Annotated in this window: 44 protein-coding genes, 1 tRNA gene and 5 pseudogenes (1 of these 50 cut by a window edge); 22 read left to right on the forward strand and 28 right to left on the reverse strand. The window is 35.9% G+C overall.

The window, feature by feature from the left end; translation table 11 throughout:
- From ACY45D_RS12220 to ACY45D_RS12250, 7 genes are all read right to left on the reverse strand, one after another.
- On the reverse strand, positions 1-1,385 hold the 5' portion of the coding sequence (locus tag ACY45D_RS12220) for an amino acid permease (protein WP_171057655.1). Its footprint begins 22 nt before the window's first position; 1,385 of the gene's 1,407 nt are visible here — the first part of the coding sequence; the start codon lies at positions 1,383-1,385; the stop codon falls past the left edge of the window.
- Between the two features lie 265 nt (positions 1,386-1,650).
- Positions 1,651-2,625, reverse strand: coding sequence for a succinylglutamate desuccinylase (gene astE / locus ACY45D_RS12225; RefSeq protein ID WP_463106993.1), 975 nt, complete (start codon positions 2,623-2,625; stop codon positions 1,651-1,653).
- Between the two features lie 137 nt (positions 2,626-2,762).
- Positions 2,763-4,103, reverse strand: a complete 1,341-nt coding sequence (astB, locus tag ACY45D_RS12230; protein WP_463106994.1) for an N-succinylarginine dihydrolase — start codon at positions 4,101-4,103, stop codon at positions 2,763-2,765.
- A 33-nt stretch (positions 4,104-4,136) separates the two neighbouring features.
- Positions 4,137-5,615 carry a succinylglutamate-semialdehyde dehydrogenase gene (astD, locus tag ACY45D_RS12235; RefSeq protein WP_463106995.1) on the reverse strand — a complete coding sequence of 493 codons (1,479 nt, stop codon included), beginning with the start codon at positions 5,613-5,615 and terminating at the stop codon, positions 4,137-4,139.
- On the reverse strand, positions 5,615-6,658 hold the full coding sequence (gene astA / locus ACY45D_RS12240) for an arginine N-succinyltransferase (protein WP_463106996.1): 1,044 nt from the start codon (positions 6,656-6,658) through the stop codon (positions 5,615-5,617). Before astA ends, astD begins: the two co-directional genes overlap by 1 nt.
- Positions 6,659-6,680: 22 nt before the next feature.
- The gene (locus tag ACY45D_RS12245) at positions 6,681-7,886 is read right to left on the reverse strand and encodes a bifunctional succinylornithine transaminase/acetylornithine transaminase (protein ID WP_463106997.1); all 1,206 of its coding nucleotides are present in this window, start codon (positions 7,884-7,886) and stop codon (positions 6,681-6,683) included.
- 102 nt (positions 7,887-7,988) lie between these two features.
- Positions 7,989-9,260: a Glu/Leu/Phe/Val family dehydrogenase gene (locus tag ACY45D_RS12250; protein ID WP_463106998.1), complete on the reverse strand. Its 1,272-nt coding sequence runs from the start codon at positions 9,258-9,260 to the stop codon at positions 7,989-7,991.
- Between the two features lie 225 nt (positions 9,261-9,485).
- On the opposite strand from ACY45D_RS12250, the gene ACY45D_RS12255 reads away from it, so the two are divergent.
- Complete coding sequence (locus ACY45D_RS12255; RefSeq protein ID WP_463106999.1) at positions 9,486-9,908, forward strand: Lrp/AsnC family transcriptional regulator; 423 nt, start codon at positions 9,486-9,488, stop codon at positions 9,906-9,908.
- Positions 9,909-10,052: 144 nt separating this feature from the next.
- Here the strand turns inward: ACY45D_RS12255 and ACY45D_RS12260 are convergent, their stop codons facing one another.
- From ACY45D_RS12260 to ACY45D_RS12285, 6 genes and pseudogenes are all read right to left on the reverse strand, one after another.
- Complete coding sequence (locus ACY45D_RS12260; protein ID WP_463107000.1) at positions 10,053-10,376, reverse strand: hypothetical protein; 324 nt, start codon at positions 10,374-10,376, stop codon at positions 10,053-10,055.
- 354 nt (positions 10,377-10,730) lie between these two features.
- Positions 10,731-11,201: a hypothetical protein gene (locus ACY45D_RS12265; protein WP_463107001.1), complete on the reverse strand. Its 471-nt coding sequence runs from the start codon at positions 11,199-11,201 to the stop codon at positions 10,731-10,733.
- A 3-nt stretch (positions 11,202-11,204) separates the two neighbouring features.
- Positions 11,205-13,974 (reverse strand): annotated as a pseudogene (locus ACY45D_RS12270) (RHS repeat-associated core domain-containing protein).
- Positions 13,975-14,563: 589 nt separating this feature from the next.
- Complete coding sequence (locus ACY45D_RS12275; RefSeq protein WP_463107002.1) at positions 14,564-15,508, reverse strand: hypothetical protein; 945 nt, start codon at positions 15,506-15,508, stop codon at positions 14,564-14,566.
- 26 nt (positions 15,509-15,534) lie between these two features.
- Positions 15,535-17,067: a hypothetical protein gene (locus tag ACY45D_RS12280; RefSeq protein WP_463107003.1), complete on the reverse strand. Its 1,533-nt coding sequence runs from the start codon at positions 17,065-17,067 to the stop codon at positions 15,535-15,537.
- Positions 17,068-17,080: 13 nt separating this feature from the next.
- Positions 17,081-17,212 carry a hypothetical protein gene (locus tag ACY45D_RS12285; protein WP_463107004.1) on the reverse strand — a complete coding sequence of 44 codons (132 nt, stop codon included), beginning with the start codon at positions 17,210-17,212 and terminating at the stop codon, positions 17,081-17,083.
- 215 nt (positions 17,213-17,427) lie between these two features.
- Between ACY45D_RS12285 and ACY45D_RS12290 the strand changes: the two genes are divergently transcribed.
- Positions 17,428-17,712: a GNAT family N-acetyltransferase gene (locus tag ACY45D_RS12290; protein ID WP_463107005.1), complete on the forward strand. Its 285-nt coding sequence runs from the start codon at positions 17,428-17,430 to the stop codon at positions 17,710-17,712.
- Between the two features lie 152 nt (positions 17,713-17,864).
- Here the strand turns inward: ACY45D_RS12290 and ACY45D_RS12295 are convergent, their stop codons facing one another.
- The gene (locus tag ACY45D_RS12295; protein WP_463107006.1) at positions 17,865-18,572 is read right to left on the reverse strand and encodes a YoaK family protein; all 708 of its coding nucleotides are present in this window, start codon (positions 18,570-18,572) and stop codon (positions 17,865-17,867) included.
- 527 nt (positions 18,573-19,099) lie between these two features.
- On the opposite strand from ACY45D_RS12295, the gene ACY45D_RS12300 reads away from it, so the two are divergent.
- Positions 19,100-19,384: a putative quinol monooxygenase gene (locus ACY45D_RS12300; RefSeq protein ID WP_463107007.1), complete on the forward strand. Its 285-nt coding sequence runs from the start codon at positions 19,100-19,102 to the stop codon at positions 19,382-19,384.
- A 110-nt stretch (positions 19,385-19,494) separates the two neighbouring features.
- On the opposite strand, the gene ACY45D_RS12305 is transcribed toward ACY45D_RS12300, so the two are convergent.
- From ACY45D_RS12305 to ACY45D_RS12315, 3 genes are read right to left on the reverse strand one after another with little or no spacing between them, the layout of a single operon-like run.
- Positions 19,495-19,941, reverse strand: coding sequence for an SRPBCC family protein (locus ACY45D_RS12305; protein WP_463107008.1), 447 nt, complete (start codon positions 19,939-19,941; stop codon positions 19,495-19,497).
- 23 nt (positions 19,942-19,964) lie between these two features.
- Positions 19,965-20,873: an alpha/beta fold hydrolase gene (locus ACY45D_RS12310; RefSeq protein ID WP_463107009.1), complete on the reverse strand. Its 909-nt coding sequence runs from the start codon at positions 20,871-20,873 to the stop codon at positions 19,965-19,967.
- A 1-nt stretch (position 20,874) separates the two neighbouring features.
- Positions 20,875-21,798, reverse strand: coding sequence for a metal-dependent hydrolase (locus ACY45D_RS12315; RefSeq protein ID WP_463107010.1), 924 nt, complete (start codon positions 21,796-21,798; stop codon positions 20,875-20,877).
- Between the two features lie 734 nt (positions 21,799-22,532).
- On the opposite strand from ACY45D_RS12315, the gene ACY45D_RS12320 reads away from it, so the two are divergent.
- Entirely contained in the window at positions 22,533-23,810 is a 1,278-nt protein-coding gene (locus ACY45D_RS12320) for a tyrosine-type recombinase/integrase (RefSeq protein WP_463107011.1), read from the forward strand.
- A gap of 260 nt (positions 23,811-24,070) precedes the next feature.
- Positions 24,071-25,201, forward strand: a pseudogene (locus ACY45D_RS12325) (IS3 family transposase).
- Between the two features lie 9 nt (positions 25,202-25,210).
- Here ACY45D_RS12325 and ACY45D_RS12330 read toward each other — a convergent pair.
- A complete protein-coding gene (locus ACY45D_RS12330) occupies positions 25,211-26,224 on the reverse strand; it encodes a hypothetical protein (protein ID WP_463107012.1) in 1,014 nt (337 codons plus the stop codon).
- 515 nt (positions 26,225-26,739) lie between these two features.
- On the opposite strand from ACY45D_RS12330, the gene ACY45D_RS12335 reads away from it, so the two are divergent.
- From ACY45D_RS12335 to ACY45D_RS12345, 3 genes and pseudogenes are all read left to right on the forward strand, one after another.
- The gene (locus ACY45D_RS12335; RefSeq protein WP_463107013.1) at positions 26,740-28,860 is read left to right on the forward strand and encodes an ATP-dependent nuclease; all 2,121 of its coding nucleotides are present in this window, start codon (positions 26,740-26,742) and stop codon (positions 28,858-28,860) included.
- On the forward strand, positions 28,857-30,692 hold the full coding sequence (locus ACY45D_RS12340; protein WP_463107014.1) for a UvrD-helicase domain-containing protein: 1,836 nt from the start codon (positions 28,857-28,859) through the stop codon (positions 30,690-30,692). Before ACY45D_RS12335 ends, ACY45D_RS12340 begins: the two co-directional genes overlap by 4 nt.
- Before the next feature lie 134 nt (positions 30,693-30,826).
- Positions 30,827-31,056: pseudogene (locus tag ACY45D_RS12345) on the forward strand (transposase); the annotation flags it as partial.
- Between the two features lie 154 nt (positions 31,057-31,210).
- On the opposite strand, the gene ACY45D_RS12350 reads toward ACY45D_RS12345, so the two are convergent.
- From ACY45D_RS12350 to ACY45D_RS12375, 6 genes and pseudogenes are all read right to left on the reverse strand, one after another.
- Positions 31,211-32,587 carry a hypothetical protein gene (locus ACY45D_RS12350; RefSeq protein ID WP_463107015.1) on the reverse strand — a complete coding sequence of 459 codons (1,377 nt, stop codon included), beginning with the start codon at positions 32,585-32,587 and terminating at the stop codon, positions 31,211-31,213.
- Between the two features lie 3 nt (positions 32,588-32,590).
- On the reverse strand, positions 32,591-37,783 hold the full coding sequence (locus ACY45D_RS12355) for an AAA domain-containing protein (protein WP_463107016.1): 5,193 nt from the start codon (positions 37,781-37,783) through the stop codon (positions 32,591-32,593).
- Positions 37,784-38,767: 984 nt separating this feature from the next.
- Positions 38,768-39,684 (reverse strand): annotated as a pseudogene (locus ACY45D_RS12360) (recombination directionality factor).
- Positions 39,685-39,879: 195 nt separating this feature from the next.
- On the reverse strand, positions 39,880-40,941 hold the full coding sequence (locus tag ACY45D_RS12365) for a YqaJ viral recombinase family nuclease (protein ID WP_463107017.1): 1,062 nt from the start codon (positions 40,939-40,941) through the stop codon (positions 39,880-39,882).
- A 151-nt stretch (positions 40,942-41,092) separates the two neighbouring features.
- The gene (locus ACY45D_RS12370) at positions 41,093-42,124 is read right to left on the reverse strand and encodes a DUF932 domain-containing protein (protein WP_463107018.1); all 1,032 of its coding nucleotides are present in this window, start codon (positions 42,122-42,124) and stop codon (positions 41,093-41,095) included.
- An 88-nt stretch (positions 42,125-42,212) separates the two neighbouring features.
- Positions 42,213-42,461: a hypothetical protein gene (locus ACY45D_RS12375; protein ID WP_463107019.1), complete on the reverse strand. Its 249-nt coding sequence runs from the start codon at positions 42,459-42,461 to the stop codon at positions 42,213-42,215.
- Positions 42,462-42,971: 510 nt separating this feature from the next.
- Between ACY45D_RS12375 and ACY45D_RS12380 the strand changes: the two genes are divergently transcribed.
- The 5 genes from ACY45D_RS12380 to ACY45D_RS12400 all read left to right on the forward strand — a co-directional run bounded on the left by ACY45D_RS12380 (position 42,972) and on the right by ACY45D_RS12400 (position 44,673).
- Positions 42,972-43,109 carry a hypothetical protein gene (locus tag ACY45D_RS12380; RefSeq protein WP_463107020.1) on the forward strand — a complete coding sequence of 46 codons (138 nt, stop codon included), beginning with the start codon at positions 42,972-42,974 and terminating at the stop codon, positions 43,107-43,109.
- Between the two features lie 66 nt (positions 43,110-43,175).
- Positions 43,176-43,454 (forward strand): hypothetical protein, encoded by a 279-nt coding sequence (locus ACY45D_RS12385; protein WP_463107021.1) that lies wholly within the window; start codon positions 43,176-43,178, stop codon positions 43,452-43,454.
- A gap of 10 nt (positions 43,455-43,464) precedes the next feature.
- A complete protein-coding gene (locus tag ACY45D_RS12390; protein WP_419329043.1) occupies positions 43,465-43,614 on the forward strand; it encodes a hypothetical protein in 150 nt (49 codons plus the stop codon).
- Between the two features lie 51 nt (positions 43,615-43,665).
- On the forward strand, positions 43,666-44,082 hold the full coding sequence (locus ACY45D_RS12395; RefSeq protein ID WP_419329042.1) for a hypothetical protein: 417 nt from the start codon (positions 43,666-43,668) through the stop codon (positions 44,080-44,082).
- A gap of 12 nt (positions 44,083-44,094) precedes the next feature.
- Positions 44,095-44,673 carry a hypothetical protein gene (locus tag ACY45D_RS12400; RefSeq protein ID WP_463107022.1) on the forward strand — a complete coding sequence of 193 codons (579 nt, stop codon included), beginning with the start codon at positions 44,095-44,097 and terminating at the stop codon, positions 44,671-44,673.
- A gap of 209 nt (positions 44,674-44,882) precedes the next feature.
- On the opposite strand, the gene ACY45D_RS12405 is transcribed toward ACY45D_RS12400, so the two are convergent.
- Positions 44,883-46,190 (reverse strand): hypothetical protein, encoded by a 1,308-nt coding sequence (locus ACY45D_RS12405; RefSeq protein WP_463107023.1) that lies wholly within the window; start codon positions 46,188-46,190, stop codon positions 44,883-44,885.
- Between the two features lie 78 nt (positions 46,191-46,268).
- Between ACY45D_RS12405 and ACY45D_RS12410 the strand changes: the two genes are divergently transcribed.
- The 3 genes from ACY45D_RS12410 to ACY45D_RS12420 all read left to right on the forward strand — a co-directional run bounded on the left by ACY45D_RS12410 (position 46,269) and on the right by ACY45D_RS12420 (position 49,077).
- Positions 46,269-46,490 (forward strand): AlpA family phage regulatory protein, encoded by a 222-nt coding sequence (locus ACY45D_RS12410; RefSeq protein ID WP_463107024.1) that lies wholly within the window; start codon positions 46,269-46,271, stop codon positions 46,488-46,490.
- 407 nt (positions 46,491-46,897) lie between these two features.
- Positions 46,898-48,091: a YagK/YfjJ domain-containing protein gene (locus ACY45D_RS12415; protein ID WP_463107025.1), complete on the forward strand. Its 1,194-nt coding sequence runs from the start codon at positions 46,898-46,900 to the stop codon at positions 48,089-48,091.
- A complete protein-coding gene (locus tag ACY45D_RS12420) occupies positions 48,088-49,077 on the forward strand; it encodes a hypothetical protein (RefSeq protein ID WP_419329037.1) in 990 nt (329 codons plus the stop codon). Before ACY45D_RS12415 ends, ACY45D_RS12420 begins: the two co-directional genes overlap by 4 nt.
- A 235-nt stretch (positions 49,078-49,312) precedes the next feature.
- Here ACY45D_RS12420 and ACY45D_RS12425 read toward each other — a convergent pair.
- Positions 49,313-49,402, reverse strand: a tRNA-Ser gene (locus ACY45D_RS12425).
- 90 nt (positions 49,403-49,492) lie between these two features.
- Positions 49,493-49,846, reverse strand: a pseudogene (locus ACY45D_RS12430) (GreA/GreB family elongation factor); the annotation flags it as partial.
- Between the two features lie 714 nt (positions 49,847-50,560).
- On the opposite strand from ACY45D_RS12430, the gene ACY45D_RS12435 reads away from it, so the two are divergent.
- On the forward strand, positions 50,561-50,719 hold the full coding sequence (locus tag ACY45D_RS12435) for an acetyltransferase (protein ID WP_463107026.1): 159 nt from the start codon (positions 50,561-50,563) through the stop codon (positions 50,717-50,719).
- 348 nt (positions 50,720-51,067) lie between these two features.
- On the opposite strand, the gene ACY45D_RS12440 is transcribed toward ACY45D_RS12435, so the two are convergent.
- A complete protein-coding gene (locus ACY45D_RS12440; protein ID WP_463107027.1) occupies positions 51,068-51,679 on the reverse strand; it encodes a hypothetical protein in 612 nt (203 codons plus the stop codon).
- A 469-nt stretch (positions 51,680-52,148) separates the two neighbouring features.
- Here ACY45D_RS12440 and gmtY point away from each other — a divergent pair, with 469 nt between their 5' ends.
- The 5 genes from gmtY (at position 52,149) to ACY45D_RS12465 (ending at position 57,625) form a co-directional block, all read left to right on the forward strand.
- Complete coding sequence (gmtY, locus tag ACY45D_RS12445; protein ID WP_463107028.1) at positions 52,149-53,459, forward strand: gamma-mobile-trio recombinase GmtY; 1,311 nt, start codon at positions 52,149-52,151, stop codon at positions 53,457-53,459.
- Positions 53,456-56,224: a gamma-mobile-trio integrase GmtZ gene (gene gmtZ, locus ACY45D_RS12450; protein WP_463109484.1), complete on the forward strand. Its 2,769-nt coding sequence runs from the start codon at positions 53,456-53,458 to the stop codon at positions 56,222-56,224. The genes gmtY and gmtZ overlap by 4 nt, the downstream gene beginning before the upstream one ends.
- Positions 56,214-56,825 carry a gamma-mobile-trio protein GmtX gene (gmtX, locus tag ACY45D_RS12455; RefSeq protein ID WP_463107029.1) on the forward strand — a complete coding sequence of 204 codons (612 nt, stop codon included), beginning with the start codon at positions 56,214-56,216 and terminating at the stop codon, positions 56,823-56,825. Before gmtZ ends, gmtX begins: the two co-directional genes overlap by 11 nt.
- Positions 56,822-57,295, forward strand: coding sequence for a transcription elongation factor GreB (greB, locus tag ACY45D_RS12460; protein ID WP_463107030.1), 474 nt, complete (start codon positions 56,822-56,824; stop codon positions 57,293-57,295). The genes gmtX and greB overlap by 4 nt, the downstream gene beginning before the upstream one ends.
- Before the next feature lie 69 nt (positions 57,296-57,364).
- Entirely contained in the window at positions 57,365-57,625 is a 261-nt protein-coding gene (locus ACY45D_RS12465; RefSeq protein WP_463107031.1) for a hypothetical protein, read from the forward strand.
- The last annotated feature ends 46 nt before the right edge of the window (positions 57,626-57,671 follow it).

Here is a 57,671-nt window from a genome sequence, read left to right on the forward strand (position 1 = left end):
TTGTAGAAAAAATTGTAGCTCGCATAGCATGCAATGATAAAGATAATGCAGCATACGAAACCCACTTGCATTGAAGGATCTGTCACCATACTCACGCAGGTAATCACGCAGAATAATCCACCTAAAATTGGAGTCAGTGGAAATAATGGCGCAGCAAATTTCAAATCTTTGACTGTTTTACCAGATTTAATCCACTGTCTACGGAAGTTAAATTGGCTCACGCAAATTGAAATCCAAACCACAACCATCGTAAATGCAGCAACGCCCAATAAGTTTTTGAAGATCGTTTCAGGTGCAAATAATTCTGATAATAATCCTGGAATTGCACCGAACATAGTCACAACAATTGCAACAATCGGTGTGCCTGAACGTGTCAATTTAGCAAAGACTTTCGGTAATTGTTTTTTAGCAGATAAAGACCACATCATACGTGAAGCAGCGAATAAACCTGAGTTAGCAGCAGACAACAATGCTGTGATAATCACAAAACGAATAATGTCTTCCGCATACGGAATCCCAATATAGTTAAATACCGTTACAAATGGGCTATTACTCACATTATTGGCACTTAGTCCTGCCATTTCATAAGGTAGCAAAGCACAAATCACAACAATCGTACCTACAAAGAAAATCAATAAGCGCCAAATTGCCGCATTAATCGCTTTTGGTACAGTTTTCGCAGGTTCTTCTGCTTCACCTGCTGCAACACCAATCAACTCAGTACCAGAGAAGGCAAAGTTAACGATGAGCATTGTTGCGAAAATAGGGAAAATACCATTTGGGAACCAACCATGCTCAGTTAATTTACTGAACAAAGGCGCAGACTCATGTCCGTGGTAAGAAATAAAACCGAAAATTGCAGCCAAACCTAGCGCAATAAAACAGATAATGGTTAAAACTTTAACCAAAGACAGCCAAAATTCGGATTCAGCAAATAAACGAGTTGAACTGACATTCAAAGTAAAAACTAAGCCAGCGAATAACAAAGTCCATGTCCACATGGAGATCGTTGGAAACCATTCCTGCATCAGTAACGCAGCAGCAGTAAATTCAGTCCCTAAGGTTGCTGTCCAAGTGAGCCAGTACAACCAAGTGATCATATAACCCGTGCCCGGCCCAATATAAGTTCTTGCATATTCACCAAATGAACCAGAAACAGGCATATGTACAGCTAGCTCACCTAGGCACAGCATCACCATATAGGCAATGATACCGCCCAGTAAATAAGACAAAATAGCGCCTACAGGCCCCGCTTGTGAAATAACATCACCTGAGCCTAAAAATAGGCCTGTACCAATTGCTCCACCCAATGAAATCATCACCAAATGACGTTTGGTCATGGCACGTTTTAATGGTTTTCCAATCTCTATTTCTGATGAAGACATATTCGATTGGCTAGATGTGTCTTGCTGGACCACATATTGCTCATTCAGGATTTTACCTGATTGAAATGCTTCTTCATTCTTGTTACTCATACACAATCACTCCAACAATATTCTTATGACAACCTGTCCTTGCTGCTTTACTTTCATAAAAATAAATATCTAAACAGATATTTTTCTTTGCTCTATTTTGTTTTTTACTGAACATCCATATTCCAACTCCATGTGTGCCCTTTCCATGTCTACATCGAAACGTTGAGGCAATGCTTTATTCAATTTCTGTTAAAATCAGCCCAGCTCTTAGCCCTATTTTCACATTCGGATTGGGGAATAAAATCCAAACCTGTTGATCAACAGCAACTTCATTTCCTGTTTGTTGCGTCGCAATCACTTCACCTTTTTGAAAAGTCGAGAAGTTTGGTGCATCAGCACTGAGTTGAAGTTGAAAATCTTCACTTTGCTTTAAAATTGAATGAATGACTTTAAACTGGCGAATGCTAGATTTGTGTCTGATTGGCAATGCTTGACCTGAAAGAACGGCACGTAATACCTGATCAATACTGGTAAACTCAGCCAAATCATTCTGACCAAACGGTTTTGCCTTACCTAACTCCAAAGTGCTACTCGCAGCTTGAAAAGTTTCTGCTGTAAAATGAGTAAAGGTTTTACCGATTGCATTGTGATAAACCAAAGCGTCTAAATCCGCTGCATCCAAACTTTGGATAAGAAAGTCATCAAAAGGTCGTGTTTGATAAGGAAATAAGGCAAAAACAGGCAATAAAGATGCGCGAATAGCAGTATGCAAATCATAGTGATAACGTTGCGCTTCAACAGAACTTTGTTCAAAAAATGCTGCTGTCACTTGTTCCAATTCAGCTACTCGATCTGTTTCCTGATCTTGTTTTAAATGCTGATATGCACCGCAAAACATACGATTCATATCATTTTCAAGATAACGAACACCTTGTCGAATCGCTTCGGGATTGCCTAAAACAAACAGTACACGAGCAGATAAAGTGACACGCCCAGCAAACAAGTCATTGATCATATTTGCCAATAACTCAATTGGAGCGGTTTCATTACCATGAATACCCGCAGAAAGTAGCATGGTTTTTGTATAACTTGATTTAGGCGTACATTGCAATAGCCCTTCACCAAGCCATTGCCATGTAAAGTCTTGCGTTACACCTTGAATTTTCTCAGGTGTTTGCCGATCTAGAGTCAACGTTAATAAATCAACCACGTACAATCATCCTTTTTAAATTTCCCCTTGTACTACGACAATCGCAGCCCATCTCTTTGTAATTTTTTAATCCAAAGAGATAGATTCCTTGAAGGGGATTTTTTATTCCTGCGATTCGCTTTATTGGTCAGTCTTACTTATCTTTGGAAATGATAAACTGAACCCAATCCTAAAATTTTGGTTAACTCATCCAGTGCTGTACGGCTTTCAATCAATAAACTTGGATCGGCTAAATCGTCCTGAGATAACTCATCACGATAATGCTGATCGACCCATTTATTGAGTGTTTTGAATAAAGCATCATTCATAAATAAGTGAGGATTGACTGCTGCAAGTTCAGCTTCATTGACTGCGACACGTAATCTTAAGCACGCAGGCCCACCGCCATTACGCATACTTTCACGTAAGTCAAAAACTTTAATATCATCAATAGGTGTTCCCATTTGAATCATGTCATTCAGATAGCTCCACACAGCTTTGTTCTGACGTGATTCCTCAGGTACAACGATACTCATCCCACCATCTGCACGCGTTAAAATCTGGCTATTGAATAAGTAAGTAGCAACTGCATCTTCAACAGTTACACGGTTTTCAGGCACTTCAATCGATATAAAGTCTTGCTCGATACCCGCCATTTTTTGACGAATTTCATCCAATGCTTCAGCTTGATTTAAAAAAGCTTGTTGATGATGAAATAGAACTTGCTGATTACTAACCGCGATCACATCGTTGTGAAACACACCTTTATCAATCACATCAGGATTTTGCTGAATAAATACAGTGCGTTTATTGTCAAGACGATGTAAACGTGCAACTGCTTCACTCGCCTCACGTGTTTGACGTGCAGGGAACTTCTGTGGCGCAACTGCACCACCGAGTTGTTGCTGACCATATACAAAAACTTGTACACCTGCTTGATCGTATGCACCACCTAAACGGTTATGGTTGGCCGCGCCTTCATCACCAAACAAAGCTGCTTCTGGGAGCGCTTCATGGTGTGCAAAATGCACATCATTATCAAACATCGCTTGAAGAATGCGTGTTGTCGTATGATGTTCAATAGAACGGTGAAACTTATTATTTAAGTTCGCAGCAGTAAAATGCATACGTCCATCAACGCTATCTGCAGACGGAGAAACGGTACAAGAGTTTGCTGTCCACATCGATGATGCAGAGCTTAATGATGATAATAACGCTGGCGCAGTTCTCATTGCCTGCGCAATCACATCGGTATCGCTACCTGTAAAACCTAAACGGCGTAAAGTCGGTACATGCGGTCGTTCTTGCGGTGCAAAAACACCTTGTTTCAATCCAAGATCAGCAAGGGCTTTCATTTTCATTAAGCCTTGTTTTGCTGCTAATTTTGGATTGGAAGCATTATTACGGTTTTTAGTTGAAGCAACATTACCAAAAGATAAACCTGCATAATGATGTGTTGGGCCAACTAATCCATCAAAATTTATTTCATAACCTGACATTTTTTTCTCCTTGTAGTCACTATACGATTAGACTTAGAGCACAATGCCCGGTGATAATTTTGAAGGCAGTGTCACGCTGTCACTTTCCAATGAAGCCATCGGCCATGCACTATAATCCGCAGCATAAAAAGCGCTTGAACGATGGTTACCTGAAGCGCCAACACCACCAAATGGCGCTGCACTAGATGCACCTGTAAGCGGTTTATTCCAGTTCACAATACCTGCACGTGCTTCAATGAGTACACGTTCAAATAAGTCACGATCTGGCGACACTAAACCAACAGCCAAACCAAAACGGGTATTATTGGCAATGCTTAATGCTTCATCAAAATCGTGATAACGATAGATCGTCGTCAATGGGCCAAAATATTCATCATCAGGAATATCAGCAACATCTGTGAGGTCTAAAATACCTGCCGTGAGCAAAGCACTGTCTGCTTGTGGACGGGTCATTTCTAATAATGGTTTTGCACCTAAAGCAATCAATTTACTTTGAGCGACTAACATTTGTTCAGCCGCACGAGAAGAAATTACGCCACCCATAAATGGTTGTGGTTCTGCATTCCAACGACCAACGACTAAGTTTTTAGCCACTTCAACAAAACGTTGAATGAAGGCATCACCCGTTGCACCTTGTTTTACAATGATACGACGCGCGCAAGTACAACGTTGCCCTGCTGACACAAATGCTGACTGAATCGCTAAATTCACTACAGCGTCGATATCCGTTGCATCATCAATGATCAGTGCGTTATTGCCACCCATTTCTAATGCAAGAATTTTTTCAGGCGCACCTGCCATTTGCTTATGCAAGTGATAACCTGTATTGGCACTCCCTGTGAAAAGCAAACCATCAATTTGCTCTGCAGCAGCCAAAGCTTCACCCGTGCTACGTCCACCTTGAACGACATTCAACACACCGTTTGGTAGGCCCGCTTGTTGCCACAATTTAGCCGTTTCTTCAGCTGTCCACGGTGTCAACTCACTTGGTTTAAACACCAAAGTATTACCAGCAATCAAAGCTGGAACGATATGGCCATTCGGCAAATGACCAGGGAAGTTATATGGGCCAAATACAGCCAAAACACCATGTGGACGATGACGTAAAGAAGCCACGCCATCAGGCATTTTAGTTTCGCTAAAACCAGTACGTTGCTGATAAGCACGAATCGAGATCGCCACTTTTCCAATCATCGACTGGACTTCAGTTAAGGTTTCCCAAAAAGGTTTACTGGTTTCTTGGCTAATCACTTCTGCCAATTGGTTTTTATTTTGCTCTAATAATTCTGCAAAACGTTCAATGATCGCGATACGTTCTTCTAGAGCCAAACGTGCCCAAGTTGGAAATGCTTGTCGAGCAGCATTGCAAGCTTGCTCAACATCAGTTTGGTTCGCTTCATACCCAGCCCAGATGCTTTGATTGCTCACAGGATCTGTTTTAGTGAATGCGGTACCTTGTCCTTGTACCCAAACACCGTTAATGAGTAATGCACCTTGTGACAATTGTGACATTAGTTATTCTCCATTTTTTCTAATGCTAAAACTCGCACTTCATCGTGTTCGCAAACATTGAGTGCCTGAGCCTGTTGTGCTGTCATCAACAAAGTATCGTCTTCTTGAACTTTGTTATTGATCAGCAAAACGCAATAATCTTTGTATTGATCATTTGCAACCAAGTACTGCGTATTTGCAGTTTCAACTTGATCGACAATTTTGACCTTGAGCAAACGACTTTCATTGACTGCTCGTAAATCAGAAGTTTTGGCCTCAAGTGTTGGACCAGCGTCAAAAATATCAACATAACCTTGATATTTAAGACCTTCTGACATTAAAACTTTTGCTGCGGGTAAAGTATGCGGATGCATTTCTGCAATCACAGCGCGCGCTTCTTTTGAAAGTAAATCGACGTAAACTGGAAATCTTGGCATTAACTCAGCAATAAACACTTTTTGCCCGACACCACTTAAATAATCCGCCGCAGCAAAATCCATATTAAAAAAGTGATAGCCTAAAGAATCCCAAAAAGGTGAATGTCCATTTTCATCTGAAAAACCACGCATTTCCGCAATTAATCTTTCTTCAAAGAATGATCTAAAAGCAGCAATAAACAAGAATCGAACTTTAGATAAAAACTTACCGTTCTGATTTTTACGATATTCAGGATCAAGGAACAAAGTGCAGAGTTCGCTGCACCCTGTGTGATCATTACTTAAAAACAAAGTATCTAAAGTCTTGTAAACATTGAGTGCTTTAGATGCATGCACTTGTGGTGCGACACGAAAGTTGTAAAAAGGTTCGTTTAACCCGACTGCAACTTCAATTGCACTCACCCCAACAATTTTCTGAATTGTGGTATCTTCAAGTACAAACAAATAACTTGCATCTGCCTTTTCAGCCAAACCGTCTAAAGTACAAGTGGTACGGGTAATACGTGCAGCTAAGATTTCTTTGTTTTGTGGCAGAGAAGTCAGGCCAATACCCGACTCTCCTGCTCTTTGCGCTAAACGATAAATATCATCTAAGTCCCGATGCGCTGCATGTCTAACAATCATCATGGTTAGATGCTCACAAAAAATCTTAAAGGCGTGCTAATGCACGGGCAAAACGATTGAGACCTTCGTCAATGTCTTCCATTGGAATGATCAGTGACGGCGTAAAACGCACTACATCTGCACCAGCAACCAAAGCCAAGACACCTTCTTCACCTGCTAAGGTCACGATGTTCTTTGCTTTACCTGCATATTCATCTTTCAGTACACAACCGATCAGTAAGCCTTGACCACGAATTTCTTTGAATAAGCCAAATTCAGCATTCAGTTTATTTAAAGCATCTAGGAAATATTGATGACGTTGTTTTACACCGTCCAAAACTTCAGGCGTATTGATAAACTCGAAAACAGCACCTGCAACTGCACATGCCAATGGGTTACCACCATAAGTTGTACCGTGATCGCCAACAACAAACATGTTTGCATACTTGTCTGTTGTGATCATTGCACCAATTGGGAAACCACCACCTAATGCTTTAGCAGTCGTTAGAATGTCTGGTGTTACACCTGTATTCATGTAGGCATAAAGTGAACCTGTACGTCCAACACCAGTTTGTACTTCATCAAAAATCAGTACTGCACCTTTTTCATCACACAGCGCACGTAAACCTTTGAGGAATTCGATATCTGCTGGTAGAACACCACCTTCACCTTGAATTGGCTCAACAATCACTGCACAAGTGTCGTCAGTAATCACAGCTTTAGCTGCTTCTAAGTCATTAAATGCAGTATGTTCAATACCACCAGGGAGTGGAGCAAAATCTTGAGAATACTTGGGTTGACCACCCGCAGTCACGGTAAATAAAGTACGACCGTGGAAAGCATTTTTAAATGCAACGATATGATTTTTATTTGGGTTACCGCTCAACAAACCGACTTTACGTGCAAGTTTTAATGCAGCTTCGTTGGCTTCTGCACCTGAGTTACAGAAAAATACTTTGTCTGCAAATGTATTTTCAACCAATTGTTTAGCAAGTGCTAAAACTGGTTCATTGGTATAACCATTACCAATGTGCCAAAGCTTTTGTGCTTGCTCTGTAAGCGCTTTCACAGCGACAGGATGAGCATGACCTAGTGCGTTAACAGCAATTCCGCCTGCGAAATCAATATATTCTTTATCGTTTTGATCCCAAATACGTGAACCTTCGCCACGAACTAAAATGAAATTTGCTGGAGCAAACACTGGAACCATCCAATCATTAAAGTTACTACGTGTAATTGCTACATCACTCATTTTATTTACTCACTTCCTGTTTAGTATGGGTTAGGGCGTATTGGATCTCCAACTCGCCCTAGTTTTTAGCTAGCTTTTTGTGGGATCGGATCTGAAATCCAATTATCCTGGGAAAATACCGCGTTCTTTACGTGCTTTTAAGATACGTTCACAAGCAAGAATGTATGCAGCTGTACGTAAGCTACAATCTTTCGCTTCTGCTGTATTCCATACATCGCCCATGGCTTGAATCATCAACTTGTCTAGACGTTCGTTGATCTCATCTTCACTCCAGAAGTAACTCGCCATATCTTGAACCCATTCAAAATAACTTACGGTTACACCACCTGCGTTACAGATCACGTCTGGAACAACAGTAATATTGCGGCTAACAAAAACGTCATCCGCTTCTGGATACGTTGGGCCGTTTGCACCTTCAAGGACAATTTTCGCTTTCAGTTTTTGCGCACGTTCAACTGTAATCTGACCTTCCAATGCTGCAGGAATAAGAATGTCCATATCGACATCCCAGAATTCTTCATCACTGATCACAGTTGCATCAGCAAAGCCCATCACACCACCATGTTCTGCAACATGTTTTTGTAATGCTTTTACATTTAAGCCTTCAGCATTAAAAATTGTACCTGTGTGGTCTTGTACACAAACAACTAGCGCTTGCGCATGGCTGAATAAATATGCTGCTTCGTTACCTACGTTACCAAAGCCTTGAACTGCAACTTTACTCCCCGCTACAGGTAAGTTAATACGTTTTGCAACTTCCATGCCCGTTACAAATACGCCACGACCTGTTGCACGTACACGTCCTAGTGAACCACCTAAATGTACTGGTTTACCTGTAACGACACCTGTAACTGTATGACCTTTGATACTTGAGTATGTATCCATCATCCAACCCATAATATTGGCATTGGTTCCTACATCTGGTGCGGGAATATCAATTTGAGGGCCAATAATTGAACTGATTTCACTGGTAAAACGACGAGTTAAACGTTCTAATTCACGTGTTGAAAGTTCTTTAGGGTTTACACGAACGCCGCCTTTAGCACCGCCAAATGGAAGGTTAAGTACAGCAGTTTTGATTGTCATCCATGCAGACAATGCCATAACTTCATTTAATTCAACATCTTGATGGTAACGAATACCACCTTTACCTGGCCCACGTGATAAGTTGTGTTGTACACGGTAGCCTTCAAAATGACGAATCGTACCGTCATCCATCACAATTGGAACGTCTACGATAAGGGTACGCTTTGGACGTTTCAACGTATTTACAAAGTTGCTGAGATCTGCGTCTAGATAAGGGGTTACTCGTTCAATTTGAGTAAGATAAGTTTGCCACGCACTGTTTTGAGCCGTATATGATAAAGACATCATGTATTCCTTAATTAACCAATTGTCCCTGTTATTTCCAGACCCCTTTTTAAAGGTTTCTGTTCACCTCATCGTCCGTTATCAACATAGATCTTTTCATTTGAGTGAACTTGAAATATTTGGGACTTCGAATAATCATTATTATTAAGAATCAAATTGATTCACAAAATGTATTTTAGTGATTAAAATGAATTAATTTTTATCAATTTGCTAATAGTAATTATCAAAATGAACAATATTGACCATATTATCTTAGGTTTGTTGAAAGACAATGCACGAATTTCGATTACTGATTTGGCGGCAAAAACACGTGTATCTAGAGCGACTGTGCAGAAGCGAATTGAATACATGGAATCCACAGGTGTTATTACGGGCTATACCGTACGTTTTCGTCCGAATGCGGAAAAAAATATTATTCGTGCTTGGATGAATATTATGGTTGAAGGAACCAAAGCTCAGGCTGTTGTCCGAGAGTTGCGTTTGGAGTCAGCTGTTGAGCGTTTACATACCACCAATGGTAAATGGGATCTTTTGGTGGAGCTTCAATCTGATAGTCTTGAAAATTTTGATAAGGCACTTGAAAGAATTAGAAATATTTCAGGGATTTATAATAGTGAAACCAGTATTTTGTTATCTACTTATAAGACTTGAATATTGTAGATTTTAAATTGAATGATCAGGTGCAGCTTTGCTGCATCTGTTTTTAAACGAACTAACTAATTAATGTACGATTACTACAATCACTTAATAGCAATAAGGTGAATAATTTTTCAATTTAAATATTTTACCCAAAACTTATTCACACAAATCATCACCCCATTTATTGTAACTATATGTAACAACATAAATATCATATTTCATTATTTTTAATCTCCCACCTTTGTAATCATAACTACCACCCCACATTGGAGTAATAATATTAATCCTATTATTAATACCTAAACAATATGTATCCACACCTATCCCTTGTCCTTTAACAACCCATCCATCTTTTTTCAAAAAATTCATTACACTGTTTATATGATTAGGCTCTTTAGGTAATTCAAAAGAAGACATTTGAACTTCTTCTTTATGCATAGATGTTATAACCTCTAAATTATCACCAAGTAGATTTTTCATTTTAATTTCAAAAATATATTTATCTTTAGGTTGTTCATAAATACTATTACCACACTCATACAAAGATAACACACAAAAAAATTAAGATATTGATTTCTATTAACATAATAATCTAAAACCCTCATAATCATTATATATTTATTCAATTTTCATATTTAAAATTAATTAACCACATTGCATACATAACGCCTATGCTTTGAAGATATAAAACTTATATTCCAATAATCGGCTAATTGATTTAATGTTAGTCTCTATGTATGACTTATGAAAGATACCTATTACTTTTAGAATGTAAAAATTAAATATTTTGCTTATTATCAAAATACATTATTAAAATTTCCAATAGAAGATAATTTAATCCAACTCTATAATTGGAATTTTTTCTTTACGACAATGTTTTACACCTGCTTCATTATAAGATAAACCAATCGACCAATCATCTATATTTTCATATAAAACCTCTTCTCCATCATAACGATGATGTTTAGGATTTACTGGGTAAAGTATTCCCATATAAAAATCTTCTCCTAAACAATATTCAAAATAATTATCTTGATATGAAATAATTTCCCATTTATCATTTTTCAATCTTTTTTTTATCAACTCAAAATCATCAAGTGTAAGCTTTGATTTCTTTATATCAGCAATCGCATACTTATTAGAAGGTTTATCGACCCAAATTTTTTCATTTGGATCATATTCACTAAAATAATAGTTAATTATATTAGTGAAGTATTTCCCGTTTTGAGTTTCTTTCGTACTTGTACAAGAAGTTATACATAAAACTAGAGTTATTAATAAATTAACCTTAATTAAATTGATCATTTTTCATTTACCATATTTAAATTCAAGAGGTTTACTCCCTGTTTCCGTTTCGGAATAATCGAAGACAGTCGTGCCAACTCCTTTTTCCAATCCAATTTGACTACTTAAGGAAAATATCTTTTGACTCTCTGGGACAGTTGCTCCACCTGTTAGTCCTAACAATCCAAACGTAACAGTAAATCCTCTACCTGGTAACCATTCATTTACAAAATCTGAAGGCGGTTGGTTTTTAGGTTTATTAGTAATACTACCAAAACTACATCCACCGCCTTTAGCTGATACATTTTTTAAAATCGATTTACCAAACTCTAAAGTACTTCTATTACCACGATTAACAATACCTGTAGCTGTTGATGCAACAGTAGAAAGACTACCTCCTTTAACTGCATACACACTGCCATCATGAAGATTAACGACCGTACCTCCAGATATAGACCCCAGTCCTACTGAACATATAGCATAATCAACATTTGATGGACATATATAAGGACTATAAGCTTTATTGCCTAATACCGCTCTTGAACGCATTCTCCCTGGTTGCCTAGAGTTAGGAGTACTTCCACAAACATTATCTTTATAAAAATTTTCTGCACTTTTTCTTTTTGCCTCATCATCTAGTTTCTTCTCTCTAATCTTTTCCTGTGCCGCTTTTTTTGCAGTTTCATTTTCACGAATTTTTTGTTTTGATATTTCAACCTGTCTTTTTAAACTTGCATTTTCCTGTTTAACCCATTCTGACGCATTTACAGGAATTCTAAAAGGATCCTTTTTCTCAGCCATTAACCCCATCGGATCCACCCATTGATTCGGATCACTGACATAACTAGAGTTATTTAATCCACCAAACAACCCTATCGGATCTTTACTCACATATCGTGCGCTATACGGCTCGTAATAACGGTAGCGGTTATAATGTAAGCCCGTTTCCTTATCGTAATATTGCCCCTGAAATCTCAGATTTGTTTGCTCAAGTAAATGCTCAGAAGCTTTGATTGCCAAAGCTGTTCCCCACGTATCTTGTGTCATCTCCCAAACACACTCACCCAACTCATTACTTAAACTGTGCGGTGTACCCACTTGGTCACAGTGGTAAAAAAGCAACTCGCTCTAACTCAGCTCTATTCTTTCTACTGTCGGTGGTCCATATAGGGTCTGTATAAACCGAATACGGAATAGTTTGGTATTGACCATAATCAGGCGTCTCTATCAGTCTGATAAAACCTACATAACCTGTTTGTAATAACGGCACAAAACTATTCGGCTCATACACATAGTGTTTTGTATAATCAGGATTTTCTTGCTTTTGATTGCTTTGTATATTGCCTTGCTTTTGGTAGGACTCCCAAATCATCAAGTCACCATCCCAACCAAAGAGTGTCAGACTGTTTTCAGCATGATTTTTCTTATATAAACGTCGTCCAAAAACATCATAACCATACTCAGTGATTTGACCATTATGATCACTTTGAATCAGACGGTTTAAATTATCCCAAGTCAGCTTTAATATTTCTCCAGCTTGACGGGTTTCAACCACATTGCCCTGTACATCGTATTTATAGTGTTTGCCTTGATAATTTTTAATCAAGTTATTTTTCACTGTAGATGTTTGCGTAACCATCGGGTCAATCAAATTCCCAGCAGGGTCAAAAGTAAAAGTTTCACTCTTATGTAAACTTTGAGTTTTGATCAAGCGTCCAATTGGGTCATATTGATAATTCAATTGACCTAAACGACTGTCCTCAACTTGAGTCAAAAGATAATTTTTGTCGTATTGATAATGACGTTGCGCATACAATTGCGTTCTGTCTGTTGTTTCTTGTTCAGGGTGAATCACTTGTGAACTCAACAAGCCAACATCGTTATAATGCTTGGTCTGTATTAAACCATTACTTAACATCCGAGCAGTTTCACGATGTAAATCATCACGTTGAAATGCCACCATATCTTGCTGATTAAAAGCAATTCCGTAAGTATGCCCTGAACCATATCTTAAATTCGTTTGCACTTGCCCATCAGGTCGGATGGTTTTACTAAGATTACCCAATTCATCATATTCATAATGCAACACTGCTGTGAGTGGCGTCAGTTGTGCTACTTTGTAGTGCTGATGTTCTCTCATCAATTGCCCAAGTGCATTACGATAAAAATCGACCTGACTTTCGGCATTTTTCGCCTGACTCAACTGATAATTGAGGTTGTATTCAAATTCTTCCGTTTGGCTATGTAGAGTCTGTAAATGGGTATATGTCTTGGAAGCAATTTGTCCATCGGCATGATAGCCAAATTGCGTTAAAACATTCGGTTGTCGGATTTGAAACAACTGCCCATTATCATTGTAGTGAAAATACTTTTCCTCACCATCAAAGGCTTGTTCACGAACCAACTGACCATAGCGGTTATAGTCAAATTGGTACTCTGCATGGTTTTGATTAATCAGTTTGAGGATACGACCTTGTTTATCCCATTGGTAACCAATTTGATGCTTATTGGCATCAATCCGTTGCTGCAAAAGCCCAACCGCATTGTATTTGTATTCAGTGACTAAACCTTTACTGTCGGTATGTTTAAGTAAGCGTCCTTCTTCATCATGTTCAAATTGTTCTGTTAAACCATCTGGGTAAATGACTGCTTGTAACTGTCCTTTGTCTCTGCCTTGCGTACTGTAAAAATATTGTACATTTTGACTTTCCGCAGATTCTTGCGCTGTTAATGTCCCATCTTCATCATATTGCCAAGCTGTATTTTTTCCTGAGCAATCCGTATAAGAAACCATTTGCCCCAAATCGTTATATTGAATTTTTTTAGAGCCACCTTTGGCATCGGTCACTTCAACAATCTGATGATCATTATTATATTTATATTGGGTTGCATGACCTAATGGGTTGATTTCTTTAATGACCAAACCATTGGCATCATATTCTTTTTTCCAAATATGCCCTTCTGGGTCTTTGGTTTCAGTTAAATTACCTTGCTCATCATAAGCAAAGCGAATCACTCCACCATTCGGCTGTACAATTTTAATCAGTTGGTCTTGATCATTATAAATTTGTTCTGTTTCCAAGCCTGTAAAATCTATTTGACGGGTAATACGCTTTTGCCCATCTCGAGATAACCATGATTCACGGCCATCGGCTAAACGAGTGCGATAAGTAAAACCGTCTAAGTCAAAGTAATAATAGGTTGGCACATCATCGCTATCATAGACCGCCACTTGCCTTAACCGTGGATGCCACTCTAAACGGGTTTTAAAGCTACCATCATCAGCCCACTCTGCAACAGCTTTGGCACTTGCTTCCACAGATTCATAACGGATATTTTGCCCACGTCCAGTACGGTCAATGTATCTACTCAATTAATTTGCATCATTCTTTATTCATTTCTTTTAAATACCAAATCGTCTCACCCCAACTATTATTTTCAATTTTTGGAAAAATTTGACCTTGTTCAAAATAACGTGATTGAGATCTATTTGCAGGACTCCACCAATTACCGGACTTCGGACAAATATCCCCCGCATAACCTTTTAATCTTTTAGTTTGAGTTGACTCAACTGAACCACCTTCATCAGCGACTCTTTCTACTAAAGTCCACATGCAATCATGATAAATAAATTCACCAGTTTCAGGATTTTGTACTCCTATACCAGCTGCTGAACCTCTACCTTTTTCTAAACTTGATGCCATAAACACTAAAGCTTGGTTTTTTTCATCAGAAATATAAATACCTGTTTTTTTTAATTTTTCATTAGATTTGATTTTTTCCTCTGAATTGACTCGATAAATTGGATAAGAATCTGGCAGAGTAATATTAATTTCATGAAATATATCTGCAGCAGGAAATTCATTTTCAAGAAAGCCTATATCCCAATCTGTTGGGTATGTATTTTCTATAACTGATGCATAACTTGTGGCAATTGAATAATAATCCCAACATTGTCTGACTTTTTCATAAGGTAAATCATCCATCCATTGCTTAGAAAATTCGCTCAAGCCTTTATCATTTGACCGAATTTCCCCCACACAATTAAGATATGTAAAATCACCTGCTTTTATTTTTATATATGCATAATCAATACGATCCATCGTACCTCTTAAATTCGGCAAGACCGTCCCTCCCCAATTAATATCTGCCTGTTCTGGCAAAGGTAAATCTCTAAGATTATAAGGAAGGTTATGCATATAAATTTCAAACAACTCTTCGAGACCATCTAAAAATAAACGATGGTGATTATGCATCACTTCAAAAAAATGAAGTGAGCTAAACTGTTCCAGTAAATAAGCTTCTTTAGAGTTAATTATATAATTCATATCAATTCTCAGTACATTATCTCATTTTATTTCGGTTTATGTTCCAACTGTGGAGCTAAAGAAAAATCACCCATTTGGTTTTTTAGTGTAGGAACACCCACGATTGAAAAATCTCCGATTATTGTATCTGTTCCGTACCCCCAGCCTGTTAATTTACGTTTACTTAAGCCAGATGAGATCAAATCTTTAGGATCAAGCACAATCTGAGTTCCACCACCTTTTAAATAGAACTCGCCACGTTTCTGCGATGCTGCAGCTCCTTCCCATGCATACAGTTTGTTCCCTTTTGGAACAGTATATTCAAGATATTCTCCATTATTGTTCCAGCTTGCCCATACAGCAAATTTGTCTCTCCATTCCTCTCGACTTTTTAACTTTGCAAATTCAGATTTACGCATCCAACAAATACTATTATCCAAGCTTCCTGGAGCGAGTACACGTACTAATGTTTCACCTCCATTAAAAACCTGAGCTTTTATAACTCCCTGTGCAAAAGTCTTATATGCATCTTTTAGAGGATGTCCATACCCGCTTTTTAAAGCCAATTGGGCTGTCCCTAAACTTGGATGTAATGGTGTTTTTGCAGTTTTAGGGTCTTTTTTTGCTTGAGGAAAGGGAAGTTGCCCATTCTCTGGTACCTTATGAACCCAATTCGGTTTCTTTTTTCTAAATGCTTCCAATTCTTCACTATCTGAAATTCTTCTTAATTGAGTTAGATTCCTAACATTCGTCGTAGCTTTAAAAGCAGCATCACCTTCTTTATCTATACGAATAGCAAGCCTTTCTAAAAAGACTTGGACAGGTTCTATAAATTCACCTAATTTGCTATTTGCTGTATTTCGAACATCCATAACCACTTTAAGCATGTTCTTTGCTTTCAGTGCTACGCCTCTACTTGCATATTTATCTATAAAATTTACAGTTTCTTTAAGATATTTAATCAGTTTATCAAAAACGTCCAGTAACGCTTTTTTCGTTAATAACCCTTTTACTTCTCGTAGCTTAGTGGCCGTAGCCTTATAAACATTGGTGATTTTAGCTTGTTTAAGTGCCTTTTTTACCGCTGGTCTTGCTAAAAACTTATTGAGTTCTGTAATACCATTCTCTATTGCTGGTTCAGCTAATCTATAGATATTTCCTCCTGTAAACTTTAAAGCTTTGGTTGTTGGTCTAAGCATAAACCGACGGATAGGTGCTAAAATAACCTTAAAAATCCCTTTAAATAAGGAACCTAATACTGGGAATAAACCGATTAATGTTAGAATTAAGCTAATCCATCCCCAAGGATTTTCCTTATCTTCATTAATTTTTTGTGCATTTGCGCAAATGTCCCGAACATCACAAATTTGGTCAACAAACGGAATCATTGAAACAACTGCTCCAGTAACAATTTGAGCCGTCGTTTGTTCTTCTGCAAAATCCCCTTGAATAACAACCCATAACCATTCAGCAATATCAGAAAGTGTTTCTTGTCCCTTTTTGACCGTTTTATTTACTGGAGCTGCAATTGCAGCCATAGCATTGAGTAAATCTTTTTTTGTAGGTAAAAAATCTGTCATTTTATTTAACCATTTATTCTTTTAAATTATTCAATTGATCTAGAACCGAATCATAAGTGTCCCAAGGCTCATCCTTGAAGTCTTGTTGTTCATATTCCACTTTTATCGCTTTTTCAGGGACATTGTCATGATGTGCTTTGACCATTTCCCCTCATCAAACTTAATTTAATTGTAGGTTAATCACGACTCGACAAATTACATGATCTGCTTATATGAAATAAGATTGAGTAGAATCACTCGTTTTTCTTATCACATCGGTATTTACAATACCTAAACTTATCTTTAAAAATGATACTCAAAATAAAGTAACATTAAGTTATTATACGCTACAGCACAAAACAAATAGTAAGAGGTATTACCATGCAAATTCGACAAACTGATGATAATAAACACGGATCTTTTATCATGTTCGACAATGACGTTCAAATTGCAGAAATGGCTTATACATGGGCTGGTGAGCAATTATTAATCATCGACCATACAGATGTAGATGAAAAATATAAAGGTCAAGGCCTTGGAAGAAAGCTCCTTGATGAATTGGTCGCTTTTGTTCGCGCTAAAAATGTAAAAGTCATTCCATTGTGCCCTTTTTCTAAATCAGTTTTTGACAAAGATGCCTCTATACGTGATGTTTTACGTCCCTAAAAGCCTTATTTAATAAATTTAGATGTAATTCTTTTAAGGGTAGGTCAAGCACTGCCCTTAGGAGTTTTTATTTATAGCAGCATCACACAGTACTCATTGCTAGAATTCCAATACCCCTTGCTTCTAAGTGACATTTATTCATCTTATTATTCCTAATCTGGTTCAACAAATTTCTTATTTGCAGCGAGATAAGATAAATACAGCACTGGAATAATAAAAAATGCAACACTCCAAAATTCTAAATGCACATATAAAAATGCACCTAAAAATGCTCCGATCACAAAGCCGCTGACAATACTCAAGCTATGTAGCAATTTCTCTTTGTTATCATCATTTTTATTGCTTAAATAATTTGTGATATCAATCCCAAACTGTGTGGTATTGCCTGTCATCATCGTACTTGGACTAATGTGTTTAATTAAAGTTTTGCTTGATGTATTTCGAATCGCTAAAGCAATTAAACCTAAACCTGCTGTAATTGCAACAGTCACACTATTGGCATCTTTAAAGGGTTCAAAATACAGCCCTGCAACCATAAAGCCTGTTAAAAAAAGTGCTTCTCCTAAGAATAAATAACTTAAAGCAATGTGTCTTTGAGTACTACGGTCAATCCAATATTTGGTAATAGCAACAGTTAAAATAAATAATGGAATTGCGCCAAGTTTAATCCAAATACCTGAGCCATCGTTCACCCAAGCAGCACCAGCTATAACTAAGTTTCCAGTGACGTGGGCAGTAAAAAAACCAAATAAAGCAATAAAACCAATCGTATCAATTGCACCACCTACAATAGTCAATAAAATTGGATCTCGGCAAATACTCCAAAATCCTTTGGGTTTAGCCATTTCTATATTTTCCATTTTTAAATCCTAAATACATTGATTCATACAGAAATTACGCTCTTTTGTAATTTCCTCTATAGATATAAGTCAAAATCAATAAAATCGGTAGAACGGTAAACACTCATGGAAATGCAATTTATATACAATTGCTGCAATTACACAACCAAAAGCAAAGCTAAATATGCTTGGTAAAAATAAATATAACCGTTAATCAATCTCTGCTTTGGGCTTTGTAGACAGATTGAAGAAGAATTCACCTCTATCAAGTATGAGCTGTGTAATTGAACCTGTCATCTATTAACTACTCACCAATTACATTTCTTAATAAACCAATAAATACAATTAATAGTGAAGCTGATGATTTCAGGTTAAGTATAAGTCTCCTATAATTTTAAAGCACATCAGTGCCCCAGTTTATGAATTTGTTTATTAAAACAGGGGTACAGCTGGCCTTCAATTCGCTTCTGAAAGACCTGAATAAAATAAATTCTAGTCAATTTTATTCTACCTTTCACAGGAGGGCTTAAATAAGTGAGCTATTTATTGTGGTTAGGCTTAAAGCAAAAGCAGGAAAGGAAGCTGGATTAAAACAAGACATCATGGCAGTTGTAGAGCCTTCTCGTCATGAAGGTGGAAATGTAACTTATGAACTGTTTGAGGATTTAGATGATCCAGGTTTATTTGTATTTTATGAACATTGGGCATCTGTAGAAGCCAGAGAACAGCATCACCATCACGGTCCACATATTCAACAATTTCAAGCAAATGGTATGCAAAATGTTGAAAGTGTGCTCTTTTCACATATGCTTAAACGGTTAGTCAAAGCCTAGTCTCAGAAATCATAAAAGGGCAGTACTTAGCCTGCGCTTTTTATAGTTTTATGTTGTGATATTCAATATTCAACCTAAATAGGCTTAATCCGATACACTTGATTTTAAAGTTATTGGGCTCTTTTGAATGCAATTTTAGCCAATGCTTTTGCTGCAAAAAGTAAAAATACTCTCGTTGAATAATCAATCGATTTACATAACACTTTTGGCAAACGAGAAGAATTATAACGTGTAGACCATGTCAACAATGTTCCATTTTCAATAGGTTCAAACTGCATACGACCACCCAAATGCTGAACTGGTAATGGCCATTTTAAGAAAAGATAATCCCAATAAAGTGGATATTGCAGATCTGTCACAACCTCTTTGAGTGAACCACCAACAAAACGAATTTCACGCACTGCATGTTTACCATTTGAAGGGAACACGTCTCCTTGCTTCAACAATCTAGCATTTAAAACCAGTGGAACTTTTTGATAGCTTTCATGATGAGTAAAAACATCGAATACTTGCTCAGGAGGAAGCTTAATTTTAAGTTGAATTTTAACTTCTGACATTTTTATCATCCATTTTCATCATTTTAAATAGCACGAGTAAGCTTAAATTGTTGAACAAATTGGATAATTGAGTCTGCAATTGCATGTGGCTGACTCAATATTCCCCAATGCCCTGCGGCAATATCTGTTCGATGAAAGTGTGTATCCACATTTTTTTCTAAACCAATTAAGAAATGCTGTGGTACAAACGGATCATTGCTCATCGATATGAGATGTATTGGGACATTTGTTGTTCTGACTTTAGGGGAAATTAAGCTTTTGATTAAATTCTTACGATATAACGCTAAACCATTTACTCCATTTCTCAATTGATGCGGAGGAGAATCAACCTCTATTTTTTCTAAAATAGTCAGTAGAGAAGTCCATCTTTTGGCCAATACAGTTTTCCAACTTAATTCAGGAATGATTGGTACGTTAAAAAAAGCCATATAGCTTGATGAAAAGAGTTGTTTTACTGCAAGAAGCTGTTGTCGAGGCTGCAAACTGCGTATTTGTTGATGAAACCACATTCCAACATGATCAAGACTTGGTGCAAGTGTTGTATAACTTTGGATTTTCTCTTGAATGTTTTGATCAAAAACGGCTTCCCAACCTTGCAATGCACCCCAATCATGTCCAACTAAATGTACTTTTTGATTTGGACTTACAGCACGAATCACATGATCAAGATCGGCAATTAAATATTCAAAACGATAACCTTTACTTGAAAATGGTGCACTAGACAAACCAGCTCCCCGCACATCATACGCCACCACATGGTGGGTCAGCGCCAATTGATCTACCAACATGTTCCATACACTTGCATCATCAGGATAACCATGAATTAAAATAATGGTTTGTAACTGCGGGGAACTTTTCCCCCATTCATAAATTGAGAGTTGAACATCATCAGCATCAATTATTCTTTGTGTTTTTACTGGAGATTTATTCATATTAAGAAACCAATTTCTGTTCAAATGCTTTAACAGCAGCTGAGTTGTTAATGTAATCCAAGGCCATTTGGGTAGATGCTTCATAAATTGGATGATAATCAGGTTTAAAAAAGCTGCCTGAGGTTGTAATAAACCAAGATAAACTTGGAATTAGATTTTGCTTACTTGCAGCCGCCCATTCTTTCCAAAATCCGATACCGATTAAACGTTTTTGTGATTTTGGCATTAACGGGTCAGTTGCAGCTAAATTCACAGTCCCCTTCACCATCAACGCGGTTAAAGAAGGAATCACCAACAACATAATAAAACAGCGCATTGCATAGTTATTATTTGCCAAATATTGATATAAATCATAAGCAACTGCACGATGTTCAACTTCTTCAGCACAATGCCATGTAAATAGATCACTAACTTCTGGATTACATCCTTTTTCTTCCCAATGTGCATTTTCCAGTACAAATTTGCCCAATGCACAGGTGTAATGCTCTGCGGCAGCGACAATACCAACACGTGCTACTAACCATTGTTTTTGCAGAAATTGAGGTAATTTCAGACCAAAAGGTTTGTCTGCCAAAGCATAATCAAAAAGTTGAATGACTGTTTCATATTGTTTTTCAATATCCACACCATAACGTTGTAAATAGAGTTCAATCGACTCTTTGTGCGCCTGAGCATGAATCGCTTCTTGTCGAATAAAAACCTGCACATCCGCTTTCAATTTTTCGTCATGAATAAAAGGTAAGGCTTTATTAAACATACGACAGAAAAAGTATTCGCCGCGGACTAAAGAAAAACTAAAATGATTAATGGCATGACTAGATAAGGGCGATTGTGGAATCCAATGTAATGGCGTTTCAGTCCAATCAAAACTCACTTTACGTGGAAATAATGGCCAATACGTTTTTGAAAAAGGTGCTGTATGCATATTATTTTTCGCTCTGATATACAGTAAATTATCTTTTTAATAATAAGTTCCTTTTTGGAACTTTTAATAGCATAGAAATCCTGACTATTGTCAATTAAGGTCAAATTTATAAGTACACAGAAATTTCAAAGGATTATTTTTCAAAAATGTATAGAACAAAAAACTAAAGCTCTTTACCAACAGAGCCTTAAATCTTTTATATTTATTCGATATATCGTCAGTAAGCTTCATCATTATTCAATATACCGTTTATGAATGTAGAGATCATTAGAATGATTGACATCAGTCTTGGCAGTTAGCAATTATACCCATGAACTTTAAGCCTTTATTAAAGGCTTGCACGCCGTCTTTATGTCAATCGATAGAGATCTCCTATAAAGCACATATTTCAAACAAGCATATTCTTTTATAACTATATTTATTTTTATTTAAACTCAACTGAAACCCGAACACGTCAAATATGTTGTTTTGGATTTTATTTAATTCAGAATTTAATGTGGGGTAACTAGAGGGGTAAAAGCACAGATAAAAAATAAGCCCTTGCAAATACAAGGGCTTATTTAGATATTTGGCGGAAGCGGTGTCCGTATAACACTTGTTTTATGTAGTCCAAACCAATCCAACATAAATCTATCTTTCAATAACTTAAAATAAAACCATTCCAATCACGTCTTGCCTAATCCGACCGTTTCCAATATTCTATGTGGGTTATTATGTGGGACAGGAATAACCCTATGCCTAAGAAAGCCAAAGAACTCTCTGCACTCAGTGTAGCAAAAATCAAAGAAAATGGTAGGCATGCTGTCGGCGGTGTAGATGGCTTGCATCTACGTATTGTGAATGATTCTCGTGCTTGGGTTTTACGTGTGGTTGTAGGTCAACGTTTTGATGATAATGGTAAACAGCAAATTCATCGCCGTGATATTGGTTTAGGTTCTTATCCAGAAGTGTCACTCGCTGAAGCAAGAACCAAAGCTCAAGAAATGAAAGCTCAAATCCGAAATGGAATTGATCCTATTCAGCAAAAGCAAGATCAGCTTCAAGCTTTACGTATTCAAAAACTTCATGCTCGAACTTTTCGTGAATGTGCTCAGATTGTGATTGCTAATAAATCGCGTGAATTGAAAAATCAGAAACATATTGCTCAATGGTCGACTACATTAGAGACTTTTATTTATCCAACTTTAGGTGACCGTGTGATTGGCTCAATAAATAAAGTCGATATTGCCAAAGTTTTGGAACCCATTTGGACTGAGAAAAATGAAACGGCTAAACGACTCCGTGGCCGTATTGAAACCATTTTTGATTATGCCAAAGCCATGGAATATTTTGAAGGTGATAATCCTGCCGAATGGAAAGGTAACTTAGAACCTATTCTAGGTAATTTAAAACAGATATCACGTCCTCATCCCTCCCTGCCTTATGAACGAGTCTCAGAATTTGTTCAGCACCTTCGTCAGAAAGATGGTATTTCTCCCAAGGCACTGGAATTTGCAATTTTAACGGCTTGTCGTTCGGGTGAAATCTTTGGAGCAACTTGGCAAGAAATTGATTTTAAAAATAAAGTCTGGACTATTCCTAAAGAGCGCATGAAAGCTGAAAAAGAGCATCGTGTTCCACTCTCAGAACCTTCTATTGAATTATTGAAGTCTATTCAGGCTGGTGCACAATCACAGGACTATATTTTCCCTGCACCTCGTGGTGGTGGCATGCTTTCTGATATGTCCCTAACGGCTTTGATTAAGCGGATGAATGAGCAAAAGTTTAAAGAAAATGGCTTAGGCTATATTGACCCTAAACAAAATCGAGTAATTACAACACATGGTTTCCGCTCTACTTTTCGTGATTGGTCAGCAGACAAAACTGACTACCCACGTGAAGTTTGTGAGCATGTATTAGCACATAAACTTCCTGATGAAGTAGAAGCTGCTTATTTACGCGGAGCTTATTTGGAAAAACGAAAAGGCTTAATGGCTGACTGGGCTGAATTTTTAGTAGTTTTTATTAATTAAAGTAAAATTTATCATAAAAAGTCTAAATATTGAATATACTACTGCATCAATAAATGAATTTTTATTTGCTATTAAATATCTAAGTAATACATTTCTTCTTGAAAACAAATATCTTCATATATTATTTCCTTTTTACAATTAATATCATGACTCACTCCTAAACTTTCATAAATTTTTTTTGCCTTAATGTTTTTCGATAAAACCCATAAATAAACTCTAAAATGGCTAAACGCTTTAGTCCAGAATTTAAACAGTAAGCAATAGATTATGCACTTTCGAATTCTCATGATTCTTTAGCTGCAATCGCCCAGAAATTAGGGGTCGGCTATTCAACATTAGATAAGTGGATTCGTGAAGCTAACCCAACAGGTTCAAGCAAATGCCAACTTTCACCAGAACATGAGCAATATATTGCGCAAGATTCTTGATCTAGAGAAAGAAGTCAAACAGCTCAGGGAAGCCAATGATATTTTAAAAAAGACGCATGTGTACTTCCTGACAGATCATGCCAAGAAAAGTACACGTAATTCAAGATCTAGCTATGACTGAAATTACGGTTTCTTCTGCCTGTAAATGCCTAGGTGTTAGCGCTTCGGGCTACTATGCTTGGCGAAAGAGACAGATTTACGTTAATCTAAAGTACACTGATTTAAAAGCTGTATATTGGCAACACCATGCTCGCCTAGGAGCACCTTCATTGGTGCACGACATGCATGATTTAGGTTACTGCATGAGTGAACGTACAGTTGGAAGGATGCTAAAAAAGCTTGGTTTACGCAGCAAGATTTCCCGCAAATATAAGCATACAACTGATTCAAATCATCGTTTGCCGACGGCACCGAATTTGTTAGATCGCCAGTTTACAGTCACTCGGCCAAATAGAATTTGGACAACCGATATAACGTATATCCACACCAAAGAAGGTTGGTTGTACTTATACGTGATGCTGGATTTATTCAGTCGTCGTATTGTGGGTTGGCAAACCAGCCATCGAATAGACCGTCAATTGATGTGTGATGCATTTAATTATGCAATGGCTCTCAGGGCTATCCAACGGGCATCATGGTGCATTCGGATCAAGGCTCACAGTACTGTAGTCGTGACTTTAGAGCGCTATTGATGACGAATAACTACATTCAAAGCATGTCTAGACGAGGAAACTGCTGGGATAATACGGTGACAGAAAGCTTCTTTCATACATTTAAAGGTCATGTGGTACACGGGAGTGTGTTTACTACCCGAAAAGAATCAAATGCTGTCTTGTTTGAATATATTGAAGTTTACTACAATCGAATTAGAAGGCATTCTGCAAATGACTGGTTAAGTCCAGAGCCTTTGAACAGAAATATTTTAAGAATTTAGAGGGATTGGCTGTCCACAACACTGTCTAGGATCACTATTTAAACAGAACTCAAATCTCTGCTTAAAACCTTCGTATACTCCAAAAGATCTATTTCAGAATTAAATTTCTTTAATTCAGGTTCTGTCTCTCCTAATTTCCATAAAAATGAATGAGATATATTTGCTTCTACATCTCTAGAGCCCATTATGTCATATTCATTTGTGTCGTTAATTTCCAGATGAAAGGATACCAAACAAATATTTTTCTTCTTTTTCATCATTGTTAGAAGATTTCTAAACTCACCCCAAGCATTCTTATCAACCTCTTGAAATTTAGAATTGAAATAATAAATTAGTGCTTTCTCAATAAGTAAACCTTCCTTGTCTAAAGGGATATCATAAATCATTGAGTTAGTTGATATTATATCTATGTTTCTCTCTTCAATTTTGGTAAATGATCCAACTTTGAATGTATTAACTGTTAAAAAAATATCATTTTCTGATGTAGGTACTTTATAAAGTATCTCTGTCAAGCCTCTATGTTTCAAGCCTAATGCCCGCCCTACTGGGTCTTCAGTTATACCAACATAATGTACTTCACTTACAATTCCCAAATTGATCCCATACTCTCTTAGAAAATAATGAATGGGATAAGCTATAGATTCAGAAACTTCACTATGAAAATAAATAAACTTTTCATCTACAGTAATGTTAGTCGGAATTTCCCTTGGGAAATAAATTTCAATTTTCCTTTTGTCTTTATTTCCTATTAAAAAATAAATAGTCAACTTTCGTCTATCAAAGAAGGAAAATTTGGGTTGCATTTTTACATTGAAACGAACTTTCTTTCGTGAAGTGACAAAATAGATAAATCTTTTTTCATTACTTGATTCAACATACTCTTTGAAATTATTCAGCATTTCTTTAAGCTCATTTTTAGCTTCATCAAATGGTGGATCAATAATCAAGTCATACCAAAGAAAGTATGATGAGTCTATTGTAATGTGCCACCTTTTCTCAGCATTATTATACTCAGGCATTTCCTGTATTGAATTATAGAGGCCTCTTGTCATATACGTTCTACTTAAAATTCTACTAATCGATTAAAACTATAAGGTTAAGTTAATATAGTCAACTAAAGTACGCCATTAAATGACGCATAAAGAACTGTGTCTAAATTTTTGGTGGCTATTCAGTTACCAATCATTTTGGTAAATTTCTTTTGGCGGAATGGCAAGAAGTGATTTTTAAAAAACAGGTCTATATATTTCTAAAAAATAAATGGAAGCAGAAGAGCAATCTATTGGCCTTTGTCTCATGAACAATCAGGTTGCTGGAATCCATACATTAAATTGTGTATGTAATTGTCCATAAGTTACTAGATGAAGTGAAAACTTGTTATTTACGAAAAGCATATCTTGCTAAACATAAGGGCTTAATATTATTGTTATTTATAGAACTTTTATTAGACTAAAGTAAAATATTTAAACCCCTATTTTTTTTATAATTTATGAACTCTTTTTTCATTTTAAGGTTACTATGAAGCAAAATTTAATTCTTATATTTTTAATAGCATCACGGGGGCTATATGAAGTTAAAGAAAATTACTATCCAAAATTTTAGAAGATTAGAAAATGTAACAATAGATATAGAAGACAAAGAAACTATTTTTGTTGGTCCAAATAATAGTGGAAAAACATCCGCAACTGCAATTTTTAAGTGTTTTCTAGGAGACACTAATTTCAAAATTTATGATATTTCAGCTAGTAGAGTTGCTGATTTCGAGTCTTTTTTACATAGCAACGATCCTTCTTTATTGCCAGAAATCATACTTGACCTTTGGTTTTCAATAGACCCCAACACAATTGCTTTTGGGCGAGTTTTTACCCTACTACCCCATCTTTCCGACTTTACTGAAGTTGGATTAAGGATGACCTATACAATTGAAAATCCCAATAAATTAAAAGAGGACTATGAAGCAGCCTACCCTATTGAACAAACTGGTAATCGGGCGAAATCATTGTTTCAATTTTTAGCAATTTATAAAAAGTTAAATCATTATTTTTCTACAGACTATTATTCATTAGAAAAAAAAGAAAATGAGGATAGTGAAATTATAGAAACTGCTACACTTTTAGATCGCAATGATGCAAAAAAATTAGTTAGTCAGTTAATAAAAGTTGAATTTGTAGATGCTCAAAGAAATATCAATGATGATGATAGCAATCGCAGTAATCGCCTTTCAACTGCATTTGCATCCTTCTATAAAAAAAATCTTGAACAATCAAATTATGCTGCTGAAGCACATGAGGTTATCAATAATAATAATAAACAATTAACTGCTCATTATGAAACTCAATTCTCCCCCTTAATGAACTTAATTAAGGGCTTAGGAATTCCATCAGTTAACGATAGAGAGCTTCGAATTATCTCTTCATTAAGCCCCGAATCCGCACTACGAGGTAATACTGAACTTATATATATAGATCCAAACCAAGGACATGATTTACCTGAACTTTATAATGGATTAGGTTTCAAAAACCTAATATTTATGGCGATTCAAACAAGGCATTTCCACTCCCAATGGTTAATAATTCCTCTAAATCGTCCTTTATGTTTACTTATTTTTATTGAAGAACCAGAGGTACACCTTCATGCTCAAGTTCAACAATCATTTATAGCTAACATATGGAATGTAATTAAGGAATCAGTTGAATCACTAGATCAAGCACATTTAGTACCTCAAATAGTCGTAACCACCCATTCATCGCATATTATTGATGCAATAGATTTTGAAAAAGTCAGATACTTTCAACGATCTTATACAACGCGACAAACAAACCAAACAGGTATTCGAAATGTTTCAAATGTAATGAGTTTAAGATCATTCCAACCTCAAATTATTACACAAGAATCAGGAGACCAAATTTCTCCTGAGGAATCCATTGCTTTCCTTAAAAAATATTTACGACTAACCCACTGTGATTTATTCTTTTCAGACGCAGCAATTTTAATAGAAGGAGCGGTTGAGAAACTACTTTTACCATCAATTATTGAGTCTTCAGCTGCTAGATTAAAATCTACATACTTAACAATACTTGAAGTCGGAGGTGCTTATGCTCATCGATTTGAAGGACTGCTAGAATTTTTAAAGATACCTTATCTCGTCATAACAGATATTGATTCTGTAGTTCCAGTAGGGTACCCATCAGCCTGTCATGCTAATACGGTAGGTGCTCGAACATCAAATGCATCTTTAAAGCATTTTTATGGAATTAAAACAATTGCAGAGTTAATGGCAATTCCACCGCAGAACAAAATACATGATGAAAGAGATAGGTATGTAGCTTTCCAAACTAATATTTTAGTTAATCACAATAACAATCAAAAAAATATGCTTCCTCGTACTTTAGAGGAAGCCATTGCATATGAAAATTTTGGATTACTTCATTCAAATGAATTGTCAATTGGAATTACTATTCCTGACTGTCTCGATTCAGCATATAACGAAATTTATGAAAGAATTCGTACTGATAGTTTTAAAAAAACAGATTTTGCTATGGATTTACTAGCTTGTAGCACTGTTTGGATATCGCCAAAGTATATAGTTGATGGTTTATTGTGGCTAGAAAATAAACTTTGCGGTCCAACACAAATTTTAGAAATACCGCAAAATATAGTCACGTTGGACGAGATTGAACAAGCATGATAAATAGAATTGAAACAACAGCTGATGATGAAATTAAAACTTGTTTGGCCAACCATCAGAATTTTGCTCTAATTGCTGGTGCAGGTTCTGGAAAAACTAGTTCTTTAGTAGATGCATTAAAACAGATACGGGAAAATGAAGGCAAAAACCTTCGTCAAAATGGACAGTCTATTGCATGTATTACTTATACAAAGCGAGCTGTAGAAGTAATTAAGTCACGTTTAGGATTTGATGATCTTTACACCATATCAACATTACATAGCTTTTTATGGAATCTCATAAAAACTTTTCAATCAGATATACGTAAGGTACTTAAAGAAGCTTATTTACCAATTTTAATAGAAAATACGAAGTCAAAAGATAATGGTGGTAACAGCCAAATAGCTATAAAAGCGAGAAAAAAAACTCATCAACTTGAATTAGAATTATCAAAAATTGATACAGTTAATAACTTTAATTATTCTGATAACCAGTTCAGCAATTATAGTACAGGCCAATTAAGCCACGATGATATTATTGAAATCTCCATTATTCTTTTACAACAAAATCAGACTTTTAGGAAAATATTAGGGCTTAAATTTCCATATATTTTTATAGATGAAGCCCAAGATACCTATTTAGGTATTATTGAAGGTATTAATTTGGTATGTGCCGAAGATGGTGTGCCAGTAGTCGGATATTTTGGTGATCCATGGCAACAAATTTATGATGATAGTGCCGGAAATTTCTCACCTCCAGCCAATGGTAAAATCATTAAAAAAACAGAAAATTTCCGTTGTTCAGAAAGCGTTATTCGCCTTTTAAATTCATTTCGTAAAGATGTTTCTCAATATCCAGCTGGGCAAAATAAAGAAGTTGAAGGAAGCGTGATCTTTCGACTGATCCAAACTGAAACTCCAGAAATGCCAAGAAAAAAATATTCTGAGGATCAAGTTACTCGAGCTTTATTAAAAATGGATACTGCTCTTGAAGAATGGGGCTGGAGTAATCAAGATAATGTGGTTAAATTATTTCTAGTAAGGCAAATGATTGCAAGAAGGATGGGATTTTCCGAATTAAATAAATTGTTTAATGGGCCTTTTTCGTCATCTCGATCTGAAGATGCTTTTGAATCTGGTGAACACTTTGCATTAAAGCCTATTATATCAATAATTTACCCTCTAATCACTGCTAAAAACAAGTATAATTATCGTGATGTAATTGATATCCTTAGAAATAACAGTCCAGCATTTTATATCGATGGGCTAAATGCATCAAAAAGTTTAAAAGTAATGATCGATCACTCTAATTCATTAATTTCAGAATTAGAAAATTATTGGAATTCCTCTAATATAAAAAAAATTCTAGAATTTTGTGTTACGGAAAAAATCATTAATATTTCTGAAAGGCTAATGGAACATTTACAACGACCACCTAGAACTGAAATATATGATGAAGAAATTCACGAACAAGAAAAAGAAGACTGGTTGCTAGATCAATTATTTCAAATGAACACAAGTGAGATAGATGCATATGCAACATTTATTGCTAAAAATTCATCTTATAGTACTCAACATGGAGTTAAAGGTGAGGAATATCCTAAAGTTTTGGTTGTTTATGACGATGTAGAAGCAAGCTGGAATAATTACAATTTTGGGAAAATATTAACACCAAATATATCTGGATCCCCTACATCAGGTCAAAAATCTCGGGGGGAGAAACTAGCTTATGTAGCGTTTTCTAGGGCTTTAGAAGAACTACGAGTTATTTTCTTTACGCCAAATCCTGAAATGGCAAAACGCGAGCTTATTTCTAGTGGTCTACTATTACCAGAACAAATTGAAATCTCTTAAACTTAGTGGAGATAATTGATTCTTAGGATTAACTATCTCCTCCTTAGCAAATTATAAAATTTCTAAGTAATGCATCTTTGAGCTGTGTTGCACAAAGCTGTTTGTACGATCGGATTTAGCAATATAATTTCCGAATGATGAAACCCGCATCTAAAAACTACCATACAACTAATTGGTCTACATATAACCGGACCCTCATTAATTTATGAAATATGCCATTTGGTTTGATCCCAAAACTCAAAGGTACGCTCAACCAAAAGGCAAACATGGTCGAAATCAAACATATCCACATACAACCATCCAATGCTATTTAATGATTAAATCCTTATTTCGTCTTTCTCTATGTATGGTAACGGGCTTTATTTAAAGCATCAAATTTTTGCGCAATAAATTGTCAGCTAAGGAATTGAGTTTTTAAGATAAATAAAATCTACGTTAACAAAGAATGTACGAGCTGTAATTTTTCAAATATCAACATAAAAAAGCTAGCAAATCTGCTAGCTTTTTCTAATGTCTATTTACCGTTTAGGATTCAACAAACCAAAAAAGGCTTCATCATCATTTTCAATATCTTCAAAAAGCTTATAAAACGTCTGAGCAACTGCCTTATTTTTGATAAGAATTCCAACTGGCACTGTTGTTAAAAAATTAGTTGAAGAGTCTCTGATGTGAATAATCAAAGCACAAAAAGAGTCCTTCATAACCAAAAGCTCGAAGTTACCATCAAAAGCCATACTACTTTCCCTAAATGTCAGAAAGTGAGTTGCTCCTGCCTGAGCTGTAATTTGCTTTTTATAATTTCCTATTGACTGTTTATCGTTCTTAAAACCCACAGGTAAAAAGCATTTAAAGTTTTTGGTAATTTCAGTAGTTGATAAGCGATCAATAAAATCACTAAATCTATCTGATTTACCCCAGAAGTCATCAGTTGGGGCTAGCCAGTATAGCTGCCTATCATCCCTATTTTGGTTCTGAAATTGCTTGATCGTTTTAAAAAACAGGTCAGAATTTTCCTTAGAATAAATGGGCCCGATAAAATATTCATTAGATTTGTGTTTTAAACTTAATAAACGGTCTAAATTGAGCTTATTCTCACTAAAAACTGCTTCAATACCAAATACATCCTCCATATCCAACTCATTGAGTGCTTTTACTATACTATCAATATTTGGCGAATTCTTAGCCACTCTAAGAGCAGCATAAAGCGAGTCAAGGATCTTGTCAGAATTTTCCATGTGATTGAAATCACTGATCTCTATTGGCATGCAGTTATCATCGAGCGTCAAAGGCAAAGTAAAACGACGAGAATGGTCTCGCAATTTTTCAACTTTGCTCATTTTATACAACTGTAACTTTTTCTCTTCCACAGACATGTTCAACTTAACCAGTTCTTGACTGAAATAGAAGCGAAAGTTTTTCTGGAATTCTTTGCTCACCAAAGATTCACTATTAGAAAGATATTCGTTGGAAGCTTCTAATTTAATTGAATTTGTCCCATTGTCAGATGCATTAGGATTCACTGGTTCGGGATTCAAGCCAATCATCTCAAAACTCATCTTCTGAATGTTGTCCTCAATTTTACTAACATATGGGACTGCACAAACATCTGAAAAAGCTTTCTCAAGTTGCTTTGTAAGTGAAAATCGACCGTCCTCAAGATTTTGTATCTGCTCTCTATTTAATAAGCTTGTTAATAGAACATCTGTTTCATAGTTAGATAGGCCTAAAAAACGAGCTATTCTTTCAGCAGGCAAAGGTGCAATAACTAATAACCGTAACACCATGGAATCAATAAAATCCAAGGTGTCCATTGTTGTGTAGCTAAACACCACATTAAATTGTTGAGATGGTAAAGTGACATCAACGTCATGATAGGTTCTTAGTGAATTCTCCATGTGTTACACCTCTTCCTGACGAGTCTTCTGAGTTCTTTTTATATGATTTGGCGGATTAGTCTGTACTACTTTGCGAGCTGCGCGTTTTGACACCCATTTGTATTCTGAAGTCTGATTTTCACGACTCTTGATATAATTTAGTACTCGGCCTAAAGGTAATTTACTGTTAACTCCTTGCCACATCTCTTCTGCACCAAAAATTACCAGTCGATCCATAGCCCGAGATAAAGCAACGTTCACGCGATTCGGTGATTTCAAGAATGCAGGAAATTTAGTTGGATCATTTCGCGTCACCGAGAGAATAATGATCTGATTTTGTTTACCTTGATAGCTATCCACCGTATCAATATGCACAATTGATCTCAGTTCATCAGACACATCGCACATAGAGAAGGCTTTTCTTAACTGATGTTTTTGCTCAGCATAAGTACAAATCACACCAATAGCTGGCTCTTTAAGGGAGTCAGGCTCTGGCACCAATTTGCTTAACAATGACTTGTCTTGGTCAATCCGCTGAAGAAACTTGATGATTTCGGTAACTTCATGCGGATTATAAATACTGCTGCCTTTCTCTAATCTGAAATGCTCAGCATTACCTGTATCTACCCAAGTAACGGTAGAATTTAATTCCGTTGCGATTTGAGATTCATAAATATTTGGGACAATACGTTTTAATATAATTTTCTCTAGTTCTACTTCACTCTTACCACGTGAGTCAACCACCTCAGTTACAAGTTTCCCATCATAAAAGCAATCAGAAACCAATGCACCAATACTTGGACTCATACGATATTGTGACAGTAATTCAGCACTAGCCTTCTGCCCGTAATGTGAATCAAAAATACGGCCAAAATCACTTTGCAACTTATCTTCTAAGTCCTCATCTGAGATCTTAAGTTGTCGAGCTAAAGCCTTTTTATGCTCACTCGAATAAAGAGGGGGAAGCTGATCCTGATCTCCCACCAACAAAATACGAGTCCCTGACTGCATCGCAATAGCTAATTCTGAAGGAATCGAACGCGCTGCTTCATCAATAATTACCCAGTCAAATTTATGATTGGCAATTCCAATATTTTGCTGTCCCACACCAACACATGTGCCACAAACCAATTGTCGAGTCTTAACCAAGAAACTTTCATAGTTGGCATTTTGGCTTTCAATCAATGGCTCATAATCTAGAGCGATTTTAATCAGAGCTTTGGCTTTAAGACCCTCCTCATTCGATACACCATAGTATTGATTGAATGCCTCAAATGAAATTTGATCGATCTTACTGAGCTGGTTTAATACAGATATATCCTTATGATGGATGTAATATTCAAGTTGATCCAAAAAGTCTTGATTAACCCAATACATGTTCTTTAGCTTATTCATTGCAGATATAAAGGCCTGCTTATACTCATCCAATGAAAAACTAAACTTTTGATCAACATCATCATGGTCAATTGCTTGATAGGTCGATATAAGAGTACTTAAGATAGAGGCTCTTAGCTCAAAGAGATCCTCTAAATACTCTTCTTCAAGTGATAAATCACCGGCAAGCTCAATTACTCTTTCCTTGATGTTAGATTTAAACAACTCTTTTTGGCTCGTAATAATCGATCCCGTATAAACATCTTTTAACTCAGGGGACACTGCGCTTTCTTTATTGCTGATTCGAGCAATACTTAATGGTGTTTTATATTTTGCACATAGCTTACGTATACGTTCAACACTCGTGTTTACAGCCTCGTGTGACTGACTAACAATCAAAATATTGGATACACTTTGTTTGTCATAGAGATAGTGCGCCAATATTGATATAAATTCAGTTTTACCTGTTCCCGGCGGTCCCTTTAATAACGATACAGGTCCATACTTAAGAACATTACGGAAAGCTTCACGTTGCAATGGATTAAGGGATTTTTTGAGCACGTCACTTTCTTCATCCACTTCATTATAGTGATCAAGCTCTTCATCCGATACTTCGATCCCGTAATCCTTAGCTTCAAGCACTAATGAAGGTTCAAAATAATTAACAAGATTTCCAATGACTGCTTTATTTCTAAGAATGTTGTTCAGAGCATCAGCACGTTTTCGATTAGATGACTTATCAGCCTTACTTTGTAGAAATAATGTAGCCTCTCTAGAGACTTCTTTCGTTTTTTTACAAAAATCAATCCACAACTCTCCGACTTTAGATTGTGCAATATTTACTACACCAATACTAAAGATAAAATCTCTGCCACTTCCCATTTCTTTAGTGCACATTACTTCGACTTTATCAGTCTTCGAGAATTTAGCAGTTACATCCTCGGCAGAATCATAATAAGCAATAACACTCTTGGAATTATGATGATGCTTATTTTCAACAGTTTTCAACGGCTCTGACAAATTAATCGTAGGATGGGCATGCCGTTCAGTCTCCATTACTTTTCGCCACAGCTCCTGAGTAGTAATTTCAATTAAGTTTTCATTATGGCGCTGAACAAGCATTGGTGCAGTATTATGCACATTAGCAACGGCATCTAGGTTTTCTATCGCTGGTAACGCATCTACTTCTTTTTGAGCATTAAATGCTTCTTTTTGCTCCTTGATCTTTTGCAACTGTACATGCCTAAACTCAGCAATGGCATCAATGAAACTTCGATCTTTGGACAGGAAGGCATTTAACTCATCAATATTGTCACGTCTACTCATACCAGATGTGGGATGCACTTCAATACTAACATCTAACGTGAGGCATGCATCCTTACTTGCTTTCCACCATAAGTCTTGTTGTTTAACGAAATCAAGGAAAATTATTCGATTTTCATGAGGCTTATAAAACCCTTTAAACATGCCATTAATCCCATGAAGAGTAAGCCGAATATCCCCTTCATTTGCAGTTTCCAGTTGAATATAAACCTTGCCATTTTCAGGATAAATCGTAAAAGCAGAATCAACCCTGCTCGTATAAATCTTAATCTTAGGGGCTTCTTTCGCAATAGCACCCTTACATTCAAATGCTTCAATAAAGCGCGTGTTATCGATATAGCGCACACTTGCTTCTTCTAACATCTCTTTATTCAACGCTTCATACAACCACGTTAAATTCGAATCAATCGAAGCAGCATCATTTGTTTTTAGGGGTATATCATATAAACCAGCAATGAGTTTCAATGCAGCATAATTATCACATTGGATTGCCGTTGGATCTTCGATATCCAATGGGAAGTAGCCATTAGATGGATCAGGCTGAGGTGCTTCAGCATGGAAACAATCATTAAAAATAACTTTAAAGTCTGTTTGATCCACCATAATCTTTTCACCATCTAAATTTCCATGGTGATAGCCATGCTCATGGAATTTTTTCAGAGAATGTAAAAACTGAAGTGTAAGCTCATTTTTTTCATCATCGGTTAAGTCCACAGCAACCTTTGACCAAGATTTCCCCTTTACCGTTTCTGTCACCAGATATGCGGCTGCCATGCTCGTCGATAAACCAAAATCCTCAACATGAGGAAGAAACGGCAGATTAAGAGTTTGTGTCATTTTAAGTAGTTCAAAGAATCGCTTAAAACTACTCTTTTGGTAAGTGGTCATTGCAGATGCAACCTTACCCATCCATGCTTTAACTAAATATTCGCCTGATGCATAAAGTGTAAAATTCTGGTTAGCTTCTAATGGCGCAACCAAAATAGGATAGGTAGCCAAAGGATTCGTATCCTTTGAGAAAGAGCTCAGAACATTATCATCAAGTTCATAGCTCACTTGCTCAACAGGTTTTTTTGCTAAGAAGTCCTGAAACAATGCACACGCATCATCATATTTCCCCGTTAAGGCAAGAGATAAAATCTTTTCAAGCCAATGGCTTTGATCTCGCTCCTCAGCACTAAATTTATTCAATGAGCGAGGGCTTAGGCGTTTATCCTTCCAGATATGAAGAATCAATTGCCCCAACCAATATACATCTCGTTGAGCAGCAGTTAAGTCTAGATTCGGAAGATTGGCAACTGTATTTAAAAAGGGCAAGACATTGGCCAATTCAGAGTCAATTTCAGCAGAATCTGTTTGTTCACTTGCGGCCGCAAAATTAGATAGCAATATCTCTTTTTTATAAGATATCCATACACTGTGATCTCCCACATCACCATGGGTAACTCCCATTTGATGGAGGTGATTGAATTTACCAAGTAAAATTTGAAATAAATCTACTTTCTCTGAGTCAGTCATTTTCGCTGCATATGAAGCAATGAACTCATTGACTCGGTAGCTGTTATCGGGCAGCTCATACAACTCGTTATATTTAGATGTCATGTCATCTAAACTTGGGTTTGTAATGGGGTGCAAACAGCTTTGGTAAAGGTCAGGTTTTTCGGTTTTAATTTTTTGAAAAACTTGTCGCTCATTACAGATCAGATCGAATCGATGTTGCGGTTGAATCATTCTTGAGTTCACCAACTTGAACTTATTGAAGTCCCAACAACGCATCAAAGATTTTTCACCCGCTATGCTTAACGAATGCGCTTTATACTCACTATAGATTTTTTTAGGATGTTGTAAGATCAACTCACCTTGTTCATGGTTATTAATCACTAAAGTAGGTGTTTGAATTTGGTCAGGTGCAAAAACTTCATCAATAATAGCATGATATTCTTTTTTAATATCATAAATACGGCCATCACGTTCAAGATCCTTTCTAAACACTTTATTAAATGTCGGTTGATGCGCTAATTGCTTAAATTCTTCTAACGAAAGAACGTGCTCTAAATCCTCTTTAGGTAGGCGTGAATAATCTGCTTTACCACACATAACTACAAAATGTGAGACAAATTGGGCATGATACTTAATGCCCAATTTTTGCTTTTCTTTCACCTTAGCTAAAAGCTTATTTCGGATAAGAAACATCTTTTTCTTATTTTTAGTCACAGGGCAAGCATCTTTCACTTCACTGCCCATATGCCATTTGCCAGCGACTTTTGTGATTTCCTTTCCATTCCAATCTTTAAACTCAATCACTAAGACGTTTGCATGAGTAATAATTAGAAGGTCATATTCAAATTTTTCAGAATTACGTTGGTCAATTCCTTTCTTACCCTCATTATGCATAAACTCAAAACCTGCATATGCACGCCAGTTTTTAGTTTTCTCACCTACATCAAAGACCTTTTTAATCTGATCAATTGCTGTGAGTTCGTGCTCGTATATACCTGTCTCTGGATATGTAACTATCATATTTAAATATCTTAATTAAAATGTCTGCTTTTTATGCACATAAAAATAGGCATCAACAATTGATGCTAAATTTTTATTAACATGAAGTAATGTTATATGTACTGTGTTATAGAAAAATACTTAAAGTAAGAATTTATTCTTTAGTTGCTAGTTTGACCAAATAAGCCCTCCGTAAGATTATTTATGTATTATAAGATTGTTTTTAAAATAAAATTTATCAATATTTAGATGTAGCACCCGAGCAACCTGACAAGATCATTAATTAAACGATCCAAATCAATCACAGGTTCAAGCAAAATGTATTTCACTTGAACTATTCATAATTAGACTTATATTACATTCAGTAACCATATTTTCAAAATAGTTTTTCTACATTTTTATAATTTTATTAAGCATTTAAATCTGCATAAAAATGATGTTTATTTTTTTAAACAATTCCTGATATTTATAAGTGTTGGTAGAGAAAACTATTTCTTATTAGATATAGCACTAACAGAAGCCTAGCTAATACTAAACCTTTTTGATTCCGATTTTATCTCGTATACCTATCGTTTTAGCGACACAATGTGTCGCTAAACTTACCTTATGTATTTATCTAAAAAAATAAAAATTATTTTTAATAAAACTAATTAATAAAAGGGAAATGATTTTTGACAATAAAACGAATGAACATTTGTTAGCTTTGGCTCGTAAAATTACTGCTTTATTATTTATTGGTGGTATTGGGCTTCTGATTACATATCGAACTGAGACGAATGGTTCCTAATACACATTATTTATTTGCAATTTATCCTTATCACAAAGAACAGACTCAAAAATTCGTCTCTTTATTGATTTTATTTCCATTTTTTTCAAAAAAATACTATTTTAAAAAATGATGAGTCATAGTTTTATATACCTACGCTCATCATATTTCGAATTGAAAAAATTAAAAATTGTTTTTCGAAGAGGAATCCATACATTAACGATTACAGACTTGGCTATTTAATTTAAGGCCCGCACATTCTGCTGTAAACCTTTCTGTATATCCTGCACAAGCCCATCCCCTTGATTGAATTTAGGCTTTGTCTTAGCTTTAGAGCCAGTCTGTATTTGTTCAGCTTCTACAACTTTATCCGTTCTAGCCCCTCCTCTGAATTCACCTCAAATCGTGCATTGCTATAACCTTGCCATGCCATTTTATCTAAAGCCGTTTGATTAAAACCAGATAGCTTACTTTTCTGATCAATCTCTTTCGCAGTCTGAATCGCCTCTTGTAAATGAATGCCATCACGTAAAGTCAGATCCACGTAATACACAGGGGTACGATAGCTTTGTGTGGTGGACTTTCCTCTCAAAGTCAATTGCAGTGGTAGACATGAAAGCAAACCATTGGATGCAGCATGGTAGTAGGACAAACGTGCTGCCAAAGTCCGAATACTATTAAAGCCTGTAGTCCTAAAAATGAATGTTCCGAGTTCATCCGATTCATCTAAATTGACATGCAAACGTCCAAAGGGTTTACAGTTCCCTCCTTGTGCTAATGGACATACATCAGGTGATGGACATGTATGTTGTTCTACGCCTTGGTTGGTTTGTCTTTGACAGGTTTCACCATTACCAATACACAAAGGGCGTCCTGTTTGTCGATCGAATAAAGTATATTCTGCTCTGAGGTTGAGTTCAGGATCATTAAAGATCATCCGCACTGGAATGGTTCTGAGTTTTTGGTTTTGATTCGGTGCTTTGGCTCGGAGTTGTTCATCAAGTGGGTGTTTCACCCATCCGTTTTTTCCTTGAATTTGACTGGTAATAGTAAACTGGTCATCCCGTTCAGGGAGTCGTTTACCATTTTTTTCAATGACTTTACCAATACTGATTCTACCGAGTATGGGTGGTGTAATCGCTAAACCTTTAATCATGCTGTTGCCCTCTTCAGTTATTTTTTACTAATCTTCGTTTGATATGTAGAAATCAATTATTTTTCAAATGCATATTTTTAGCGCAAATTCACCTATTTTGGTTCTCTGTAAGTACTTCGGTGCTTACAGAGAACGGGGGTGTTTTTGCGATTTTTTTCAGATATGCCCTAAATTGACAGTTGCTTTGAATTGGCTTTAATCATCATCTGTATAGATGTTGAAGCGCCGTGAGCCTTGTTTGTTTTGTGGAAATTGATTGAGATATTCAGGATACTGTTTGAGTAATGCCTTACTGTCTAAGCAGATTGAGTCTTTAGACTTTTTCCACGTCACTGAACCGGTTTTAAAAGTCGCTCGTTCAGCCTGCTGCATCTTGGCTTGTAATTGATGTTTCAGTAGGTCGAATGTCTCTTGACTGGTTTCAATTTGATGTCGTGCTTGAATCAGTTGTTCAAACTGTTGATTGGCTTGGGTATCTTCGGATAAATCTGTGGTACTCAGTGGAATATGTTCTGGATAAAGCAGTTGTAGTGCTTTAGCTGCTGATTCACTCGCATCAGCATCAGGTGGAATATCTTTTTCCACACATTCCCAAAAGTACCGTTCAGCATGGATGATGTGTTGGATCACTGATTCAGAACGGGTCACTTTAAAAATACGGGTTTCATGCCCACAGATCAGGACACAGATATGTGCTGCTTTTTTGCCTGTCACTGCCAATTGATGTTGAACTTGACAGAGCACATATAGAGGCACACCATCTCGCCATAACTTAGCACCATGTTCTCCAGCGGTTTTACACTCCAATATCTGTACATCTGCATCACCGACCACGGAGTAATCTAAGTTGGCTAACATAAAGTGTTTATCAGGTTCAGGGTGTTGTAGTACCGCATTGACCCGACGTACTTTGTAGTTGGTATGCATGCTGTAATATTCAGCGACCAAAGGTTCTAGGCGTTTACCCCAATAGAGTGGTGCATGGCCTTCACTTTCATCTTCAATGTTCTGCTGGATTCGCCCTGTCTTAATCATCCACAATTCCAGCATCGACATATAAGGATTGAGGCCACAAGCTGCGGCACAGTCGCTACTGCCAATACCTTGGCGACGGACTTCCAACCATTCGGCTTGACTGAGTTTTCGGGTATCGACAAAGCGTTTGGCCGTAAATAGTTTGGGTGCAATAAAAGCTGTGGCTGGTGAGTTAATGTTTGCTGTAGGTAATGTTGTTGCGGTGGTCAGTGCGATATTCATATTAAATTCCTATAGATGTTAAATTTTGGGCATAAAAAAACCACATCCGTAGATGTGGTTTTTTTAGATAAAATGGGTTGAGTTTAGATATTTTTCTTGCCGATACTTAGGCTAAATAAGTTACAGGCTATTGAAACTTTGCATTTAAAGCTTAAGTAATCATTCTCAATGCCTGTTCTAATCCTCGTTGTTTTAAACCTGCCCCTGCACCGAACCAAGCTGAATCGAGTCGATGATCTTGGCTCATGGCACGACGTTCGTGATCTGAAAACTCCGTGATGGCACACAGTAAGCCATAGGCAGTTTCCTTAGCTGAGGATAGCTCTGCGCCTCGTCCATGCCCATTAAACATGGTCATCACTTTCGACATTGCACGTCCATTGGGCTCGGTTTTATTCGGTTCTGTTGAACTGGCAACATTACGATAAAACTGGATAAAACGTTCATCTTGTTCAGTATTACTGAGATTACTGTTATTAAACACTGCATCGAAATAGGCAGCCGCTTCTTGTTGAGTCACTTTACGCTGACTCAGTTGTTTCATTTCATACATGTGTTCATCCCATGCACGGATAGATATTCCCAACTGTTGTTTGATCTTGTCTGCATCAAATTTGGTGCTGTGAGGTACTTTGACCACACCTCGACTTGCATCCTGTCCTTTTAATGCAATAGCTAAGGTGTTGTTACACACAACACGGATTGAAGTGAATTGCGCTGTAGTAGCAAGTGTACCATCACAGGCAGTGGCGAGGAGTATGTAGCCATTGCTGACATCTTTGCCTTTGAGTGCTGTCGTTTGCCCTGTGCGTGCCAATGCCCAGAACTTCTTTCCGCCTTTAAGGACGCCTGCAGTTTCGAGTTCGAAGCCTGACTGCTCAGTGAGGTCGCGATAAAATTCAAGGATTTGTTTGGGTTGAACTTCCTGATAACGTTGACTGACCACAGATAAAGGGGCATGGGTATCAGAACGATATAAAACTCGTTGTTCTTCATAAGGCATGATGATGTTTTGCCCACGATGGTTTTGTGCCATGTAGCTGACATCGGAAGATTCAATCCGCCAGTCCATGCCTGCCTGTTGTGCCCAGACTTCAATCGGCTGGTGGTGGGTGAGTTGATTGCCTAAGCCATGCCAAGGGGTTTGTCCAACATAGGCCATTTGTTCAATAAGGTGTGCCATAAGCTATATTCCTAATTTAAGATAATGAATGGTTTAGAATTAAAATGAATGTGATATTTACGATTGCGCTGAATACTTGCTGAGCAAGCTATTTGCTAAAAGGTGGTCGTGCGTTATTTGGCGTTTGTTCGGCAATGACCAGAATCACACCACCCAACATGGCACCTGCAACCCCACCAATAAAAGGCGAATAGCCCAAAGAGCGTGCCAGTGACATGCCCAGTAAGGCTAAAGTGGTCGGTGAATTGGTTAAACCTAAACCTTGCATCATAGGCTTCATGGTTCCACGTTGCGGAAACATCCCTTCTTCTTCTTGATCAAAATCTCGATACGGCATAAAAAACTCCTGATGGTCAATAATGAATCTGTTGTGTATTTCCCAAGCGCTTAGGGAAATCTGATTCGATTCTTCATTCAGGTGTTATGTATCTGAAATTATTTGTATTCTCTTTTTGATTGTTTTTAGCTCATTATCACAGCTTAGTCCGTAAATGAAATTGACCCCAATCAGGCTTGGCATTATCATGGGCGTGCTGACCTACATTGTCAGTCGGTTTTAGCAGACCGTTCAGCCAAAGCACACTAAGAAGTCTAACTTTTTGGTGGGCGACCCTGCGTGCCCCCTCTGCGGTGGAACGGGAGGGGGACACCTTCGGGTGTGCTGATCCTTTGGCTATCAGTCTGCTAACCCCCTTTCGTTCTGCCACCATTATTTAGCAGTAATTGGTAGAACTTCTTTATAGCCAAAGGAGTCAATCATGACTGTATCTTTATTCTTAAAATTTCGCTTTATTCCGATTTTATCTCGCCTCACTCAGCCGAATCGTATCTTTACATTGCTTCGGTAATGAAGATCATTGCACGTCTGATTTTAATCATCGCTGTAGTGATCTGGCTGGGACCTGCTGTCATTGGCTTTTTGCTGATGATGTTGCTGTTTTGGTTGTTGGTTGAACTGGCTGGCTGGAATAAGCCTCCTCAGTAAATCATTTCATTTCTACGCCTTTTGAAGTCAGACACCATTCATGTTCTATTTATGGCGAGAATCATCATGACTGTTTTTTATCATCTGCCCATTCTTGGGCTGGCACTGTTCACAGCTGTTGTATTAACAGGTTGTGAAAGCAAATCTAAACGTGACTTTAATGCAGGTTGTCAATCGGGTGGTACCGATCGATCTACCTGTTCCTGTGTCTATGACAAACTCGAAGCACATTATTCCCCCGCTGTGATGGAGAAACTGGCTCAACAAAATGTCAGTCGTCTTGATCTACCGCAAGATTTTGGCGAGCAAATGTATCGCGCTGCTCAAACTTGTCAAACTTCTTAGGAGAAGCACCATGCAAATCAAAAATTATCTGATCGGAATTTATATCGTGATTGCCTTGCTGTTTTCTGTTTATTTAAAGGGATGCAGTGCCACAGCCGATCGAAGCTATGCATATAACTTAGGCAAAGCCGTGGTATGGCCAATCTCGATGTTTAAGTAATATCATTCAATTAAAAATGTATCGAACAACAATAATTAGGAATTAATTTAAATGAACAAAAGAATCAAATATGTTTTACGGTCAGGTGCCGTCATTACCTGCCTATCTATAGGTTCAATCTGTCATGCAGATATGAATCAGGTCATGGCATTGATCAATACACCAACCAATGCACCCGTCGTGAAACGCTGTGAGGGTAATATCAATTGCAACGCCTTTGTTGCGATTAGCAAACAATGGCAAATCATCCCCAAAGGTGATCGTTTACGGTATTTTATTTATAGCGCTGATCTCAATGCCATGATTCGAGAAGGTAAAGACCTAAAAGAGCCAAAGTTAATGGATATTGATGACTTTGCTTATCAAGTCTTTGATTATCATGCTGAGAATGGCAATGACCGATGGTTATATGTCAAAGGTTTAGCCGTGCTGAAGTATGTTCAACGTACTCAGTTTTCATCACAGTAAGAGGACTTTATTATGAAAAAATTAATCCTTGCCACTGTTCTTGTTTCGACACTCACTGCATGCCAAAAGAAACCTGATGAGCATTCCTCAGTAGCATCCTCAGAGGCACAAGCATCTATAGATACCCAAGCTCAAACTGAATCTAATCTACAAGTTAAAGAGCAAGAAGCAGAAGCTGCGGCTATTGCCCATGACCGTTATGATCCTGATAGTACTTACACAGGAGCTGAAAATATTGATATTCCACCGCCTCAGCTTAAACGTGAGTTATTGGCAGGTGAAGCACTCGAAGTCAAATACCGCCCTGTTGAGGCGTACCCAAACTTTCAAGTCATCACAAGTACTGTTTATGACACCACTCGCCTAAAAGTAGTGTCTGAAGTCAACGATGTGATTGATAAAGTCGAAATGGACAATCCAAACTGTAAAGTCGTGGGGCTAGAGCCATTTACCACTAAATTTCCGAGTGTGTCTTATTACGGTGCAATATTTAACATTGTGTTAAAAGGCTGTTCTGCTGAGGAAATTAAGGAAGTTTATCTGTATACCACACATGGCAAAATTACCTATCGTGCCATTGTTGAACAATGAGTGTTTAAAACAAATACAACACAATCAACCAATAGGACTTATGTTTATTGGTTTAGTTAAGTTCAGACGTAAAATAAGCAGGAAGCCATTTTAGCTCCCTGCCTAAACACTCATTTTTATGTTTAATTTCACTGTCAAATGATCACTAAAAAAGTAAAAAAATACTGCTCATTTTAGCCCTTAAAATACCATATGAAATTTACTCCAAGCTATTCATAATTAAATAAATTTGTCTTATTTTTATGATTATCGTATGACGACTTTATTTGATTCCATGTCCATTCAAAATTACCTTTTTCATTCTTGGGATTAGAAGTACATATTATTTTCCAATTATCAGTTTTGTCATCATTATCAAAAATTTTAACTTTAAATCCCATTTCCAAAAAACCATACTCCAAATATTTAAAAAATGCAGATATCCTTGTACGAGCTGCTAAATTTTTTTGCTTTTTTTTGCTTTTCAAATTATTGTTAAAATCATGGTCATCAATTTTGGACTGTTCATATTGCTTTAAAAAATTCTCATATAGAATGCTTCTTAATACTGGTATAATTGACCCTTCTTTTTCAACTTTTCTATATACAAGATGCTGTTCTTTAGGCCAAGCTTGTAGTAATAATTTCATTATGTCATTACATTCATGAAGTTTTTCATGCTTAGATGCTATCTCTTTTTTCCTTTTTTCACCTATGGCTAATTTTAATTTAAATGCTTTCGGATCATCTTTTAAAAAATCAGAATAAAAGATTTCAATCAAGTGTTGAAATAAAAAATGTAATAAACTATCGAGTAAAGTTCCTTTTTTAAAATTTAATGGTACTTTCAATGTTGAATAATAAATTTTTCCTTGCGAGGTATTGAACGTACAAAAACCAGTCATCGTTGTGCGTGCAAAAATTGAATAATAAGGAATCTCTCTTAATAAATCGATAAATTTTTGCTGTAGATTTTTGTTTTCAAATTGAAAATTAGGACTAACTATTTCAGCATATAATTGAAAATATCTAAAAATTGTTCGATTAGTTCTGTCTTTAGAAATAAATGACGATAAATTATAATTTTCTGTAAAATTATATAAATCAAAAAAGTTTACTATTGGTCCTTTATCTTTCGGTAATGTCATATTTTCTATTAAAATTTTAAAAAGTTGCTCTATCTCCTTTGTTTCAATTTTTAACTCTGAAATTAATGCCCTATTATAAGAAACATCATGAAATTGTTTAAAATCCCAAAAGTATTGGTTCAGTTCGTAAACAATATCTTCCTCTGAAAGGTCAAAGTTAATGACTTTATCAAAACTATCAATTTTAATTGAAAAATTTTCCCCCTTTTTTTCTTTTAGAAATTTTCTAATTTCAATATCCACAACCTTATTATTATCCTCAAACCATTGGTACATATCAGGAAATATATTTTGGGCTTTGATAACTTCACATGAATAAATAACTACTAATCTATAAAGGTTTGCCAATATTTCTTTAAACAGCTCTTCTGTTTGATGATCTCTGATCACGTAATCATTTCCTGCTTTTATTTACGTATGTTTTTATCATAATTCCGTTGTGTCCACATCAATCCAATGGAGATTTTTATGCAAAACAATCAAAGCTATGCTGACACTATGCGTATGTTGAAATTACGTGATGTCACCAACAAATGTCAGATCAGCCGATCAACCATTTATGACAAACTCGATCAAAAGTCTAAGCGATACGACCCTGACTTTCCCAAGCCTCGTAAGCTGGGCATGAACAGTGTTGCTTGGGTAGAAAATGAAGTTGAGCTATGGCTCAAGAACCTACCCTTTCATTAATTTTATCTGCATAACTTTCATCACTTCTTAGTTCTCCTATCCCTGTAAATCACGAGGAGCAATTTATTCAATTGCCCCTGTAGGAGGACTATGTCTTGTGAAAGTGAATTTAGGTTTTTTAATTTAATTAATAATCTTATTAGCACTCTAATTAATACGATGATTAACAATCTCATTAAACCATTAAACAGACTAAAGATTTAATTAATACGCTTAACAATATCTATATGAATGAAAGAGTTAGTTTACTCAATACTGTTTTATATCTCTATAAGATCAGTACCCATACCGACTAGTTCATTAGAGATATGATCTACTTCATCTCTCATCATTCTTATAGTTCTAAAGCGTTATTTAGTTAAATCAATTATCTAGCATATAAACCAATGACTATAAGAGCAAAGCCAATGGAAAACCGAATAGATATTGATCAGAAATATCCACCTAATTTATTAGAACTCACTAGTGAGCAACACAATGGTCAATTCATCCTTAAAGAAAATCCTGTTATTTCGACTATATACAGTACCATTCTTTGCGTTAATCGAATTGAAAACGAATCAATAGATCGATTGTTTAAACTCAGCAACGAGGGCTTGAGCTTAAAGACTTATGACCCTGCTCTTGAATTATTCTTAAAAGGAATTTGTTCAATTGAACAAGCGAGTCAAAGTAACTACCACTGTGAACATAGCATTATTTTCAAACAAGCATATAACGTGGCTGTTGCACCTAATATTCATTCTGAAGATGAGCCTTCTTTTTGGAAAGCAGCACCAAATCGTACATTCGAATTATTAGATGATATGACTGGGGAACTGATCTGTTCTCATACAACGGCTCAACTTAAAAATGATTTGGTTCGTGAGATTTTGATTCGAATCGACTCACCGATCTTTACAAAGGCTCAATACGCTCGTCGTGAAAGATCAAAGGATCAATATAAAGGGGCTAGAAAGCTCGTTCAAGCCTTGAGAGACAAGTTTAGTAAGCTACTGGTACTTCGTATTGATTTCTGTTGGAAAGATCGGATACAGGATGATGTCACCTTTAGGAAAATGAAAGCTCCGTATGCTCAACTCATGAAAGGTTTCCATCATGACAAAGACTTACCTAACATCGTCGGTTATCTCTGGAAATTAGAGTTTGGTGAGAAAAAAGGCTATCACTACCACTGTATCTTTTTTATGGATGGGAACAAGTTTCAACGCGATACACATTACGCAGAGGTGATTGGACAACGTTGGTCAGAGCTAACTTCAGAGCAAGGCTATTACTTCAATTGTCACCGCGACAAAATCAAATATCGTAATCTAGCTATTGGCATGGCTTGTCATAATGATCAAACCTTCTTCGACAATCTTGATCAGGTTCTATTGTATATCTGTAAGCAAGATCAGTTTCTGATTGATAAGCGCTTACTAGGGAATGTTCATACCTTTGCAACCAGCAATCGTACAAAACAAAAACAACCGAAAACAGTTGGTCGTCCGCGTATTTTTAAAATTATCCCTAATCCAATCCCTCAGGATAAATTAATCAGTCCTGTGACCCTTGTTAAGAAAAAATTAGTCATTAAACCATCAGGTAAATCATTATGAGCTTCGAACAACTTCAGCAATTCAGTAATTTAGATTTGATTTGTGGACAAAATAATTTAATCGTTATGAAATGGCTTCATACCTTGGGTGAAGCATCTCATCAATTATGTCTAAAAAGTTCAAAACCTTTGCAAATCAGAGGTCAGGTATTAACACCAACAGCACCATTGATCGAGCTTGATCGTGTGCTAAAGATGCAACGTCAAATGATGCAAAGCAATTGTGCATTCCCCTTAACCACTTTGCCTAATGAGTTTATTGTAAACAAAGGCGCTAGTTTCCTAGTGTCTAAAATGCATCAAATCGTTATGCAAAATAGTTGGTTTGATATTTTAGGGATTAATCAACACCCTGATAAACAAGCAATACATTCTTCCTTAAATCAACTTTGGAATGAAATACGTGGTTATTCAATCAGTGTTGAGGCTGAGAGCGACGTTAACAAGCGTAAAAAGCTCATATCAGACCAAGCTAAGGAAAACTCACGTATTGTCAATCGATTGCTCACTCAACACGCTAACATCTCATCTACCAAGCTCTTTTATTGCTTTTGTGCCAAAGGTGATACAGCATCGTTACAAGTAAATGAGCTAGAAAAAGCAATTGTTAAGCTTAAAAGTAAATTGATTGACCAATTTCAGCAACTTAATCAAGGAAACCTATTTTGCATCCAATGGCGGATTCAAAAAACATTGTATGGGCAGTACTACCTCAATATGTTGGTTTATCACGAACAAAATCATCAGTTACAACTGCCTCAGGATCAAAATCTATTATCACATTCGATTGATAAAGAAGGTCAAATTTCGGTTCAACTGAATTTGCCAAATATTTCTATTCAAACTCTGAAGCTTGAGCGTGATAATTTCCAAGGCATTAATTTAGCAGAGTGGAAAGTTATTTTTAACAATATGCTCTATCCTTTGAAGTATTACTACTACCAATCCAAAGTCATCAAATCAAATTTTGAGTATATTGTTTATTAATCGTATTTGACTCATTCAGTCACAGCCCAGTAGTTCCTTATTGGGCTTTTTTACATGTTGGAAATAGTGATATGAACTTATCGTGAATTTAAACTAAATGAATGACTCTTCCTACAACGTCCTAAATCCACCAATTTGATGTTATCTAATCCAAAATTTTATGTGGGTTACAATGTGGGACAAAAGCACAAGCAAGAAAAAAGCCCTTGCAATAACAAGGGCTTAGATCAATATTTGGCGGAAGCGGTGAGATTCGAACTCACGGAGGACTCACACCCTCGTCGGTTTTCAAGACCGGTGCATTAAACCGCTCTGCCACGCTTCCAATGGCGGCTATCATATAAATAAAATTCGAACTTGGCAAATCTTTTTAAACATTTTTTCAATCAAATGTACAAAATAAAATCAATAACGACTAATTTGCTGAATTTTCAAACTTTTCATAACAAATTGAGTTGATATACCAAAGTTTTTTGCCTAACGGCGTTACAACTTCGACTTCATCATCCACTTGCTTAGACAATAAAGCACGTGCCATGGGTGAATCTATCGAAATATGTTGTGGATGATGGTCATAAATTTCATCAACGCCTACAATACGTAAAGTTTTCTGCTCTCCATCGTCATTTTCGATTTCAACCCACGCACCAAAATATACTTTTCCTTCCTGTTCAGGAGAGAAATCAATAATCCTAAGCTCTTCTAAACGCTTACCTAAATATCTTACACGCCGATCAATTTTTCTAAGTATTTGTTTATTATATTGATATTATAACCCCATTACAGAACATACTATTTACAATGTCTTTAGAAAAAAAACCCAAAAAAATATATACATAAAAATATGTAAACACCCCTAACTATATAATAAATAGTATATTTGATGAGTTATTTCCAATTATCACTTTCTCGAACTGTAAAGATTAAATAAAATCAGACATATGAATCAAATCATTGATTATATTTTTCTTTCAGTTTCTTGGTAAGAAAAAACCCAATATTGAATTTAAAAAAATTTATTATAAAACACCTTGATATAAAGACTAATATCTTTAATCCCCTAATGATTTGCATAATATTGTTGCTATACTCGCTCTACTTTCAAATTTGAGAAAAAACCTCTCGATTACTAAATTATCGTAATATAATCCCTTGTGATTCATATACAAAAATTTCATGTATAATCTCTATTTAATGATTGACCAATTAAATAAGCCTGTTTCAACTCAATTAAAGTGTAGGTTTTAATAAACTATCAAAATCCGAAAATTGCATGCTTATGCAGCAGTCTCGGCGCAGTGCATGATTTTGATCTGGCAAGCCGAATTGCACTTTCGATGGCTTTTGTGATAAGGATTGGAATTCTTTATTTTCTAGTTTAGAAGAATACAACTGTAAATAAATCGGTGGTATTGCTTTAGAAACACTAAATTCAGTAGCTTTTCTGGGTTTGAAATTCTATTCATTGTAAGGAGATTTAAAAGTGAAAAAATACGGTGTTGAAATTATTCCTAGACCAGCAATTAAAGCAACAAAAAGACTAGATTTGAACGGAAAAATGGGAGAAGAAATGATTAAATCACTGACAAAATTAATTTTAATTCGCCATCAAAAAGCATTTAAGCGTTTATCTGAAATGTGAGTTTCGAAGACATTTCACACATGAAACTTAGATAAAAAGTCATTTTTGATAGTTATTTTCCACATTAAAACTGCTTTATTATACAAAGATTTAAAAGTTAATACTTACCCAAGCAACTAAATTTTAAGGCATGGCATGAATATGAGGTATACGTAATTCTCTTTAGGGATAGTTTTGTACAACCAAGCCGTGAAAAAACCATCAATATTGAATTTAAGAAAAATCATAAGATCTAAAAAATTAATTTCATATGTTTTAATGCTAATTGTAAATGACAGATAATATGAGATTAATTTTTTTAATTAAATCAAGAAATTTTTAGTTTTCTTGATTTAATTTGCGGATTAATTAATTAAATTCAGAATGCTTATAAACCTCAGTGTCATATTTTTTTTGTTTAGCGATGATATTATTTTTGAGTATATCTACCTTATCTTGATGTATTTTCACAAAATCCTTTTGCGCTGCCTGCCATGCATCAAAACCTTGCTTCAAGTCAGCAATCGTACCTTCCACAAATCTACCTTTAAAAAACAAATTATGATTTTGCAAGTTAATCTCGCACGGTCTGAACAGATACATGCAGTAGCTATCGTCATTGCGCTTCTCTACATACAATACACTGTCCATAATGGCATCATGCAGCATCATTTCACCTGTGCCTTCTTCACGAATTAAGTATTGGTGATAATAAATCGAGCTGTTCACGATCAGAATGTTTTTCGCCTCACTGCCATATTTCCGCACAGTGGCATGACCTTCGAGGAAATATTTTTTTACAACGTCAGGTATCCATTGAAAGTCTTTTTCATCAATTTTATTGAATGTTGTGTACTCAATCCGTTCATGTTTCATCACGCCTTTTTCATCCAAATGCCATTGACGGTTTTTGGCGCTAAGTTTGAGATAAATCACTAAAATGACAATCCCTAATATTGTTATGAGCGTGATTATTTCCATTGTATTCTGCCTGTAACCCCAAATTATTTTATGCTCTAATTTTCAATGTATTGAGAGGCTTATTCAAGACTACTTTTGCACTGGTTTTATCTTAATCGAGCTATTGTTAACAACTCCAGCAGCGGGCACATTTTCATCTTCATTTTTTTCAGAAATGATATATATATAATAGAGCCATTTAGACTCTATTTTTTAAGTTATTTAACAATCTCGAAACATGTGTCAATAATTTCACATCAACTGTCATTTAACTTCTAATTTAAAAATAAAATAAATCCATTTAAAAAATTAGAATTACATTATAAACATATACCACACCACCAACCCAAAACACATTATAAACATATACCATATTTCAAAATTTAAAATAATAAAAATTAACAAATAAAATATATTTTAACTTAATTCCTTATTGACATTATTTTAATTTAAAATAAATTTATTAAAATAATTATTGGATTGTAGTATTATGTCATATATAAAGAAAATATATGTCAATTACATAGATTGCACCACTAATAGCATTTTCACGTTACCTAGTTTATTAACTGAGAAAGGAATCATAATTTCCCATACTAGGTACTTAGCATGGTTTAACTATAAAAGCGAATCATGGAAAGAACGATCATGCTATGCACTCAAAATTTTATTGAAATATATAAATTCTGTTCCAAAAATTGATAATGCTACTAAATTACTCAAAGCTTTCACTGAAGCTTTAATCACAGGAACAATTGATCCAACAACCCGTATTGATACTCTTGAACTTTATTGGCGACCACGCACAGTCAGAGATACCAATAATCTATTGTTTCACATTACTCATTACACAGATTTTCTGATGCTGCAGGATGAACATTCAACAATTCGTGTAAATCCATTTCGCAAAGCTACAAGTTATGAAGAGCGTCTAAATTGGTGTGCTTATTATCATAAGCAAGCACATGTCTTTCTGAATCATTTAACTAAAAAAGATTTATCACAACAGCAAATTCGTTTGGTTGGCTCGTTCACTGAGGATCTGATTGATTTTGAATATGCAGTTCGTTTTCCTGAAGATCAAATTGAAAGGTTGATTTACTTAGGATTTGAAAAAAATGGACAATATGACTATAAATCGCAAGCGATTACGATGTTGATGAATTATGGTGGGCTTAGAAAAAGTGAAATTTTTCATATTTACACTTCAGATATCACATTAAACCCAAACCGCCCTCACGAAGCCCTTGTGCGTGTTTATCATCCTGAATTAGGTATAGCTCCAGATCCTCATTTCAAAAATAGACGTGAATTTCTTTTATCTAAAACATCGTTCAAGCCTAGAAATAGCTACCCATTTACCGAACGTTTATATGCAGGATGGAAAAACCCATTACTTACATCTAAACAAGGTTACTTTGAGGTTGTATTTAATCCGCCAGATAAAGCTAAAGAGTTTTTATTGATATGGGCAAATTATCTAAAATTTCAAAGAATTGAACCATCAAAAAGTAACCCACATCCTTTCGCATTTACAAATACGCTAGGGGAACCAGAAACTATAAAAAATTTTCAAAGATTACATAAAAACGCATTAGAGCGCATTGGACTAATTTGTAAAAAAGATCGTGGAACGATAGAACACGGCCATCGACATGCTTATGGTTTTCGAGCACGTCAGGCTGGCTTAAATCAAGTCGAAATTCAAAAAGCCATGCATCATAAAAGTCCAACATCATGCCTAATTTACATCAAACCAACAGTCGAAGAAGTACAAGAAAAATTGAGAGAGATTCAATGATAAAACCTCAAGCAATTCGGCAAATCGAAAGTAACAGATTTAATAAAGAATTTTCGACTTTTCCCGATTTAGATTCTTTAAAGCAATTCTGTAAAAATGCTGGTATTTTTAATTCCGTGTCGTATAGGCAAAATTATAGAGAATATGGGCTACCTGCACACCCTGAAAGAATTTATGATGAGTGGATCAGTTATAAAGATTTTTTTGATATAGTCGATTTTATTTCGTATTCAGAACTAAAAAGTTTAGTAGAAGACAAAAATCTTAAAAATGCTAAAGAATACAAAAGTTTCATTTTAAAATTAAATGATCCTAGCCTTCCGCTTGATCCGCAAGGCATCTATCCAAATGAATGGGAAGATTGGTACAAATTTTTAGGTAAAACCGAACCATTTAAACCTGATTTTATTTCACCAAGTTATATAACTTGGGCAATTAAAATCAAAGAGTTCATGACTAAAGCTCGTGGTGGTGGGACTAAAGAATCGCAGTTATGTCGTTTTGTCCGTCTTTATATCGAACGATTTGATAAAAGTAAAACGCCACATGCCTTTCTTATTCAAGAGAAATTCGATGTCAAACCCTTTCGTGATCTACTCAAAAATATAGAATCAGAACCGATGAGGCGAAAACTAGTCGTTTATGTTAATGAGTTCTTAGATTACATCATCAACAATGATTTAACGATTGAAGATGAGGAAACAGGTGAGATTGTACGTATTGATAATGCTCGTAATCCATTTTCTCTTTTATTAAATCAACAAAATATATCATCTAGCTCAATTCGTTCTGAAACGACAAAGCCATGCTTACAATATCATTTTGTAAAAAAAACCCAAGAATGGATTATTCCACCCAATGCAAAAAGCTTTCAGGATTTAAAGCATCTTCATAATTTCGATGCTGATTGGGTTAAAGTAAGTTTTGGTCAGTTAGATTTACATGATTTAGATTGTGTTTACCGTGTCATTGATAATCAAGCATATTTATGGTGTCCAATAGATTGGATTCATACTTATGCACTTACCAAAGTTCCCTTAAGAGGACGGCAAATCGCCTATAATGATTCTGGCGAAGCTGATGAATATATTGCTGATTTAGATCAACAAAACAAAATCATTTGGCGAAAAAATAATTCCCCGCTTTCTGGATTGACCAAAGCACAATCATTCATAAAAAAAATGTCTGATGGTCAAACAGGTATGTTTACCACTACAAATAAAACAAATAACAATGGGCAAGGCTATACAATTCCGTGGATCCCCGAAGATTTAGCATATTGGCTAATTAAGCTACGGAAATGGCAACAAAAATATAATCCTATTTCATATCCAAGTGCTTGGATTGATTGTCAAAGAACAAATTTAAATGAGGTACAAAGAAAAGCCAAAGGATTGAATTGTTTTCTTTTTAGACGCTTTAATGATTTTGAGGCGGCGAATGTCGGAAATGCATTAACCCCGAGATTAGCAGCTGCTCTTTATAATATACAGCCCTCAAATCTTAGCTTGACTACACTTGAAGGAAATAGAGCAGTTTTAGGTGCATATAAGTCTAAATACACGCCCCATAGCATGCGTGTAAGCCTCATTACGGCTTATGTGCTTGAAATGGGTATGCCAATTGAAATCGTGATGAAAATCGTTGGTCATAGCTCCGTAATTATGTCGATCTATTATTGCAAAGTTTCCAATCATGACATTAGAACTCGATTAGAAGAAGGTGAGAAAATTGCCTTAAAATCTGAAGTAGAGTCTATTCAAAGAACCATTGAACAAAATAAAATTGAAAGTGTTAAAAACCAATTGGTTGGCAATAATTTGGAATTACTGCAAGCTTTGTCTAATGAGGTTCCTGCAGGTAATTTTATTTTTAGAGATTATGGTATTTGCCCTTTTGCAGCTTCAAGGTGTGAGGATGGTGGGGAGTCAATAAAAAGCAGTTCGTTCTACACTCCTACACCTCAAGGTTATTTAGGAACTCAGAATTGTATACGTTGTAGACATTTCATTACTGGACCTGCCTTTATCGGAGGCTTATTGGCAATTACAAATGAGATATTACTGCAATCCAATGATCAATCTGAAATATGTTCCAAACTACAATTTAAAATCAACCAGATTAATCAAAATATTGATAAAATTGAAAAAGAAGAATATATAGCCAACCTGAAGAAAGAAAAATTTGAGGGTACTGCTAAAAGAGCAAATCTCGAGACTGAACTTCGAAATTTTGAATCAGAATATGAAACAGCCGCTAAAAAACTGGATATGCTTTTATGCGATATCCAGTCAGCTTACAGCCACATTACGAAATGTCACAAGCTCATTAATAACAATGCATTATTAGAAAATACAGATACATTATCGCTAATTACGACTTCAAATGCAGAGTTAGTTTTAGAAATGGAAGAAGTTAGCCACTTTCAGCAATTACAAGAAGTTTGTGAAAATGCTGTCATTTATAAATCTTGTAATGCTGATCAAGCCATTTATCCACGGACTCAGCTCATTGATAAAATGGCGATGTTTAATGAAATTATGCCTGCTTTGTTCATGTTATCTAAAGAACAGCAACTTTCAGCAGGCAACCAAATTTTTAAATTATTGATGAGTCGCCTCAAATCTTGGGATAAAGTGCAAAGTGTTATGGATGGAAAGCTTAAACTTATAGAACTTTCTGAAACTGAACAAATTTCAAAATCAGAGATTGAACTCATTCTACATAATTCTCCAACTTTGATTGAGGCAAGTCATGAATCCTAAGGAGTTATTAAATAAGTTAAAACATGGATCATCACTTAAAATCCAACAGTCACTTGATGCAATTTATGAAGTATGTATTGAACAACAGGAACGTGGAATTCAGGATTTTTCTGTAAGTACGATCGCTAATTTAGGATTTAATCGAGGAGTTCCTAAAGCGCAAAGCATCCGAAATAAGACAGGTGAAAAATATAGAGCACTGATTCAAAGCTTTGTTGATGTATCATCACAGAAACCTAAATTGACTAAACCATCTCAAACAGATAATGCGTGGATTGAGGAAATTCAAAATCCCAAACATCAGTTGCTTGTACGCATTATGGCATCTGAATTAAAAGAAGCTCAACAAATGATCCGTGAAATCATTCCGCCTAAACAAAGGATTGATATTTATGATTATAAGAATATGATATCGCATGAATCTTTTAAGCTTTCTGACCAAGAAGTACGGGCATTACAGTATTTATTATCTACTGATTTTCAAAAAAAATGGAATCTAAAACCAACTCATTTTGGTGAGCTAGTCGATGAGTCTAATAAGCCTGTTTTTAAAATTTCTACATTAGATGCCTTACGCAAGGCTTTGGAGTATTTGTCTTGAATCGTAAATTACTAACGGCTGAAGGTTATCAACGCTTACAAGATGAGTTAAATGATTTAGTTCGTAAAGAACGCCCTGAAATTACAAAAATTGTGTCTTGGGCAGCCAGTCTCGGCGATAGGTCTGAGAACGCTGATTATATCTATAATAAAAGAAAGTTGCGTGAAATTGATCGTAGAATTAGATATTTAACTAAACTTTTTGAGGTCGCACATAAAGTTGAATATAGCCCTGAGCAAGATGGTAAAGCCTATTTCGGTGCTTGGGTTGAGTTAGAAAATGACGAAGGTGAAACTATCAAATTTCGTATTGTTGGAGATGACGAAATTTATGGTCGTAAAGATTATATTTCACTCCAGTCACCCATAGCAAAGGCTTGTTTAGGCAAGTCTGTAGATGATGAAATTCAAGTACAGACACCAAAAGGAAAAAAAGCCTGGTATATTGTAAAAATTAATTATGTTATTTGAATTAATTAAATATTAACAATGTGTTAAATTTAATATTAAGTGTTATATATTTTTCTATTGTAGGTTTTTATGCATACTAAGATTATTGAGCTTTTTAATAAATATGGATTTGAGTATAGGGAAAGTGCTTCTAATACAAATTTTTTAGCTTTTACATATAAATCAGGTTTTTTTCATAATGCTGAATTAGTTTCACTTAACTATGAGAATAAGGAAATTTTAGATGCAGAAATGGAAAAATCTCTAAAATCATTGGAAGCATTAGGATTTTCAACAAAAAAATCATTTTATAGAAATTTTGAAGAAATTGGAGATTTTCACACCAATTGACCATACTAAAAACATCATTTAGACCAAAGCAGTTTCAACTCAATTG

The organism is Acinetobacter sp. BZX-2, from assembly GCF_055179795.1.

Coding starts and splice junctions, on each gene's coding strand:
- astD (WP_463106995.1), bottom strand. CDS start 5,615: ATGTCACAATTGTCACAAGGTGCATTACTCATTAACGGTGTTTGGGTA.
- ACY45D_RS12440 (WP_463107027.1), bottom strand. CDS start 51,679: ATGGAAATAATCACGCTCATAACAATATTAGGGATTGTCATTTTAGTG.
- ACY45D_RS12290 (WP_463107005.1), top strand. CDS start 17,428: ATGCAAATTCGACAAACTGATGATAATAAACACGGATCTTTTATCATG.
- ACY45D_RS12385 (WP_463107021.1), top strand. CDS start 43,176: ATGACTGTTTTTTATCATCTGCCCATTCTTGGGCTGGCACTGTTCACA.
- ACY45D_RS12420 (WP_419329037.1), top strand. CDS start 48,088: ATGAGCTTCGAACAACTTCAGCAATTCAGTAATTTAGATTTGATTTGT.
- ACY45D_RS12275 (WP_463107002.1), bottom strand. CDS start 15,508: ATGAATTATATAATTAACTCTAAAGAAGCTTATTTACTGGAACAGTTT.
- ACY45D_RS12255 (WP_463106999.1), top strand. CDS start 9,486: ATGAACAATATTGACCATATTATCTTAGGTTTGTTGAAAGACAATGCA.
- ACY45D_RS12295 (WP_463107006.1), bottom strand. CDS start 18,572: ATGGAAAATATAGAAATGGCTAAACCCAAAGGATTTTGGAGTATTTGC.
- ACY45D_RS12265 (WP_463107001.1), bottom strand. CDS start 11,201: ATGATCAATTTAATTAAGGTTAATTTATTAATAACTCTAGTTTTATGT.
- ACY45D_RS12370 (WP_463107018.1), bottom strand. CDS start 42,124: ATGGCACACCTTATTGAACAAATGGCCTATGTTGGACAAACCCCTTGG.
- ACY45D_RS12250 (WP_463106998.1), bottom strand. CDS start 9,260: ATGATGTCTTTATCATATACGGCTCAAAACAGTGCGTGGCAAACTTAT.
- ACY45D_RS12245 (WP_463106997.1), bottom strand. CDS start 7,886: ATGAGTGATGTAGCAATTACACGTAGTAACTTTAATGATTGGATGGTT.
- ACY45D_RS12260 (WP_463107000.1), bottom strand. CDS start 10,376: ATGAAAAATCTACTTGGTGATAATTTAGAGGTTATAACATCTATGCAT.
- ACY45D_RS12375 (WP_463107019.1), bottom strand. CDS start 42,461: ATGCCGTATCGAGATTTTGATCAAGAAGAAGAAGGGATGTTTCCGCAA.
- ACY45D_RS12390 (WP_419329043.1), top strand. CDS start 43,465: ATGCAAATCAAAAATTATCTGATCGGAATTTATATCGTGATTGCCTTG.
- ACY45D_RS12280 (WP_463107003.1), bottom strand. CDS start 17,067: ATGACAGATTTTTTACCTACAAAAAAAGATTTACTCAATGCTATGGCT.
- ACY45D_RS12330 (WP_463107012.1), bottom strand. CDS start 26,224: ATGACAAGAGGCCTCTATAATTCAATACAGGAAATGCCTGAGTATAAT.
- ACY45D_RS12380 (WP_463107020.1), top strand. CDS start 42,972: ATGAAGATCATTGCACGTCTGATTTTAATCATCGCTGTAGTGATCTGG.
- gmtX (WP_463107029.1), top strand. CDS start 56,214: ATGAATCCTAAGGAGTTATTAAATAAGTTAAAACATGGATCATCACTT.
- ACY45D_RS12355 (WP_463107016.1), bottom strand. CDS start 37,783: ATGATAGTTACATATCCAGAGACAGGTATATACGAGCACGAACTCACA.
- ACY45D_RS12415 (WP_463107025.1), top strand. CDS start 46,898: ATGGAAAACCGAATAGATATTGATCAGAAATATCCACCTAATTTATTA.
- ACY45D_RS12400 (WP_463107022.1), top strand. CDS start 44,095: ATGAAAAAATTAATCCTTGCCACTGTTCTTGTTTCGACACTCACTGCA.
- gmtZ (WP_463109484.1), top strand. CDS start 53,456: ATGATAAAACCTCAAGCAATTCGGCAAATCGAAAGTAACAGATTTAAT.
- ACY45D_RS12410 (WP_463107024.1), top strand. CDS start 46,269: ATGCAAAACAATCAAAGCTATGCTGACACTATGCGTATGTTGAAATTA.
- ACY45D_RS12310 (WP_463107009.1), bottom strand. CDS start 20,873: ATGAATAAATCTCCAGTAAAAACACAAAGAATAATTGATGCTGATGAT.
- ACY45D_RS12285 (WP_463107004.1), bottom strand. CDS start 17,212: ATGGTCAAAGCACATCATGACAATGTCCCTGAAAAAGCGATAAAAGTG.
- ACY45D_RS12320 (WP_463107011.1), top strand. CDS start 22,533: ATGCCTAAGAAAGCCAAAGAACTCTCTGCACTCAGTGTAGCAAAAATC.
- ACY45D_RS12350 (WP_463107015.1), bottom strand. CDS start 32,587: ATGGAGAATTCACTAAGAACCTATCATGACGTTGATGTCACTTTACCA.
- ACY45D_RS12335 (WP_463107013.1), top strand. CDS start 26,740: ATGAAGTTAAAGAAAATTACTATCCAAAATTTTAGAAGATTAGAAAAT.
- ACY45D_RS12365 (WP_463107017.1), bottom strand. CDS start 40,941: ATGAATATCGCACTGACCACCGCAACAACATTACCTACAGCAAACATT.
- astB (WP_463106994.1), bottom strand. CDS start 4,103: ATGTCAGGTTATGAAATAAATTTTGATGGATTAGTTGGCCCAACACAT.
- gmtY (WP_463107028.1), top strand. CDS start 52,149: ATGTCATATATAAAGAAAATATATGTCAATTACATAGATTGCACCACT.
- astA (WP_463106996.1), bottom strand. CDS start 6,658: ATGATGATTGTTAGACATGCAGCGCATCGGGACTTAGATGATATTTAT.
- ACY45D_RS12315 (WP_463107010.1), bottom strand. CDS start 21,798: ATGCATACAGCACCTTTTTCAAAAACGTATTGGCCATTATTTCCACGT.
- ACY45D_RS12395 (WP_419329042.1), top strand. CDS start 43,666: ATGAACAAAAGAATCAAATATGTTTTACGGTCAGGTGCCGTCATTACC.
- ACY45D_RS12305 (WP_463107008.1), bottom strand. CDS start 19,941: ATGTCAGAAGTTAAAATTCAACTTAAAATTAAGCTTCCTCCTGAGCAA.
- ACY45D_RS12465 (WP_463107031.1), top strand. CDS start 57,365: ATGCATACTAAGATTATTGAGCTTTTTAATAAATATGGATTTGAGTAT.
- ACY45D_RS12340 (WP_463107014.1), top strand. CDS start 28,857: ATGATAAATAGAATTGAAACAACAGCTGATGATGAAATTAAAACTTGT.